This window comes from Aquimixticola soesokkakensis (assembly GCF_900172375.1).
Taxonomy (GTDB): domain Bacteria; phylum Pseudomonadota; class Alphaproteobacteria; order Rhodobacterales; family Rhodobacteraceae; genus Aquimixticola; species Aquimixticola soesokkakensis.
In genome coordinates this window covers 55253-111936 of sequence record NZ_FWFS01000010.1, presented here as the reverse complement: position 1 = coordinate 111936, position 56684 = coordinate 55253, and the positions used below count along the sequence as shown (strand labels likewise).

Genomic DNA, 56684 nt, shown 5'->3' with positions numbered 1-56684 from the left:
ATGGGCCAGCGCGCGTTTGAAGGTGTCTCGCCCGTCGATGCGTTTTGCGGGCTTGATCCTGCCTATTTCGAAAGCTGAAAAAGACGTTCCGACATCAGCCGGTGCAGCGGTCCTTTCGGGGGCCGCTGTTTTCGTTTGGGCCTGTCACAGCAGAGGCGGGCCACTGGCTGTGTGACGGTTTTGCAACGCTTGAAAGAGATGTCAGGGGGCGTGATTTTCTGAACCGCTTTGTTCGTTATTTATAATTAAAAATCAAATACTTAAAAGATAGATTTGGTGGATTTCCTCCCTTCTGGCCTATCAATTTTCCTTCATGCGGGGGGCTGTGTTTTGTCGTCTTACCGCAGGGAGGACTGCGGGCATTCAAGGAGGACACACATGAAAAAACACACACAGATTCTGGCCCTGACGGCCCTTGCCCTAAGCCCCACTTTGGCTGCAGCAGAGGTTAAATTCGGCGGCGAGGCCTATCTGGGCTATGGCAATGCCGGGGATGCTTCGGGCGCATTGGCGCAGCTGTCAGTCTTTGCAACCGAGAGCTTCAGCTTTGGCGATCTGGGTACGCTTGAGGCCAAGGTGCAGGCCAACCTGCGTTCGGATCAGGATGACATCGGATATATTGACGACAATTACGTCGATTTTTCTGCCGCATTGGATATGGGGCCGAACGGCAAGCTGTCTGTGTCGACCTTTGGCACTCTGGGCCAAAAGCCCTGGGCGGACGGCGAACTGCGCAATCGCGGCTCGGTCGCTGTGTTTCCGGCAGTGCCGCGGCGCTATCGGGCGATTGGCGACAAGGCGGCGCTGATTGTCGATGGGGAACTGCAGAAGGTTCAGGAAGATTTCCAGATCAAATACGAAACCCATTTCGGCAAGCTCGGCGTCGAAATGACCGCAGATCCGTTCCAAATCTACGGGCCGGTCTACGGCGACGATGTTGTCACCACCGACGGGTCCGACCGCCCGCTTGGCGAAGTCAAACTGACCTATCCGACCGCCTTTGGGATCTACGCTTTCAAGGCCAATGATCTGGGCGATGCACAGATCGATGTGGTCTATCCGGTGAAGGGCACGGGGCTGGTACTTGCGGCAAGCTATGCCAGCAACGGCGATGATCGTGCGCTGTATAACGCGGATCTGACAGCGATCTACAACACCAAAGATGCGGGTCTGTTCAAGGGGTTCTTTGCGACCTACACCAAGGGCACCTTCGATCTTGAAAAGTTCCTCGTTTCCACCAATTGGGGCGGCGAAAACTGGGATGTCAAAATCGGCATGGACAGCGATCAGAACTACGCGGTCGAGGGCGGCTACAAGATCAGCGACACGATGACGGCCTATGCGGGCTGGGACAGCGGCCATGAGTTTCTCGAAGGGTTTGATGATCGCTACGAGCCGCCGGTTTTTGCGCCCGAACGCCGCGAATCCTATGAGTTCGGTCTGAGCATCACCTTTTGATCCGCGGGTCTGCAAACGCGCGCCGACCTCCGTGTTGGCGCGTGACGACACCAAAACGGGCGCAGAATTTGCGCCCGTTTTGCCGTGCTCTGCCTGTGTGGGGGGGCGGTCAGGCCGCAGCGCGCAGTCCGGACCCGACCGCAAAGTTGGAAATTTCCGAGCGCAGCCACGCAAGACAGGCATCCTGATCGGCGAAATGCCCCCATTGCAGCACCAGCACATTGGGCAGGACCTCGATGGGCAGCGCAACGCTGACCAGCCCCAAAGCGCGGGCGTAGTTGCGCGCTAGAGAGGCGGGCAGGGTGCCGATCCAGTTGGTATCGCGCACCATCCACGGCACCATGCTTTGGCTGTACACTTTGGCCCCGACCTTGAGCGGCCCATAGCGCTGTTCAATCGTCGCGCGATCTGCCGAAATCTTGCGCGCCGAGCCGAGTTCGATGACGACATGGGTCGCCGCAAGATAGGCGTCGCGCGTAAAATCTTTTTGCAGCAAAGGGTTGTCGGGCTCCATCACGCATTCGAAACCTTCGCGGTACAGCTCGATCATTGGATGGGCGGAGGAGGCATATTGGCGCGGCATCATCAGGAAATCGACCCGCCCCTGTTCCAGTTGCAGATGCGGCGGGTCCTCGATAGGGCGCGAGGACAGGGTGATCAGCGGGGCCTGTCGGGCAATGTGGCGGGTGAGATCGGTGAAAAAGGTTTTCGCCATCACATCCGACATCATGCAGCGCACCTCGCGCTCCTGCTCGGTCGGGTCGAAATCCTGGCTTGCCATGACGCGGGTTTCGATGCGGCGCAAAATCTCGCTGACCTCGGAATGCATGGCGCGCGCGCGATCCGTCATCACCATGCGCCGCCCGACCCGCACGAGGAGATCATCGTCGAAATATTCGCGCAGCCGCGTCAGGGCGTTGCTCATCGCGGCTTGTGACAAATGCACCCGATCTGCGGCGCGCGTGACGGAACATTCGTCCAGAAGCGCCTCCAGCGCGACCAATAAGTTCAGGTCTAAGCGTCTGAATTTCATAAATCTCTTCCTCCCCCTCTTGTCTGTACTATTGCCGTCGATGGATCAAAATCAAAGAAATGAATTTGGCGATGCGTATAAGTTTGACTTATGTTGGCCCCGGCGACCCATGTTTGGCGTCAATAGGGAGGCAGTGATGTCCATTGATCCGCGCCATCTGCGCATCCTTCTGGCCGTTGTCCGGCAGGGCTCGTTTTCGGCGGCTGCGGCGGTGTTGAACATGACGCAGCCCTCGGTATCGATGGCGATTGCACAGCTTGAGGACCGTTTGGGCAAGCAGGTGGTGATCCGCGACCGCAAGGGGGCGCTGCTTACGCCGGAGGGGCACATCCTGATCCGCCATGCCAGCGCGATGGAAAATATCCTGGATCACGCCATGGCCGAACTCGCCGCCAAAGATCAGCAAATTGCGGGGCCAATGGTGATTGGCGGCACGACGGGGGCGTTTCTGGCGCTGGTGCCGCCTGTGATCGCGGTGCTGCAGGATGAACTCGACGCGCTGGATGTGACGCTGGTCCACCTTGCGGATGAAATGATCGGCGAGGCGCTTCGACGGCGCGAGATCGACATCGCGCTCTGTTCTGCGCGCCTTGATGCGCTGGCGCCGGGGCTGGAAGAAATCCCGCTGACCCGCGAGCCGTTCGTCTTGGTGTCGGGGGCGGGAAAATTGCCGCCAGAGGGGCTGAACATCGCGCAGGCGGCGCTGCGCCCTTGGGTGTTTCCGCGCGTTTCGGGGGAAACAAAACGCCAATTGGAAGCCGTGTTCATCAGCGCGGGCGTGCCCGTGCCCGCCAATGTGATCCGCTGCGACATGCTGGCCACGCAAAAGGAAATCTTGCGCCAGGGCAATGCTTTGGCTCTCTTGCCGCGCTCTGCTGTGGCAACGGAACTGGCCGCGGGCATCCTGTCCAGCGCCCCGTTGATGGGCGCTCCGCCGCCGCGCAAACTGGTCTGCCTCAAGCTGCGCGACAGCCCCTTGTCGCCCCTCGCGGAGCGGTTCGTGACTGCCGCCTGTCGCACCGTCGCGCAGGACCTTTGAATATCAATTACATTTATACTGTCTGGGTAAACCATTATTTCAAACTTTGATCGCCGCGCGCCATACCAAGGAAAAGAATTGGTTCCGGGGGGCATATGAGCGACGCAAAGACCCAGACTGTCGCGCGCAAGCAGTGGGACGTGATCATCGTTGGCGGTGGTCCGGTGGGGGTTTTTGCCGCCCATCTGTTGGCACGTTCGGGGCATCGCGTGCGGATCATCGAACGCGATCCCGCCCCCTATTCCTTGCCGCGCGCAGTGCATGTCGATCACGAAATTATGCGCCTTTTCAATGGCATAGGACTGTTTAATACCTTTCACAAGGTGATGCGCGCAGGCGACGGGCATATCCACATCGGCGCGGATCAGGGCGTGATCCGGTTTTTGTCGGCAGCGGGCAAACCGCGCCCCTTTGGTCATGCGAACGACTATTTTTTCTACCAGCCGGAAATGGAGCAAATCCTGCGCGCGGGGCTGGCCCGATATGCGCAGGTGCAACTGGACACCGGTCTGGCGGTGGAAACGCTTTCCCAAGATGCGGACAGCGTGACGGTGACGCTGAGCGATGGCACCACGGATACGGCGGCTTGGGTGATTGGATGTGACGGGGCGCGCTCTACTGTGCGCAAGGCGCTGGGCATCGCGCTTGATGATTTGCAGTTCGAAGAGCCGTGGCTGGTGGTGGACGCCGAGGTTGAGGGGCCGATCACTTTCCCCGCCTATACGGGCCTGCCTGCGGGGGCGAATTTGCAAAACCTGTCGTTGATGCAATGCGACCCCGCGCGCCCGGCGACCATCGTGCCGGGGCGGGGCAATCACCGCCGATGGGAATTCATGCTTCTTCCCGGGGAAAGCGACAGCGAAATGGCAGAACCTGCGCGCGTGGCGGCCATGGTTGCGCCGTGGGTCGGGGAGGCCGCGCATAAAATCATCCGCGCCGCGACCTACCGCTTTCACGGGTTGGTGGCCGAGGACTGGCAACAGGGCCGTGTGTTTCTGGCCGGGGACGCGGCGCATCAGACGCCACCGTTCTTTGGCCAAGGCCTGTGCCACGGGTTTCGCGATGCGGCGAACCTTGCGTGGAAACTTGACCTTGTGATCGGGCAAAAGGCAGGTGCTGCGCTTTTTGCGACCTATCAACGCGAGCGCGACGCGCAGGTGCGCCATGTCATCGGCGCAGCCGTTGAAGCGGGGCGGTATATTTGCGAATTGGACCCCGCAAAAGCCGCCGCTCGCGATGCGCGTCTCCGGGCGCAGACGGGCATGCGCACCGCCTCCGATTTGATCGCGCCGATTGCGTCGCAGATCATCGGCGCAGGGGCTGGCGAGCGGTTCATCAACCCGACACTGGGCGGGGGGCGGCTGCTGGATGATGTTTTGGGACAGGGCTGGCGGGTGATTGCACGCGCCGATCTGCTCGCCCATCAGGTGCTGGACCTCTTGGCTGCGCGCTGTGTTTCCCTTGCCGATCTGCCCGACCCCGAGGGCCATCTGGCCGCGTGGTTTGACGCGCGCGAGGCCGGTTTCGTGCTTTTGCGGCCGGATCACTATGTGGCTGTTCTGGCCAGAAATCCCGCTGAATTCAGGGCAGCGCTCGCGGCGATGGCCCAAAATGCCGCCCTGCGACTTCCCGAGACAACCGACTGAAAAGAGGACATTTTTTCATGCGCTACGTCAGCTATACCCATCAAGGCACCCCCGCGTGGGGCCGTGTCGAGGGCGAGAGCATCATCGACCTCGCCGGCTATGCGCCCGACCTGAAAACCGCGCTCGAGCGGGGGCTGGACGCCGCGCCCGCGACCGGCCCGAAACTGCCGCGCGCCGAGGTCACGCTTTTGCCCGTGGTCCCGAATCCGGCCAAGATTTTCTGCGTTGGCCATAACTACGAAAGCCACCGCGTGGAAACGGGGCGCGCAGCGACGGATTACCCGTCGATTTTCACCCGTTTTGCCGACACGCTGACGGGCGCGCAGGACCCGATCGTGCGGCCGCGCGTGTCGAGCGACCTTGATTACGAGGCGGAACTGGCGGTGGTGATCGGCACGGGGGGGCGCAATATTTCCCAAGCGGATGCGATGCGCCATGTGGCGGGCTTTGCCTGTTTCAACGATGCCTCCGTGCGCGATTGGCAATGGCATTCGCGCCAGTTCACACCGGGCAAGAACTTTCCCGACACAGCGCCCTTCGGGCCCGAACTGGTCACGCCCGACGAGGTGGGGGATCTGGATGCGGTGCGGGTGCAGGCGATCCTGAACGGCACGGTCATGCAAAGCGCCACGCTGGATCACATGCTGTTTCCGATCCCCGTGATCATCGAATATATTTCCCGTTTCACCCCGCTTTCGGCGGGCGATGTCATTGCCACGGGCACGCCCGGCGGTGTGGGGGCCAAGCGCACGCCGCCCGTCTGGATGAAAGCGGGCGACGAGATCGTGGTCGAGATTTCGGGCATCGGTCGTCTGGTGTCGCGCATCGCGGATGAGGTCTGACATGGCGCCGCGCTTTCCTGTTGACGGGCTGCGCTCGGTCCATTTGGTGGTGCCCGATCTTGCTGCGGCGCTGCGGTTTTACACCGAGGTCTGGGGGCTGATCGATGTCGCCACGCAAGACGGGACGCATTACCTGCGCGGCATTGGCGAGGATGCCTATCTCGTTGCCCTCAGTGCAGGGCCCCAAGCCGCGATTGCCGAGGTGACCTGGCATGCCGATCCCGCCGCCGATCTGGCGGCGCTTCATGCGAGGATGATTGCCGCAGGGGCAGCGCCGGATCAACCCGTCGGTCCGCGGCGCGACTTTGGCGGGGGGACGGGATTTAGCGTTTTCGATCCGGCGGGACGGCGCATCGGCGTGGCGCAGGGCGATGCGCGCCCCGCGCGGCTGGAAAATGACGCCTACCGTCCTGTGCGGCTTGCGCATGTGAACCTCAACACCGATGACGTGCAGCGCGACATTGCCTTTCATCGCGACGGGATGGGGATGGTCCTGACGGATCTGTCCGCCGCGATGGGCTTTTTGCGCTGCAACGATGATCACCACGCGATCGTGCTGGCCAAGGGGACGGTGAACACGTTGAACCATGTCTCCTTTTTGCACGACCACTACGACGACATGATGCGGGCAGGGGGCAAGATGTGCGATGCAGGCCATGCCATTGGCTGGGGCCCCGGACGCCACGGGCCCGGTGACAACGTGTTTTTCTATTTCGTCGACCCCTTCGGGATCGTGATCGAACACACCGCCGAGGTGGAGCAGGTCGATGACAGCTACCCTGTAGGCGGTCCCGACGACTGGATCTGGCCGGAAGGTCGCGTGGATAAATGGGGCATTTGCCCGCCGAAAACGGATGAGTGCAAGGCCGCGCAACTGGCCGTGCCCTTTGTTCGATAACTTTTGAGCGCCCGCAGGCGCTGCGCATTCAGGGAGGAGACCCCGATGAGTGAACCAACTCTTGAGCCGCAAACCGGCCCCAAACCCGCAACAGCCTTTGTTGTGAAAAGCGGCGATGCCCGCAAGTTGCTGGTCGCAGGCCAGGCGCTGCATATGCTGGCAGGCACGGCGCAGACCAATGGCGCCTATGGAGCGGTGATCTGCGAAAGCGTCCACGACAAGCGCCCCATTCCGCTGCACTACCACGACCGCGAACACGACACATGGCTGTGTCTGCGGGGCCGCTTGCAGGTCTGGGCCAATGACAGCGCGCGGGTGTTGACAGAGGGCGATTTCGCCTATGTCCAACCGGGCGATGTGCACAGCTACCAATGTGTCGCGCCGCTGACGCGGTTTTTCGGCATCGTCGCGCCCGGCGGCTGGGAAGGCTTTTTCGACATGGCGGGCGAGCCATGGGAGGGCAATGGCCTGCCCGAACTGGATCACCCTTACGATTTTTCCAAAATGGGTCCGGCAATGGGCAAATTCGACGTGCATCCGGTGCAACAGGATTTTGCGCCCGTTGCCAACGGCGATGCCACGGATCGGGTGCTGCCCGAGGGGCCGGCGTCCTATGTTTTGCAGGCGGGGCAGGGCGCGCGCTACCGCTTTGACGGGCATTTGGCCACGGTCATGCTGAACGGCGCGATTTCGGCGGGCGCGCTGGATATGGTGACGCTCGAGGCGGGACGTGGCGCTGCCATGCCGGCGCTGCGCCACGCGACCACCCATGTCTGCGCCTATCTGATGGACGGCGCGTTGGAGCTGGTGCTCGACGGCGAAACCCATCTGCTGCATGCGGGTGATTTTGCCAATATTCCCGCAGGCACCGCCTATGCCACGCGCGTGGTGTCGGGCTCGGCGCGCTGGGTGCTGACGGGGGGCAACGGCAACGGTGTGAGCCTGTGGTCCAGGATCGGCACCGCGACCGATGTCACCAGCTATCAGGCGCGCAGTGGCCTGCTGGCGAGCGAGGCTGTGTCGGTTGCCGCGCTGGAGGGTGTGGACGCCGCCTTGGTGTAAACGCCTGCGCCCTGTCGCCTGATATCAGGCGGGCGGCAGGGCGGTTGCGCAGGGGTCACGGCGCATCGATGGTTTCGCGCACCAGTCCCAACAGCCGCTCTGCGGCGCGCGACAGGGTCCGCCCACGCGCGCGCAGGATCAGATAGGGCTCGACCGTGACGTTTTGCACCACATCCAACTTGCGCAGATTGGCACTCACGGGCGGGTCAAGCAGCAGGTCGATCACCTCCTGGGACATCGGGGAAATCGCGTTGGTATCCTTGAGCAGCGCGATGATCACCAACAGCGACGAGGTGGTGGTGATATTGTTGGGGGCTGGCAGGGCCTCGGCGTGAAAGGCGCGCTCGATGGCGTGGCGGATCGGGGCTCCGCGATCTTGCAGGATCCAGGGAAACCCGTGCAGCGCGCCGATACTGAGGGGACCGCCGCGCAGCATCGGATGGCCCGCGCGCACCATCAGTTGCACGGTTTCATCGCGCGCAGGCTCCAGTTCGAAATCGCGCTGGTCCTCATAGGCGGGCAGGCGGGCCAGCACGAAATCCAGATCGCCGCGTTTGAGCGATTGCACCAGCTGCACCGAGGGCGCGACCTCTACCGAAATATCCACCGAGGGGGCCTGTGCCTTGAGCCGCTGGATCGCTGGCACAAGCCGTCCCAACGCCGGTCCGGTGACGGCGCCAACGCGGATCGACCCTGCCAGCCCCGCGCGTAGTTCCGAAAACTCCGCCGCCATCTGCGCCAGATCATGGGTGATGCGCGTTGCGTGGCGCGCGACCAACTGGCCCGCTTTCGTCGGCTCCATGCCCTTGGGCGTGCGGGCAAACAGCTTGGCGTCGATCTGGCGTTCGAGTTCTGCAAGCATCCTTGAGGCCGCGGGCTGGGTCATCTGGCAGGCCGAAGCCGCCACCTGAAGCTGGCCGTGTTCGGCAATGGCCGCGACAAGGCGCGCCTGGGCGGGGCGCAGGTTTTTGAGAAGCTCCATCTGTCATTCCAATTATGATATATGGAATCTTTATATTGGTATTTGTTTGGTATGTCATTCCCCGTTACGACTCGGTGCAGCCCCTCGGGAGACGGGGTTTATGTGCACAGGGGTTTGCCCCTGTCAGGGAGGATAGACATGAAATTGATGAAACTCGCGGGTGCGCTCGCGGTCAGCTTTGTTGCGCTTACCAGCGCGCTTCACGCCGAAGGCACTGTGGGCATTTCCATGCCGACGAAATCCTCCGCGCGGTGGATCGATGACGGCAACAACATGGTCAAGCAGTTCGAGGATGCCGGCTACGAGACCGACCTGCAATACGCCGAGGACGATATCCCCAACCAGTTGGCCCAGATCGAAAACATGGTCACCAAGGGTGTGGACGTGTTGGTGATTGCGGCCATCGATGGCACCACCCTGTCGAACGCTTTGGCCAATGCGGCCGCCTCCGGCGTCAAGGTCATCGCCTATGACCGCCTGATCCGCGACAGCGGTGACGTGGATTACTACGCCACCTTCGATAACTTCAAAGTGGGGGTGCTGCAGGCTACGTCGCTTGTGGAGGGTCTGAAAACGCGCTTTGGCGATGGTCCCTATAACGTCGAGCTGTTCGGCGGTTCGCCCGACGACAACAACGCCTATTTCTTCTACGATGGCGCGATGTCGGTGCTGCAGCCGATGATCGACGATGGCACGGTTGTCGTGCAATCGGGCCAGATGGGCATGGATAAGGTCGGCACCCTGCGCTGGGACGGCGCGGTTGCGCAGGCCCGCATGGATAACATCCTGTCGGCCAATTACACCGACAAAGAGGTCCATGGTGTGCTGGCGCCCTATGACGGTCTGTCCATCGGCATCCTGTCGTCCCTCAAGGGCGTTGGCTATGGCTCGGGCGATCTGAAAATGCCCATCGTCACCGGTCAGGATGCGGAAATCCAGTCGGTGAAATCCATCCTCGCAGGCGAGCAGTATTCCTCGATCTTCAAGGACACCCGTGAACTGGCGCGCGTCACCGTTGGCATGGTCAACGCCGTGCTTGAGGGCAGCGAGCCGGAACTCAACGACACCGAAACCTACGACAACGGCGTCAAGGTGATCCCCGCGTATCTGCTCGAACCGCTTCCCGTGGATGCGACCAACATCGAGGAGCGTCTGATCGACACCGGTTACTACACCGAAGACCAGATCAAGTAAGTTTTTGATCCCAAGGGCCGCCCCGCTCATCGGGTGGGGCGGCCTTGTTGTCTCCGGTTGTCGGAGGCGCACAAAGATAGTCGGGGGAGCGACCATGACAGTGCTGTTGGAGATGCGCGACATCACCAAAGAATTTCCCGGCGTCAAAGCGCTGGACCGGGTGAACCTGAGCGTCGCGCAGGGTGAAATCCACGCGATTTGCGGTGAAAACGGGGCGGGTAAATCAACGCTGATGAAGGTGCTGTCGGGGGTCTATCCCGTGGGCAGCTACGACGGCGAAATCCATTACGACGGCGCTTTGGCCGAGTTCAAAACCCTGTCGGATTCCGAAAGCCGCGGCATTGTCATCATTCACCAGGAACTCGCTCTGGTGCCGCAACTGTCGATTGCCGAGAACATTTTTCTGGGCAACGAGCGCGCCAAGAGTGGCGTGATGCAATGGCAGGAAACCTTCAGCCGCACGGTCGACTTGCTGGCAAAAGTGGGCTTGCGCGATGCGCCGGGCACACTTGTCGACAAGATCGGTGTGGGCAAGCAGCAATTGGTGGAAATCGCCAAGGCCCTGTCAAAGCACGTTAAATTGCTGATTTTGGACGAACCTACTGCGGCTTTGCAGGAAAACGACAGCCGCAAGTTGCTGGATCTGATGCTGGAACTCAAAGCCCAAGGTGTCACCTGCATCATCATTTCCCACAAGCTCGGGGAAGTGCGCTATGTCGCCGACACGGTGACCGTGATCCGCGACGGGATGACTGTTTCGCGCCTTGATGCCAAGGGCCTGTCCGAAGACGCGATCGTGCGCGACATGGTCGGGCGGGATATGTCGGCGCGCTATCCCGAACGCCCCCGCGTGGCGGGGGAGATGGTCATGGAGGTCGAGGGCTGGAACGTCTGGCATCCCGACCACGCCGAGCGGCAGGTGATCAAGAACATCTCGATGAATGTGCGTGCGGGCGAAGTCGTCGGCATCGCGGGCGTTATGGGATCGGGGCGCACCGAGCTGGCCATGTCGGTTTTTGGCAAAAGCTGGGGGCGCAATATTTCCGGCACGCTCAAAGTGCACGGCACGCCAGTGGATGTGTCCAAGGTGGACCGCGCGATTGACGCGGGGCTGGCCTATGTGACCGAGGACCGCAAATCGCTGGGGCTGATCCTGGATGAAACCATCCGGTTCAACACCACGCTGGCCCATCTTGAGGGGGTGTCCTCCAAAGGCGTGCTGCGCGAGGCCGAGGAAACCGAGGTCGCCGAACGCTATCGCACGGCGCTGGCGACCCGCACGCCCTCTGTGATGCAAAAGGTCGGCAATCTGTCGGGGGGCAACCAGCAAAAGGTGGTGCTGGCCAAATGGCTGTTCACCGAACCCGAAGTGCTGATCCTCGACGAGCCGACGCGCGGCATCGACGTGGGCGCAAAATATGAAATCTATTCCATCATCAACGACCTGTCCGCGCAGGGCAAAGCCGTGGTGATGATCTCGTCGGAGATGCCCGAACTTTTGGGCATGTGCGACCGGATTTACGTCATGAACGAAGGGGCTTTTGTGGGCGAACTTGACGCTCGTGAGGCCACGCAGGAGCGCATCATGTCGCTCATCGTCACCGAGTGAGGGGAAGAAATGTCGAGCCAATCAACCACTGAACAGGGCGCGCAAAGCCCGCTGATGGCCTATCTCAAGGCGCATATGCGCGAATACGGCCTGCTGTTTGCCCTGATCGCGATCATGGTGTTTTTCCAGATCGTGACCGGTGGCACGCTGATGCGCCCCGTCAATATCACCAACCTGTTCCTGCAAAACAGCTACATCATCATCATGGCGCTGGGCATGTTGATCGTGATTGTCGCAGGGCATATCGACCTTTCGGTCGGCTCTGTGATGGGGTTTGTCGGGGCGTTTGCCGCCGTGATGATCGTCGATTGGGGACTGCCCGTTCCGCTTGCCGTGGTGATTTCGCTCTTGCTGGGAACGGTGGTGGGCGCGGCACAGGGGTACTGGGTCGCCTATTGGAAAATCCCGTCCTTCATCGTGACGCTGGCGGGGATGCTGGTGTTTCGCGGATTGTCGCTGTGGCTGTTGCAGGGCCAATCCATCGGGCCGTTTCCGCCCACCTTCCAGCTTTTGTCGACCGGCTTTGTTCCCGACATTCTACCGCGCAGTGCCACCGAAGGGCTTGCGGCCCTGTTTGGCGCGCGCAATTTCAACGTCCTTGCGATGGGCGTCGGCATCGTTGCCTCTGCGGCCATCGTCTGGATGGGACTGCGCGCACGGGCCCGCAACGCGGCATATGGTATCGAGCTTGAACCGTCGAATTTCTTTTGGGCACGCAATGCCATCGTGATCGGGGGTTTGCTGTTCCTGACCTTCAAACTCTCGACCTTCCGTGGCCTGCCCAATGTGGCCGTGACCATGGGCGTGCTGATCATCATCTATTCCTTCCTGACCCAGAACACGGTGATCGGGCGGCGGATCTACGCGCTGGGCGGCAATGAAAAGGCGGCCAAACTGTCGGGCATCAAGACCGAACGGCTGACCTTCCTTGCGTTTGTCAACATGGGCTTTCTTGCCGCGCTTGCCGGTCTGATTTTCGCCGCGCGGCTGAACACCGCGACCCCCAAAGCGGGCTTTTCGCTGGAACTGGACGTGATTGCGGCGGTGTTCATCGGCGGGGCGTCGATGTCGGGCGGCTCGGGCAAGATCGTGGGCGCTGTGGTCGGGGCCTTTATCATGGGCGTGATGAACAACGGCATGTCGATCATGGGCATCGGCATTGATTACCAACAGGTGATCAAGGGGTTGGTCCTTTTGGCTGCGGTGATCTTCGACGTCTACAACAAACAAAAACAAGGCTAAGAGCGATGTATTTGAGCCAATTGAAATCCGGCGGTGTTGTGGTGCGCGAGGGCGAAACGGCCCGTCTGATCCCCGCCGTCACTGTCTTTGAACTTGCGCAAAACGCCGTGGCGGCGGGCGCGACACTGGCCGATGTGATCCCCGCAGGGGGGGAGGCGGTGGACCTCGTGCAACTGGCTGCAAAAGGCGCGCTGGATGTGCCGGTGCGCCACCCCGAACCTGCGCGCATGTATCTGTGTGGCACGGGGCTCACCCATCTGGGATCGGCGTCGACCCGCAACGCCATGCACGGGGCCGGCGGCGACGTCGCAAGCGAAACCGACTCCATGCGCATGTTCAAAATGGGGCTTGAGGGCGGAAAACCCGCCGCAGGCGAGGCTGGCGTGCAGCCGGAGTGGTTCTACAAAGGCCCCGGCACAGAAGCTGTGGCGCCGGGCGATCCGCTGACCTCGCCGGGGTTCGCGCTGGACGGTGGCGAGGAACCCGAAATCGCTGCCTTTTACCTCAACGGACCCGATGGCACGCCGCATCGCATCGGCTTTACGCTGGCCAACGAGTTTTCCGATCACGTTACGGAAAAGGTGAACTACCTGTTTCTGGCCCATTCCAAACTGCGCCCTGCGTCCTTTGGGCCGGAGTTGCTGGTGGGTGATCTGCCGCGCAACATCGAAGGGCGCTCGCGTATCCTGCGCGGCGATCAGGTGATTTTCGATGCGCCCTTTGTGTCGGGCGAGGACAACATGTCCCACACGATTGCGAACCTGGAACACCACCATTTCAAATATGCGCCCTTCCGGCGTGCAGGGGATCTGCACGTCCATATGTTTGGCACCGCGACCCTGTCTTTCGGGGCTGGCGTGCAAACGCAGGCGGGCGATGTGTTCGAAATCTCCGCGCCGCAGTTCGGCCTGCCGCTGATCAACCCTCTCGCGATTGATGCCCCCGTGGCGCCGACTCGCATCCGCGCTTTGTGATTGGAGCCCCTGATGTCTGCGAAAACCTTCACCCCCGCTCCCTGGCCGCGCAAGCTGCGCTCGACCCATTGGTACGAGGGCACGTCGCGCGACACGATTTACCACCGTGGCTGGATGAAAAACCAGGGCTACCCGCATGACCTCTTTGACGGGCGCCCGATCATCGGCATCCTCAACACCTGGTCTGACCTCACGCCCTGCAACGGGCATCTTCGCGAACTGGCGGAAAAGGTGAAAGCGGGCATTTGGGAAGCGGGCGGTTTTCCGGTCGAAGTGCCGGTATTTTCGGCTTCGGAAAACACCTTTCGCCCCACGGCGATGATGTATCGCAACCTCGCGGCGCTGGCGATCGAGGAAACCATTCGCGGGCAACCGATGGATGGCTGTGTGTTGCTGGTGGGCTGCGATAAAACCACGCCTTCGCTGCTGATGGCGGCGGCCAGCTGTGACATTCCCTCGATCGTTGTGACGGGCGGCCCGATGCTGAACGGTTATTTTCGGGGCGAACGGGTCGGCTCGGGGACGCATCTGTGGAAATTCTCCGAAGCGGTCAAGGCGGGCGAGATGTCGCAAGAGGACTTTCTTGAGGCCGAAGCGTCCATGTCGCGCTCGAGCGGCACCTGCAACACGATGGGCACGGCAAGCACCATGGCCTCAATGGCCGAAGCGCTGGGCATGGCGCTGTCGGGCAATGCGGCCATCCCCGCGGTGGATTCGCGCCGCCGCGTCATGGCGCAGCTGTCGGGGCGGCGCATCGTGCAGATGGTCAAGGATGATCTGAAGCCCTCCGATATCATGACCAAAGAGGCATTCGAGAATGCGATCCGCACCAATGGCGCGATTGGCGGCTCGACCAACGCGGTGATCCACCTGCTCGCGATGGCGGGACGCTGCGAGATTGACCTGACCTTGGAAGACTGGGATCGGTGCGGGCGCGATGTGGCCACGATCGTGAACCTGATGCCCTCGGGAAAATACCTGATGGAGGAGTTCTTTTACGCCGGTGGCCTGCCCGTGGTGCTCAAACGTCTGGGCGAGGGCGGGCAGTTGCACCGCGACGCGCTGACCGTGTCGGGCCGCTCGATCTGGGAAGAGGTCAAGGATGTGGTCAACCACAACGAGGACGTGATCCTGCCGCTTGACAAGGCGCTGACCAAACAGGGCGGAATCGCGGTGGTCAAAGGCAATCTGGCCCCCAAGGGCGCGGTGGTGAAACCCTCTGCGGCCTCTGCGCATCTGCTGACCCACACGGGGCGCGCGGTCGTGTTCGAGGATATCGACGACTATAAAGCCAAGATCGAAGATCCGGATCTCGATGTGGATGAAACCTGTGTTCTGGTGCTGAAAAACTGCGGGCCTAAGGGCTACCCCGGTATGGCCGAAGTGGGCAATATGGGCCTGCCGCCCAAGGTGCTCAAAAAGGGCATCACGGATATGGTGCGCATTTCGGATGCGCGCATGTCGGGGACGGCCTATGGCACCGTTGTGCTGCATACCTCCCCCGAAGCTGCCGCCGGTGGTCCGCTGGCTGTGGTGCAAAACGGGGACATGATCACCCTTGATGTGCCCAACCGTCGTCTCCACCTTGATATCAGTGACGCCGAACTTGCGGCGCGGCTCGACGCTTGGGCCCCTGCCCATGAGCGCGCGCCCTCGGGCTATGCGTGGTTGCACCAGACCCATGTCGAGGGGGCCGATACCGGCGCTGACCTCGATTTTCTCAAAGGCTGTCGCGGCAATCCTGTCGGGAAAGACAGCCACTGACGTCTTATGTTTCCTGCGGCGTGTCTTCCTCCCCGCGCCGCAGGTCTTTTCGCAAAAGGACCTCCCATGACCTACGAATTTCACGGCCAGCATTTGATCGCTGGCACCCGCACCGCCGGACAGACCCGTTTTGAGACCGCTTTGCTGGATGGCACCACCCGCAGCACGCAGGCCGGAACGCGCGATCTGGTGGATGCTGCCGTGCAAGCGGCCGAAGGCGCATTCGACGCCTTTGCCGCCACCACGCGCGAGGATCGCGCAAGGCTGCTCGAGACAATCGCCGAAGAAATCGACGCCTGCGGGGACGACATCACCGCCTTTGCGACGGTCGAGACCGGCCTGCCTGCTGCGCGGCTGACGGGAGAGCGCGGGCGCACCACCGGACAGTTGCGCCTCTTTGCCAGCCATATCCGCGACGGTGCCTATCTGGATCGCCGGTTCGACCCCGCTTTGCCCGACCGCGCGCCCCTGCCGCGCCCCGATCTGCGGATGATGCAGCGTCCCATCGGCCCTGTGGCTGTGTTTGGCGCCTCGAACTTTCCGCTCGCCTTTTCGGTCGCAGGGGGGGATACGGCTTCGGCCCTTGCCGCTGGCTGTCCGGTGGTGGTCAAAGGCCACGAAGCACACCCCGCCACCGGCGAGATCGTGGCCGAGGCCATTACGGCGGCCATTGCGAAATGCGGCCTGCCAGCGGGCATCTTTTCCTTCGTGCAGGGCGGATCGATCGAGGTGGGCAGCGCGCTGGTGCAGCATCCGCTGATCACGGCCGTGGGGTTTACCGGATCGCTTGGCGCGGGGCGCGCGCTGTTTGATCTTTGCGCCGCCCGCCCGACACCGATCCCGTTTTTTGGCGAACTCGGCTCGGTCAACCCGATGTTTTTGCTGCCCCAAGCGGTCAAGGCGCGCGGGGCGCAGATCGGCGCAGGCTGGGCAAATTCGCTGACCATGGGCGTGGGGCAGTTTTGCACCAACCCCGGGATCGCGGTGGTGTTGGCGGATCAGGCGCAAACGGTGATCGAGGCCGCGCGCGGCGCGCTTGAACCGGTCGGGGCGCAGGTGATGTTGAGCGAAGGCATCGCGCAGTCCTACCGCAAAGGCGTTGAAACCATCGCCAAAGGGACAGGTGTTCACGCCGCGCTGACAACCAGCTGCACTGCGCGCGAAGCTGCGCCCAACCTCTTTGTGGTCTGCGCCGCCGACTGGCTGGCCGATGCCGATCTGGCGCATGAGGTCTTTGGCCCGCTTGGGTTGCTGATCACGGTTGAAAGCATCGACGAGATGGTCGCCCTTGCCCGCAGTTTCGAGGGGCAGTTGACCACGACGTTGCACATGGATGACGGCGACACGGCCTTGGCGCAGCGCCTCTTGCCGGTGTTGGAACGCAAAGCGGGTCGCCTGATGGTCAACGGCTTTCCGACCGGCGTGGAAGTGGCCGACACGATGGTGCACGGCGGGCCTTATCCGGCCTCGACGAACTTTGGCGCGACCTCGGTCGGCACGATGGCGATCCGCCGGTTCTTGCGGCCTGTGTGCTACCAGAACCTGCCCGCCGCCCTGTTGCCCGAGGATCTGCGGTGAGCGAAAGCCCGTCTCAAACGCCCGATTGGATTGGCGTCGATTGGGGCACCAGCCGCCTGCGCGTGTTTGCCATGCGCGGGGCCCGGTGCCTTGACACGCGCCAGTCCGATCAGGGCATGGGCAAGGTGGCGGCGGAGGCGTTCGAGCCTGCGTTGTTGGAACTGATCGCGCCTTGGTTACAGGCGGGGCAAGTCATGCCCGTGCTTGCCTGTGGCATGGTTGGTGCGCGTCAGGGCTGGCGCGAAGCCCCCTATCGCGCCGTGCCCTGCGCCCCGGTTGCAGCCGGCAAAGCGGTGCAGGTTCCCACCAGGGATCCGCGCATCTGTGTGCGCATCCTTCCCGGTTTGCGCCAAAGCGCGCCAAGCGATGTGATGCGCGGCGAAGAGACCCAGATTGCAGGATTTCTGGCACAGCGCCCTGCGTTCAACGGGACGATCCTTTTGCCCGGAACACATTGCAAACATGTGCAAATCGAAGCGGGACAGGTCATCGGGTTCACGACCCATATGACGGGCGAACTCTTTGCTTTGCTGGCGGAAAAATCCGTTCTGCGCCACAGCATTGCGCCCCATGGCACCGATCCCGAGGCCTTCGCCGCAGGGGTTGCACAGGGGCTCGCGGGGGGCGCGTTTGCGGCGCTTTTTGCCCTGCGCGCCGAGGCGCTTGTGGCCGATCTGACCCCGACAGCGGCGCGCGCGCGGCTTTCGGGCCTGCTGATCGGCGCGGAGCTTTCGCAGAGCGAATTGCAAACCTGTGTGATCATCGGCAGCGGCGATATCGCCCAAGCCTACCAAGCCGCCCTTGCACAGCGCGGGGTTGTGGCTGAGCTTTGTGACGGCGCAGACCTCGTGCGCGAGGGATTGACCGCCTACCGACTGGGAGACCAAAAATGACCCGCCCCCTGATTGCCATTCTGCGCGGCATCACCCCCAAAGACGCCGCCGCCTGCGCGCAAGTCTTGGTGGATGCCGGCATCACCACCATCGAAGTGCCGCTGAATTCGCCCGATCCGCTGACCTCGATTCAGGCGATGGTCGCGGCGGTCGGCAAAAGCGCCGTGATCGGCGCGGGCACGGTTCTGAGCGTCGCGCAGGTCAAACAGGTCGCCGCAGCGGGGGGCAGCATCATCGTCTCGCCCAATGTGAACGGCGCGGTGATCCGCGCGACTGTGGACGCTGGCCTGCAATCCTGGCCGGGGTTTTTCACCCCCACCGAAGCCTTCGCGGCGATTGACGCGGGGGCCACGGGGTTGAAACTTTTCCCCGGCACGATGGCGGGGCCTGAGGGCCTGAAAGCCATGTGCGCCGTGATCCCCCACAGCGTGCCGGTCTATGCGGTCGGCGGCGCAGGGCCAGCGAATTTCGCGCAGTGGCGCGCGGCGGGGGCGCGCGGCTTTGGCATCGGCACGGCGCTGTACACGCCCGGTTTGTCCGTCCAGTCTGTGGCTACGCGGGCGCGCAGCATCGTTGCGGCCTATGACGCGGCAATCGAGGACTGAACATGGCGATTTTCGACGAACAGGTCTGTCATTTGGGGGAGGGGCCGCTCTGGCATCCGCAGCGCGGCGAATTGTTCTGGTTTGATATTTTGGGCCGAACCCTGCATGTCCGGCGCCCCGATGACGCCGCCCCCGATGCGCGGCGCAGCTACGCGCTGCCGGAACTGTTTTCGGCGGCGGCCTGGATTGACGCAGACCGATTGTTGCTGGCCTCCGAAACGGGGCTGTGGGTATTTGACATCGAAAGCGGGGGCCTGCAGCGTCTGATCGGCATCGAAGCGGATGTCGCGCAGACCCGCTCGAACGACGGGCGCGCCGATCCTTGGGGTGGTTTCTGGACCTCGACCATGAGCAAGAGCGCAGCGCCAAAAGCCGGCGCGCTCTATCGCTATGTTGCGGGCGAAATGCGACAGGTCGCGGCGGAGTTGACCATTGCGAACGCCATCTGTTTTGCCCCTGACAAAAGCTGCGCCTATTACGCCGACACCGCGCTGGGCCTGCTCTATCGCCAAGCGTTGGACGGTGACGGCTGGCCCCTTGGCGCGCGCGAGACCTTCGTGGATTTTGCGGCGCTTGGCCTCAATCCCGACGGGGCGGTGACGCTGGCCGATGGGAGCCTGCGGGTGGCCCTGTGGGGGGCGGGCTGTGTGGTGGCGGTCGCGCCGGACGCGACGCTGGGCGCACGCACGCCCGTTGGCGCGACCCAAAGCAGTTGTCCGGCCTTTGGTGGCGCTGACTTCACCACCCTCTTCGTCACCTCGGCCACCGAACATATGACGCCCGAGGCGCGGCGCGCCGACCCCGATGCGGGCAAAACATTCACCGTTGCGCAGGCAGGGCAGGGCAAAGCCGAACCCGCCTTTCGCCTCGACCTTTGCGGAGACTTCAAATGACACCGATTTCTTTGGGCCTCGTCGGCCTTGGCACGATTGCGCGCAATCAACATCTGCCGGCGCTGGCGGCCACGCCGGCGCTGTCGCTTGCGGCGATCGCAAGCCGCAACGCGCGCCTTGACGATATTGCGGCGTTTTACGATGTCGCGGCATTGCTGGCGTCCGATGTCCGCGTGGACGCGGTGTCGCTGTGCACCCCTCCGCAGGGCCGCTTTGCACAGGCACAGGCCGCCCTGCGCGCGGGCAAACATGTGATGCTGGAAAAGCCTCCCGGTGCCAGCGTCAGCGAGGTGCAAGCGCTTGCGCAACTGGCCCGCGATCGCGGCGTCACCCTGTTTGCGACATGGCATTCGCGCGAAGCGGCAGCGGTCGAGCAAGCGCGCACCCTGTTAGCAAATGCGACGATTCAGCGCGTGGATATCGCGTGGAAAGAGGATGTGCGCCACTGGCACCCCGGTCAGGAATGGATCTGGGAAGCGGGAGGCCTGGGGGTCTTTGATCCCGCCATCAACGCGCTTTCCATCCTCACGCGCATCCTGCCAGACCCTGTGCATCCGACCGGCGCGATTTTGGAAGTGCCTGCCAACAAACAAGCGCCCATTGCCGCGCAGATGTCGATGGTCACGGGGGCGGGCGCGCCTGTCGAGGCGGTGTTCGACTGGCGTCAGACCGGCCCGCAAACATGGGATATCCGCGTACAAAGCGATCTGGGCGAGGTGGTGTTGCAAGAGGGCGGCGCGCGGTTGGTGGTGGCGGGAGTGGCACAGATCAACGCAAGCGATGCCGAATATAAACGCCTCTATGCACGGTTTGTCGACCTGATTGCGCGCGGGCAAAGCGACGTTGACCTTGCGCCGTTGCAGCTTGTAGCGGATGCTTTTTTGCTGGGAGAACGCCGTGTCGTCGAGGCCTTTGTCGAATGAGTCGGCGCGCGGGTTTTGGCACGCTGCCCGACGGGCGCGCGGTGGAAGCCATCACCCTTGAGGCGGGGCAGACGCGGGTGCGCCTGCTTAGTCTGGGCGCGTCGATCCAGTCCATTGTGACGCCGGATCGTGCCGGGGTGCAGGACGATATCGTTCTGGGCCACGACAGCCTCGCGGGCTATCTTGCGCGGCGCAGTTTCTTTGGCGCCACCATCGGACGTGTCGCCAACCGCATCGCTGGCGGGCGGTTTTGCATCGACGGGCAGGAGCATCGGCTTGCGCAAAACGAGGGCACGACGACCCTGCACGGCGGGCCCGAGGGATTTGACCTGCGGCTTTGGGCGGTGGATGCCGTCAGCGACGACAGTGTCACGTTTTCGCTCACCAGCCCTGCGGGCGATCAAGGATTTGCGGGCCGTGTTGCGGCGCGGGTGACCTACCGGCTTGTGCCGCGCGACCGGTCTGTGCAGCTCGACATCGACTACCACGCGACAAGCGACGCGCCGACACCGCTGGGCCTGACCAACCACAGCTTCTTTGCGCTATGCGGTGCAAAAGCCTTGCGCAGCCGCGCGGCTACGGCGCTGGACTATCATCTGCAGGTTCCCGCCGCGCGCTACCTTGTGGTGGATGACGCCAAAGTTCCGACCGGCATCGCAACCGTGGCGCAGACACCTTTTGATTTTCGCAGCCCCCGCCAGCCTCGCGAGGCGATAAACGCAGGTGCCTTGAGCGGCTATGACCATTGTCTGTGTCTGGATGGCGGCACGACCACGCTGGACGATCACATCAGCGGGCGGCGTCTGGAGCTGGAGACCGATCAGGAAGGGCTGCAGGTTTATACCGGCAATGTCATCGCGGGCGGCATCGCCGGGAAAGACGGGCTAAGCTACCGCCCTCACGACGCGATTTGCCTTGAACCGCAGAGCTATCCCAATGCGGTGAATATGCCCGCAAGCTTTGGCGCGCGGGAGACGATCCTGCGCCCCGGTGTTCCCTATCGCGCCGCGATTGTTCTGCGCTTTTCCACAATCTGACCGCCGCCCAATTTTGGGGCTGAAAATCACGAGATGTGCTGCTTGTTTGAGCACATTTTAGTGACAAGTCACCTAAATATTCCCGTATCAGGGGTAGTTTTCCCCCGTGAGCGATTGCGCCGCGCGCAGAGCATCCCGCGGTGATGGCATATGGGCAGCGGGGAGCCTGTGGCACGCATCTGGCGCCGACTCAGCTTGAAAAACTGCCCCAAACCCGTGCTGCGGCCTGCGATGCGCGGCGGGTCTAATCCTTTTTCGAGGCGGGAAGTCTCAGAAAAAAGGCTGTTTTGACGCAGGTTCACAAATCGCACGCGATTTGGGCAGTGCGCGTCAACTAGATGAAATTTCATATTAAATTTTGCACGAGGCTGCCGTGATCCGCGGCCTCTCGCCCGAAATGCGGCCATCGCGGCAAGGCGCGCTATCTCGGTCCGAGATATTGCGTAATATTCACATAAGTTGAGCCGCAGAGCGTAAGGACCACCATGCCCCAGATCGTGACCGATCCCCAGACGATTACCAGACGCCTCGCGCTTGGCGGGGAGGCGCCGCGGGTTCTGATCAAGGAGTGCCTTGGCGTCCAAGGTGTTGCGACACGCTGCGGGTCCCATGCCTTTGAGGACGCGCCCGTTGAAACGGCGCATAGTGCGATTGTCGCGCGCCTTCTCGAGCAGGGATGCGCCATTGAGGGCACGGTCACCATGCATGAATTGGCCTTTGGCGTGTCCGGCGTGAACGCCTATGCGGGCACCGCGCTCAATCCGACTTGGCCGGACCGCATTCCGGGAGGGTCCTCTTCGGGCGCGGCCGCTGCCGTTGCGGCGGGGCTTTGTGATTTCGCCGTGGGCACCGACACGGGGGGCTCGATCCGCCAACCGGCGTGCTGCTGTGGCACTTTCGGATTAAAGCCGACCTTTGGTTCGGTAGACAGGCGCGGCGCGATTCCGCGGGCCTCGACGCTGGATTGTATCGGTCCGCTCGCCGCCACTGCGCCGATGTTGACCAAGGCGGCAAGCCTGATGATCCCCGCTTTCGAGCCGGTTGTTCTGGAGGATTTTTCTCTCAACGGTGTCGCCGTGGCGGCGGAGCCGGATGTGCTTGCGGCCGTTGAGCGCGCGCTTGAGCCTTGGGATGTTCCCTATGTTGCCCTGCCGAGCCTCGAGGCGGCTTTCAATGCGGGCCTCGTTTTGATCAACGCTGAAATAGCGAATGAATTCGGACATTTGGCGCGTTCAAACGCGACGCTGGGGGCGGATGTAAAAACGCGCATCCTTGCCGCGCTCGCGGTGACGGATGCGCAGGTGGACCAGGCCGAGGCCGTGCGCGCGCGGTTTTGTGACGAAGTCGATGCAGCGCTTGCGCGGGTGGATGCGCTGGTCTTGCCGACCATGCCCTGCGTGCCGCCAACGCTCGACGAGGCGCGCGATCCGCAGTCCCTGATCCCGCTGACATCGCTGGTGCGCCCGTTCAACCTTTCGGGCCACCCCGCGCTTACCATTCCGCTGCGCACCGCCGAGGGGCTTGCGGCGGGTCTGCAGCTGGTGGGGCGCAAAGGCGAGGATGCGCGGCTCTGCGCCGTGGCCGAACGCCTTGCCCGACATCTGGCCGATCCGGCCCTTTCTGACCGCCAAACGGAGTGTACCCGATGACCCGACACGAGCCAGCCCTTGCGCGAAAGGCCGCAGCGCTCACCGCTCTGTGTGACACGATCCGCCGGCGGCGCGCAGAGTTCGACCGCCTGCGCCATATCCCCCAAGATATCGTCGAGGGTTTCAAATCCGTCGGGGTGTACCGCGCGTTTGTTCCCACGAAATTCGGCGGGGACGCGCTGACGCCGATGGCGTTTCTCCAGCTTGTGGAAACCATTTCGGCGGCGGATGCCTCGGCCGGATGGGTGGCCAGTTTCGGGGTGTCGTCCACTTATCTGGCCGCCCTTCCGCCCGAAACTTTTGCGCAAATTTACGGGAATAATCCCGATACCGTGTTTGCAGGCGGCCTGTTCCCGCCGCAAAAGGCGCTGCGCGTTGCGGGCGGAGTCCAAGTCAGCGGGCGTTGGTCCTGGTGTTCCGGCGCGATGGGGGCGGATCTGCTTGGTGGCGGAATCAAGGTGGACGGCGATGACACGCCCTTGCCGCGCACGGCGGTGATGCCGCGCGACAGGATCACGATTGACGAAACATGGCGCACCATCGGCCTGCGCGCGACTGGTAGCCATGATCTGGTCGTCGAGAAGGTCGTGGTGCCCGAGGACTGGACCTTTGTGCGCGGTGCGCCCTCGGTCATGGAAGATGCGATTTTCCGGTATCCCGCGATGGCGCTGGCGGCGCAGGTTTTGGCGGTGGTCGCCCTTGGGGCTGCACGTGAAGCCCTTGATTTCATAAGAAATGAAGCGGCAGGCAAGGCCTCGATTACGGGTGCGCCCACGGCGGGATCGCGGCCCTATGTCCAGGCGCATCTGGCGCGCGCCGAAGGCAAACTGGCCGGCGCGCGGGCGCAGTTTTTTGACGCCACGGCGCAGGCCTGGGACGAATTGCAGCACGCGCCAAACGTGTCGCGCGAGACCCATGTGCGCTTGCGCCTTGCCTCGACGGTGGCCGCCCATGAGGGCGCCGAGGTGGCGCGGCTGGCCTTTGTGATGGGCGGCGCCAGTGCGATGATGGCCGATCACCCCCTGGGCCGTTTGATGGTCGATGCGGCCTGCGTGGCCCAACACGCTTTCATGGGGGAAGGCACCTGGACCAGCGCGGGCGCGGCCATGTTTGGCGAACAGACCCCGCCGGGTTTTCCATAGATATTCCAATTTGATTTGATCCCCGAAAAAGGACGCAACAACATGATCCGTACCCTGCTTTGTTTTAACAACCACCCCACTTTCTTTTCTCTGCCCTTCGATCAGATCGGCCCCGTCTGGACGGCAACCCAACAGCTTATGTCGGGGATCGACAAAATGGAGGGCGTCACGATTGTGGGCACTTTTGACGACGATCAGACGCTGGTCGGGGCCACGCAGGGCTTTCCCTACACATGGTATATTCTGGCCGATTTCCCGACACGCGAGGACGTACAAGCGGCCTGCAACCTGCTGCGCACCATCGTGGTCGGGGAGGGCAATGATCGGCTGTGGAAATATATGACGGTCGAGGCCCGCATGGGGCGCGCGCTGGAGATCCCGCAGCTGTGAGCGATCTTGCCGCCCTTTTGCACCGTGTCGCGCGGCTTGAGGCCGAAAGCGCCTGTCGTGCCTGCCTGTCCGATTACATGGACATCTGCGACCGGCTGGATGCCAACACCGACCTAGAGGCGCTGGCTGCGCTGTTTACCGAGGGCGCGGTCTGGGGCGGGGCGGGGGCGCGCTACGCGGCGGATTTCGGTCAGCATCACGGGCGGGCGGCGATTGTGGACTGGCTGGCGCAGTTTTGCACCACGCCGCCGCATTTCGCGATGAACGCGCATTTCCTGTCGTCAGAGTCGCTGACCCACAGGGACGAAGGCGTCACCGGACGCTGGTTGATGCTGCAAACGCCGCGTTTTGCCGATGGGCAGAACTTCGTGATGGCGGCAAGGCTTGTCATTGATTTTAAAAAAGAAAACGAAGCGTGGCGCATGCACCGCTTTTCCACTGAAAACCTCTATGCCCGCGCGGTGTCCGATTGGAACCAGCCCGTGCAGATCCCGTCGCCAACCGGCAGCGTGCATGATTAGAAAGGCTCGATGATGTCTCTGGATTATCCCAAAACGGACGAATTGGTCGCCCCCGACCGCGTCGCAACCCCGATGTACGAAGACCCGGCCCTCTTTGACCTCGAGATGGACAAAATCTTTGGCAAGGCGTGGGTTTGGGTCGGTCATGTTTCGGAGGTGCCCGACAAAGGCTCGTTCAAACTGTCCCATGTCGGCACCCAGCCGGTCATTATTTCGCGCGACCGCAAGAATGAATTGCATGTGCTCGTGAACCGCTGCCGTCACCGCGCGGCCAGCGTCTGTGAAATCCAGAAAGGCAAGACATCGTCCTTTCAATGCCCCTATCACGGCTGGGGCTACGCGCTGAACGGCGAGCTGCGCGGCGTGCCCTACACCGAAGGCTATAACACCGATTTCGACAAGAAAGACTACGGGTTGAAAAAGCTGAAGGTCGAGACCTTCGAGGGCATGATTTTTGCGTCCTTCAACATGGATGTGGAGCCGCTGGAAGACTTCCTTGGCAATGCGAAACCCTGGATTCGCCTGTTCATGAAACAGGGCGGCGGTTTCCCGATCAAGACGCTGGGCGAGCATCAGTTCAAAGTGCCGATGAACTGGAAAATCCAGTTGGAAAACACCACCGACGCCTACCATTTTCCCGTTGTCCACAAGTCCTTCATGCAGTCGCTCGACGGCGAGGCAACCGAACAGTTTTCCTTTCTCGATGACGATGACGGCTGGGTCGAAGACCTTGGGAACGGGCATTCCGTCATGGTGATGATGCCCGAGCTGAACGATCTGGACGAAAATCTCGACGCCCCGATCCCTGAGCGTTTTCAAGATCTTGCCGCCACATTGCGCAAGGATTACGACGAGGATCAGGTCAAGCGGATCGTGCGCGCCGTGGGGGGCTGCGGGTTCAACCTGAACCTGTTCCCGAATGCGGGATGTTCGCTGTCGTTTTTTCGGATTTTGCGCCCTGTGGCGGTGAATGAAACCGAAATCCGCCACATCGCGCTGGGGATGGAGGGGGGGCCGCAAGCGGCCAACCAGATGCGGATGCGCCTGCACGAACACTTTCAGGGGCCGATGGGGTTCGGGTCCCCCGATGATGCCGAAGTGTGGGAACGCGTGCAGCGCGGCTCGGCGGGTGGCCCTGATTTGCCGGTGATGGTCAACCGTGGGCTGGGCTTGGAAACGCCCTCCGAGAACGGCCTGCCCAAAGGCGATGTGTCGGCGGAAACCGGCATGCGCGCGGCCTATGCCCAATGGAAAAAGATGATGGATGCGCCGGAGGCGGTACAATGAAGGATTTTCCCGTGACCGATCTGGCGATTTCTCTTCAGGAGGCTGTCGAATTCGTTTGGGCCGAGGCCGATATGCTTGACGCCTGCGACTACGATGCGTGGCTTGCGCTTTGGGGCGATGGCGGTCACTACGTCATCCCGATAGAGAAAACCGGCGACGATTTCGCCAATATGCTCAACATTGCCTATGACGATGCGGCGATGCGCAAAATGCGGGTCGAGCGTCTGCAAGGCGGGTTTTCGATCTCCGCCGCGCCGCCTGCGCAAACCGTGCGCACCCTGTCGCGCTTTGTGGCCGAGGCGGTGGATGACACCACGATCACGCTGCGCTGCGCTGAACATGTCGTCGAGGATAAATTCGGCCGCCAGCGCATTTTCGCGGTGAACCTGACCTACACGCTGGTGCGCAGCGAAACCGGCATTGCGATCCGTGACAAGGTCGCGCGCTTGCTCAATTCCAACGGAGTGCTGACCTCGATCAGCTATTTGTTCTGATGGGCGTGCCCTTGCCCGATGTTACCCAAACCGCCGTTGTCACGGGGGCTGCGCGCGGGTTCGGGGCGGTCGCGGCGCGGGCGCTGCACGCCGCAGGCTACCGCGTGGTCTTGACCGATATCGACGGCGATGCGGCGCAAGCACTGGCGCTGGAACTGGACCTTGCGGGGGAGACAGCCGTTACGGCCAGCCTCGATATTGGCAAGGCGCAGGACTATCAAATCGTGCTCGACAAGGTGGTCGAGCGCTGGGGGTCTTGTGAAGTGCTGGTCAACAATGCCGCGCGCACCGAGGCCAAGCCCGTTCTCGACATCGACCCTGCGGATTTCAACGCGATCCTTGCGATCAATGCGGGCGGCTGTTTTGCGGGCTGTCAGATTTTCGGGCGCCATTTCAAAGAGCGCGGCTATGGCCGTTTGATCAACATGGCCTCGCTTGCGGGGCAGAACGGCGGCACGGCGACCGGCGCACATTATGCCGCGTCCAAGGGCGCGATCCTGACGCTGACCAAAGTGTTTGCGCGCGATCTTGCCGCCTTTGGCGTGACCTGCAACGCGATTTCTCCGGGGCCGATGGACAGCCCGATGGTGCATGCCATCGTGCCGCCCGAAAAGATGGACGGCTTTTTGGCAAACCTGCTCACGGGCGCGCTTGGAAGCCTCGATTTCGTGGCGAGAATGGTGGTCATGCTTGCAGGGCGCGATGCGGCTTTTGTGACCGGTGCCTGCTGGGACGTGAACGGCGGGTTGTACATGCGATGAGGGATGTTGCGATGACACAAACGGAGACCGAAAGCCTTGAGCATGATGTGATCGTCAGCGCGCGCCACAAAGATCTGGGCGATATTTTGCGCGTGACCCTTACGGGCGCGGACCTGCCGCGCTTTAGCGCCGGCGCGCATATCGACGTGCTGGTGGACATGGTCGGGGGGCCGGTCTGGCGGCAATATTCGCTCTGTGGTGATCCGGCAACGCGCGACAGCTACACGCTGGGCGTGCTGCGCGACCCTCAGAGCCGTGGCGGATCGCTGGCCCTTCACGAGGGGGCGAAACTTGGCGAGCGCCTGCGCATCGCGGGGCCGCGCAATCACTTTGCCCTCACCCCCGAGGCCGAGCTGAGCGTCCTTTACGGCGGCGGTGTCGGCGTCACGCCGATGATTGCCATGGGCCTGGAACTGGCGGCGGCTGGCAAGGCATTCACGCTGCACTATTCCACCAAATCGCGCGCGCGCACCGCGTTTCTGGATGTGGTCGAGGCGGCGCCTTTTGCGGGGCGCACGGTCTTGCACCCTTCGGATAGCGCGCGGCTGGACCTTTTGGCGGATATCCCCGCACCAAGCGCGGGCACGCATCTCTATGTTTGTGGCCCCGAAGCCTACATGGCGGCTGTGATCGCGGCGGCCGAGGCCAAGGGCCATGCGCCCGACCACATCCACCGTGAATATTTCGCCGCCGATGTGGACACGACGGGCGACAGTTTCGAGGTCTATGCGCAGGCCTCTGACGTCACCGTCACCGTCGGGCCCACCGATACGATTGCCAAGGCTCTGGCCAAGGCGGGCATCAAGATCGAGGTGAAATGCGAGGAAGGCGTTTGCGGCACCTGTGTGACGGATGTGATCGAGGGCGAGATTGACCACCGCGACATGTTCCTCACCGAGGACGAGCGCGCGGACGGCGATCAAATCTGTGCCTGCTGTTCGCGGGCCTGCTCGAAACGGTTGGTGCTGGATGTCTGATGTGAATTCCCGTGAGAACACGAGCGCCCTGTTTCGCGAGGCGATGAGCCGTCTGGGGGCGGCCGTGACCGTGCTGACGACCGACGGGCCTGCGGGCAAACACGGCATGACGGCGTCGGCGGTGTGTTCCGTCACCGACAGCCCGCCCACTTTGCTGGTCTGCGTGAATACGACCAACCGCAGCCACGACCTGTTTGTGAAAAACGGCACGCTGTGCGTCAACGTGTTGAGCGGCGCGCATCGCGATTTGTCGGGGCATTTCGCGCGCCCCTCCGATCACGACCGCTTTGCGACGGGCGATTGGACACAGGGCGTGACCGGCGCGCCGGTGTTGCAAGACGCCGCCGTCGCTTTCGACTGTCAGATCACCGATCAAAAGAGCGTCGGCACCCATTCGGTGTTCTTTTGCGAGGTCCAGCATATCGCGATCGGACAACCACAGGCCGAGGGGCTGATCTGGTTTGGCCGCGATTTTCACCACTTGCGCGCGGCATGTTGATTTAGCTGTGCAGACGACCCGCCGACCACTGGCCCTCCGCCAAGAAGAGGGCAAGAATGACGCGGCACCACCAACAAGACCAACACACCAATAGGGAAACGCTTCATGAAATACCTCCTCCCCAAAACAGCGGCCGTGACGGCGCTTGGGCTGATGTTCTCGCTCCCCGCTTTTGCCCAGACTACGCTGACCGTGGCCAATTGGTTGCCGCCCTCGCACCCGCTGGTGTCGGATGTGATCGTTCCGTTGACCGAGCAGATCGCCGAGGCGACAGGTGGCAATGTCACCGCCAATATCCTGCCCGCACCGCTGGGGCCGCCTGCCGCGCATTTCGACTTTGCCGTAAACGGCGTGGCCGATATCACCTTCGGGGTGCAGGGCTATAACCCCGGCCGGTTCAAAACCACCAATATCGCCGAGCTGCCGTTTATCGGGGATAGCGCCGAAGCCATGTCGGTCGCCTATTGGCGCACCTTTGACGCCCTGTTGAAAGAGGCGGGCGAATACGATCAGGTCAAGGTTCTGGGCGTTTTCACCCACGGTCCGGGGGAAATTTTCCTCAAGGATGTCGATGTGTCCGACCCCGATGTGCTCAAGGGTCAGAAACTGCGTGTTGGCGGCGGAATCGTTCACGAAGTGGCCTCCGCGCTGGGGGCTGTTCCTGTCGAGGGCCCATCGTCCAAAGCCTATGAGCTGCTCAGCCAAGGCGTGGCGGACGGAATTCTGTTTCCGCCGGAATCCGTCAGCTTTTTCAAGTTGATCCCGCAACTCGACACGGCGATTACCGTGCCCGGCGGCCTCTACAATACCTCCTTTTACGTCATCATGAACAAGGCGAAATGGGACAGCCTGTCGGCCGAGGATCAAGCCGCGATTGACGGTGTGACGGGCGAGGCTTTGGCCCGCATGGCAGGGGCGATGTGGGACCGTGTGGATGCAGAGGGCGTCACCGCGATGGACGGCAAAATCACCATCACGCCCGCGACCGATGCCCAGCTGGCCGCTTGGACGCAGACGCTTTCGCCCATCGTGGCGGCAAAAATCGCCGAAGTGTCGCAAACCGGCATCGACGGACAGGCGGCCTACGACATGTTTCTGTCCGAAATCGACGCGGTTTCGGCAGAATGAGCCCGCTGACCTCGGCACATGTAACGACCCCTCCGGCAGGCACAAGCTTGTCGGGGGAACAGTCTACGGGGGAACCCTCGGCGGGGGGACAAAGTCCCTCGCGCACGGGGCAGGTTCTGAACCGTGTGATTGCGGCCTGCGGTGGCGTCATGTTGATGGCGATGATGGCGCTCACTGTGGTCGATGTCATCGGGCGCTATATTTTCTCGGCGCCGCTGACGGGGGCAGGGGAATTGACCGAACTGCTGCTCGCAGCGACGATTTTTCTGGGCCTGCCAGCGGTCAGTCTGAACAATGAACATGTCACCGTCGATCTGGTCACCGACCGTTTGGCCCAGCGGCTTCAACCCTGGCGCAAAGCGGCCATCGGGCTGGTGTCGGCGCTGGTGCTGGTGGTGGTTGCCTGGCGCATCTGGGTCTATGCGGACCAGATCGCAGCCTATGGCGGATCGACCTCGTCGCTGCGGATTCCCATCGCACCCTTGGGCTATTTTTGTGCCATCTGCACGGTTGTCGGTGCCGCGTTAAGCGCCGCTGTCCCCCTCATCACACTCTTCAAGTCCTTCAAAGGCAAAAGGTAATTCCATGGAACATTGGCCCATCGGCATGGCGATCCTCATGGCGCTGCTCTTTGCGGGGGTGCCGATCGCCTTTGCACTGGCAGGCATCGGGCTTGTCGGCCTGATCGCCATCATTGGCCCGCTGCCCGCGCTTTCCCTGCTTGGCTCGGCGTTTTTCGACAATGGTCGCGACTATTCCCTGTCGGTGTTGCCGCTGTTTTTGATGATGGGCAATTTCGTCGTGCAATCGGGTATCGCGGATGAACTTTACGCCTCTGCCTATGCGTGGATGCGGCACCGCAAGGGCGGGCTCGCAACGGCCACTGTGATTGCCTGCGGGGCGTTTTCCTCGGTCTGCGGCTCGTCCATGGCGACGGCGGCGACGATGACGCGGATCTCGCTGCCGTCGATGCGCAAGTTCGGCTATCCCGACCAGCTCTCGACGGCCTCGATTGCGGCGGGTGGCACGCTGGGCATCCTCATCCCGCCCTCGGTCATCCTTGTGTTTTACGGCATTCTGACCCAGCAGGACATCGGCAAGCTGTTCCTTGCGGGCCTCATTCCGGGCGTGATCGGTGTCATCGGCTATGCCATCGCGGTGCGCCTGTCGATCCACTTTGGCAAGCTCGACCTGCCGGTGGAATCCAAACTGCCGCTGCGCGCACGGCTGCGCGCGCTCAAGGGGACAATGGGCGCGCTTATCCTCTTTGTCTTCGTGATGGGCGGCATTTATCTGGGGGTGTTCACGCCCACGGAAAGTGCCGGCATGGGCGCAGCGGGGGCGCTGTTGCTGACCATTCTGCACGGCAAGTTCAGCTGGGCGGGGCTGCAGTCGGTCCTGTTTGATACGATCAAGACCACCGCGATGATGTTTTTCATCCTCTTTGGCGCGCTGACCTTTACCAACTACGTGAACATGTCGGGCATGACGGGCGACATCCAGAGTTTTCTGGGCGGGTTTGGCGACAGCCGTTTGCTGCTGATCCTCGTGATCCTGTGCATCTATCTGCTCTTGGGATGTGTGCTGGAAAGCCTGTCGATGATCATGCTGACGGTGCCGGTGTTCTACCCGATCGTCGCGGCCCATGGCATCGACCTGATCTGGTTTGGCATCTTTGTCGTGATGGTTACCGAAATCAGCTACATCACGCCGCCCGTGGGGATGAACGCTTTCGTGCTGCGCTCGGTGGTGCCCGATGTGCGCCTTGGCACGATCTTCAAAGGGCTGACCCCCTTTGTGATGATGGATGTGGTGCGCGTGGCCCTGTTGACGCTTGTGCCGTCGCTCGTCCTGTTTTTGACCTGAGGACAGACCTATGACACCTCTTGAAATCGCCGTGATCGGCGCGGGCAATATCGGTTCGGCCATGGCAGTCCTGCTGGCCAAAGGCGGCGCAAAGGTCACCTTGGTGGCGCGCGGCGCGCGGGCGCAGACGGTGCGCGACACCGGGTTGACCCTAATCGCCAAAGGCACGCCGCATTGCGCGCAGGTCGCGGTGACCGAGCGGCTGGAACGGCCGCAGGACGCGATCTTTGCCTGCGTCAAAGCCCATGATCTGCCCGCAGCCCTTGCACAGCACGCAGGCGGAATCGGCGCGCAAACGCAGGTGGTGCCGATGGTCAACGGCATGCCGTTCTGGTTCTTCGCGGATGATCCTGACGCCGGTGCGGTGCCCTGCGTCGACCCCGAGGGCACGCTGGCGCGGCTGTTGCGCCCCGCGCAGGTTTTGGGGGCGGTGCTGTTGATGACCGTCGAGTTGGACGCGCAGGGGCGCGCGATTTCCAACAATACGCCCACGCTAAGTCTTGCGCCTGTCGCAGAGGGGGCGGATGCGGCGGCGCTTGGGCGACTGGCGCGGACACTGCGTGCCGGTGGTGTGGCTGTCGATGTTCCCGAAGCGATCCGCCAAAAGGTCATGGTCAAACTGCTGGCCAATTTTGCCACCAACCCGCTGTCGGCGCTGACGGGGGCAACGCTGCGCGCGATGGGCAGCGATCCGGTACAGCGCGCCATTGTCTTTGGCCTTGCGGATGAATTTCGCGCGCTGGCGAGGCCGCTTGGCTATGCCTTGCCCGACAACGCGTGGCTGGGCGATCTGTTGCTCGATGCCGGTGACTTTGCGACCTCGATGCTGCAGGACGCGCGCGCGGGGCGGCGTCTGGAACTGGATGCTATCGTGCATGCGCCGCGCGACATGGCGCAGGCGCGTGGCCTGACGATGCCGCTGGTGGATGCGGTGCTTGACCCTCTGTCGACAGCGCGCGCCCTGCCACTTGGCGATCCCGGCGCGCTGCTGCGCTCTCTTTCTTCAATTGCCTCTTTCGAAAGGACTTTGTGATGAACAAACCTGCGCCCGTTTGTGCCGACCCGCTTGCGGGCAAAACCGAAGCCGAGTTGCGCGTCCAGCTGGCCGATTTTTATCACCTCGTGAGCTATCTTGGCTGGACCGAGCTGATTTTCAACCATATTTCCGTGCGCCTGCCCGACAGCGCCGGTGGTGGTCATAGCTATCTCGTCAATCCCTTTGGCCTGCACTACGACGAGGTGACGGCGCAGAACCTGATCAAGGTCGGGGTCGATGGCAAGCTGATCGAAGACACGGGCTACAAGGCCAATCCCGCGGGCTTTGCCCTTCATGGTGTGATCCACGAACACCGCGCCGATGTGGGCTGCATCGTGCATACCCACACCACGCCGCTGTCTGCGATCACGATGAAAGGCTTTCCCATCGACCATAACAGTTTTTATGGCGCGCAGCTTTACGGGCGGGTGGGCTATCACACGTTCGAAGGCATCACGCTTTACGATACCGAACGCGCGCGGATGCTCGAAAGCCTGGGCGACAAACATGTTCTGGTGTTGAAGAACCACGGCATCGCGGTGTGCGAGGCGGATATTCCGCTGACCTTCATGTTGCTGTGGACCGTGCAGCGCGCGGCGGAAATACAATGCGCTGCCGCGGGAATTCCGGGGCCCAATTCGGTGCTGCCCGAAGAAACCAAACTGCGCTGCGCGGCGGATGCACAGCGGTTGAAAGACAATTCCTCTTTTGCCGAATTGCTGTTTGACGCGATGGTGCGCAAGATGAAGCGCGAGCGCCCCGAATTCGCCTAAAGGTCGATCTTAGCTGAAAAAGCCCGCGCACAGGGAACTGTGGGCGGGCTTTTGCGTGCACCGATGGCGGGTCAAAGTTTCTTGAAAACCCGTTCCAGCAGCAGGTTCATCACCATCTGCTCCTCGCGTGACAGGTCCTCAAAGGCGCGCTTGAACACCTCGTCGGCAATGGCGCGGGCTTTCTTGCGCATGTCGTGACCCGCTTGGGTCAGGGTGACTTCGGTCACGCGCCCGTCGCTGGCGCGCGCGCCGGTGACGACCAATTCCTGAGCGGTCATGCGCTGGATGATTTTCGTCGCCGTGTTGGGTTTGATGATGCAAAAGGCGGAAATTTCCGAAATCGACAGGCTTTGGTCCTCATAGAGCGACATGAGGACGCGCCAGTAGGCGATATCCATGCCAATGTCTTTGAGACGCGCTTCCATCACCTGCATGTAACGCGCCGAGGTCTGGGTGATCCAGTAAAACGGCCAGTCGGCTTTGTGAAAACTGGCCTCATGGGGGGGCTGGTCTTGCGCGGTTTCGCCCGAGGAGCGGGGCGCAAAGGGAAGCACGGAATGGGAAGCAGGTTCGGTCATAGATGTCCTGTCGCACGGAGGCGCGGGTTGGACGCACGGGGTGCGCGCCGTCGGAAAAAAGCCTAGCGTAGCGCTTTTGCGTAAAAAAGATGAAGTATCACATTTCGCGCTTTCACAAGTGTGATTGCGGCGTTTCATCTGTGCAGTCCGGCGGCCCAGACCCGATGTGCCCAAAGAAAAAGCGCCGGATTGCTCCGGCGCTTTTCCAATTTGCGAGGATGGGACGGTTTAGCCGATGATGGCGTTCAGCGTGGCCGAGGGGCGCATGACCGCTTCGACCTTGGCCGGATCGGCGTGGTAGTAGCCGCCCAGATCAACGGGCTTGCCTTCGGCGCCCAGCATTTCCGACAGGATCGCCTCTTCGCCATCGGCCAAGGCTTTGGCGACCTTGCCAAAATGTTCGGCCAAGGCAGCGTCCTCGGTCTGCACGGCGAGGGCTTCGGCCCAGTAGCGCGCGAACCAGTAGTGCGAGGTGCGGTTGTCGTCTTTGCCCGCACGGCCCTGCGGCGACTTGCCGTTTTCGAGCAGTTTCTGCGTGGCGATATCGACAGCGGCGCCCAGCACGGCAGCGGCGGGTTTGTCACGGGCTTCGGCAAAGAAGTTGAAGCTTTCGCCCAAGGCGCAGAATTCGCCAAGGCTGTCCCAACGCAGGTGGTTTTCCTCGAACACCTGATCCATGTGCTTGGGCGCGGTGCCGCCCGCGCCGGTTTCAAACATGCCACCGCCCTGCATCAGTTTCACAACCGACAGCATTTTGGCCGAGGTGCCCAGTTCGAGGATCGGGAACAGATCGGTCAGGTAGTCGCGCAGCACGTTGCCCGAAATGGTCACAACGTCGTTGCCCTTGCGCATCTCTTCAAGGGTGAAGCGCGTGGCCTCGCGCGGCGCCATGATCGGGATGTCGATGCCTTCAGCGGCCAGAATCGGCTTTACCGCTTTGATGATTTGCGCGTCATGGGCACGGGTCGCATCCAGCCAGAAGGCGGCTTTGCCGGTGACCTTGGTGCGCGCGATGCCCAGTTTCACCCAATCCTCGATCGGGGCCTTGTTGGCCGACGACGAGCGCCAGATGTCGCCCGCTTCCACCGTTTGTTCGTGCAGCACATCGCCATTGTCGAGCACGATGCGGATCGTGCCGTTGGCGGGGATTTCGAAGGTGGTGGGGTGGGAGCCGTATTCTTCGGCCTTTTGCGCCATCAGACCGACGTTGGACACCGCGCCACAGGTGGTCACGTCCAGCTTGCCGGTTTCTTTGAAGTATTCGATGGTTTCATCATAGATGCCAGCATAGCAATTGTCGGGGATGCAGCACTTGGTGTCGGCTTCCTTGCCGTCCGGGCCCCAGCCTTTGCCGCCTGCGCGGATCACGGCGGGCATGGAGGCGTCGATGATCACATCCGAGGGCACGTGCAGGTTGGTGATGCCCTTGTCGGAGTTGACCATATAGAGCGGCGGCTTGGCAGCCATGGCCGCCTTGTAGTCGGCTTCGAGGTCGGCGTTGCCCTTGATCTTGTCTTCCAGACCGCCAAGGCCCCCATTGGGATTGAACCCCAGCGCCTTGACCGTCTCGCCGTGTTTGGCAAGGAAATCCTCAAGGTAGACCGACACGAAATGGCCAAAGAGGATCGGGTCGGAGACCTTCATCATCGTCGCCTTGAGGTGGGCGGAGAACAGAACACCCGGCTCGACGGAGGCGATTTGATCCTTGATGTAGGCCCGCAGGGCTTTGGCGGACATGAAGGTCGCGTCAACCACGGTGCCTTCTTTGTAGGACAGACCGTCCTTGAGAACGCTCTGGGTGCCGGTGGCATCGGTAAAGGTGATCTTGGCACCGCCCGCTTGCGCGGCGGTGATGGTCGCGGAGACCTCATTGGCAAAGAAATCATTGCCGGACATGGAGGCCACATGGGTTTTGCTATCGGAGACCCATTCGCCCATGCGGTGCGGGTTGGCTTTGGCGTATTCCTTGACGGCTTTGGCCGAGCGGCGATCCGAATTGCCTTCGCGCAGCACGGGGTTCACCGCCGAGCCCTTGATCGCATCATAGCGCTTTTGCACCGATTTCTCTTCGTCGCTGGCGGCGTTCGCGGGGTATTCGGGCACCATGTAGCCTTGGGCGCGCAGTTCTTTGATCGTGGCGTTCAACTGCGGCATGGAGGCCGAGATGTTGGGCAGTTTGATGACGTTGGCTTCGGGGGTTTTCACCAGCTCGCCCAGTTCCGCCAGATCGTCGGAAATGCGCTGATCTTCGGTGAGATACTCGGGGAAAACAGCCAGGATGCGGCCTGCGACGGAAATATCGCGGGTCTCGATGGTAATGTCGGCCGCTTTGGCAAAGGACCGCACGATGGGCAGCAGGGAGCCGCGCGCCAGTTCGGGGGCCTCGTCTACGATGGTGTAAATGATGTCAGGGGTTTTCGTCGACATGGATCGTCTCTCCGTCCTTTCCCCGATGCCACGTGGCTCGGGGGTTGCGCCAGATGTGGGGCGGCAGGTCAGAATCCGGCCCTGTGCCGCTCGCTCGCTTCCCGCTTAAATCGCGGGGGCGGGCAAGTCAATGTGTGCCGTTGTATACCGTAAGCGCTGCATTCATTTTAGGCAGGCTTTGGCCAATCGCCCGCCGTTCTTGCGCGCTCAGCCATCGGGGCGCTGTTTTCGCTGCCACAGGACCAACAATCCCATCGCGCAGATCAGCATGAGCGAGGACAGTAAAAACGGCGCTCCGGGGCGCGGGATTGCCACGCCTTCATGGGTGAATCGGGCAAAAATCCACGTCATCACCAAGGGCGACAGGATCGTGGCGACCGCCATGACGGAGGCGACAACCCCCTGCAATTCGCCCTGCTGGTCGTCGGGGGCAGCGCGCGACATGATACCCTGGATCGCGGGGCCGACAACCGACCCGAGCGCCGAGATGGGGATAAAGACGAAAATCCACAGCGGCGCGGTGATCACCCCGTAGGCGGCAAACACCACGGCATCCAGCGCCAGCCCGCCAAGGGCGGTGCGATAGGCGCCAAAGCGCTTGATCGCGGGGGCAACCAGCAAGGCCTGGGCAATGGCCATGCAGATGCCGAAGGTGGCCAGCGAATAGCCGACCTTATCCGGCCCCCAGCCGAAATTGGCCTGCCCGTAAAAGGCCCAGATCGCCGGATAGACGAAAAAGGCAAAGTGATAGAGGCCAAGCAGCAGCAAAAGCGGCGCAAGCCCCGGCAGCTTGCCGATGGCCGCAAAGGAGGCGAGCGGATTGGAGCGGCCCCATGAAAAGGCGCGGCGTTTGTCGCGGGGCAGGGACTCGGGCACGACCAGCGCCCCGAAGACGAAATTGACCCCTGCCAGCACGGCGGCGGCATAGAAGGGCACGCGCACATCCACCGTGGCCAACAGCCCGCCGATCAACGGACCAAGGACGAAGCCCGCGCCAAAGGCCGCGCCGATGTAGCCAAAGGATGTTTCGCGGTCCTCGGGCGCGGACACATCGGCCATATAGGCAGTCGCGGTGGAATGGGTCGCCGCCGTGATCCCCGCCAGCGTGCGGGTGAGCAGCAACAGCCAGATCGTATGGGCCACCGCCATGGCCAGATAGTCCACGGCCATGATCGCCATGGCCGACAGCAGCACGGGTTTGCGCCCGAAGCGGTCCGACAGGTTGCCCACAACGGGGCCGAACAGAAACTGCATCACGGCAAAGGAGGTCGCCAGCACCCCGCCCCACAGCGCGGCGTCCGAAAAGGAGCGCCCCGTGAGGTCGCGGATCAACTCGGGCATCACCGGAAAGATCAACCCGATGCCGATGCTGTCAATCGCCACTGTGGCCAGAATGAAGACCAGCGGCAAGCGGGCGCGCGCGGGAGCGGGGGCGATCGGGGGGATGGTCTGCGACACGGGGCACCGGCTTTCACGAAAGAGTCTGCGCGCAAGATATGTCCGCGACGGCGGGCTTGGCAACGCTTAGAGATGGCCGATGTCGTGCAAAAAATCCGTCAGTCTTTGGGCGAAGGCCTCGGGCTGGTCGATCATGGGCAGATGGCCTGCGCGATGGATCAAAGCGAACTGTGATCCGGGCACCAAAAGCTGCGTTTCGCGCACCAGATCGGGCGGGGTTGACCCGTCGTGCCCGCCTGCAATCGCCAGAACAGGCAGGCGCAGGCCCGATGTCGGCGTGTAGAAATCCGTTCCACTGATCGCCGCGCAGCAGCCTGTGTAGCCCTCGGCCGCCGTCTCGGCCACGCGCCGCGCACAGGCCTGCGCCGCCTCGGTTTTGCGTGCCGCGGGGCTGAACCATTTGTCCAACGCCGCCGCAGCAATCGCGCCGGTGCCTGAGCGCTGCACCTGGGCGATGCGCTCGGCCCAGAGGGCGGGCTGGCCGATTTTGGCAGCGGTGTTGGACAGCACCAGAGCGCGGATCTGGTCCAGCCGCTTGACCGCCAGCCCCTGCGCGATCATCCCGCCAATGGAATTTCCGACAAACACCGCATCGCGCACTTCCAGCGTATCCAGCAGGGCCTCTGCGTCGCGCACCAGCGCGCCCATCGTGTAGGGGGCGGGCGGGACTTCGCTTTGGCCATGACCGCGCAGATCAAAGCGGATCAGGCGCAATTGGGGGGGCATCAGGGCGACCACCGCGTCCCAGACGCTCAGATCCAGACCCAGGGCATGGGCAAAGACAACGGGCGCGCCTTGCGGTGCGCCCGAGTCAACAACATTGATTTCGATATCGCCAATCGGCAGTTTCATCAGTAGGGCAGACCTATGTAGTTTTCTGCCAGAGCGCGCTGGGCGGCTTCGTTGTCGCGCAAGAACGCCATTTCCGCGTCCTGCATTTTGCGATCGAAGTCGGTTTGCTCGGGGAACCTGTGCAGCAGGCTTGTCATCCACCAGCTGAACCGCTCGGCTTTCCAGATACGGGCTAGCGCTTTGTGCGAGTAGGCGTCAAGACCCGCGTCCGAGTTCTGGAGGTAGTGTTCGACCAGCCCGTGAAAGAGGTAGTGGATGTCGGAGGCGGCGGTATTGAGGCCCTTGGCGCCCGTCGGGGGCACGATGTGGGCCGCATCGCCGCACAAGAACAGCTTGCCCCAGCGCATCGGCTCGGTGACGAACGAACGTAGCGGCGCGATGGATTTCTCGATGCTCGGCCCCGTCACCAGCGCCTCTGCGGCGCGCTTGGGAATGCGCTTTTTCAACTCTTCCCAAAAGGCCTCGTCAGACCAGTCTTCGGGGGTGTCGGTGAGCGGGACCTGCAAATAGTAGCGGCTGAGCTGGGCGTTGCGCATGGAACACAGGGCAAAGCCGCGCGGCGAATTGGCGTAGATCAGCTCGTCGTCGACGGGGGGCGTTTGGGAAAGAATCCCAAGCCAGCCAAAGGGATAGACCTTTTCGTATTCGCGGCGAACATCGGCGGGAATGGTCTGGCGCGACACGCCGTGAAAGCCGTCGCAGCCCGCCACGAAATCGCAGTCGATGCGAAACTGTTCGCCGTCGCGGGTGAAGGTGACGTAGGGGGCCGCGCTATCGGCGTCATGGATGGTGGTCTCTTGGACGTTGAACTCGATGTGGCCATTCGTGGCCTCGCGCGCGTCGTAGAGGTCGCGCGTCACTTCGGTTTGACCGTAGATCACGACCGGTGTGCCGGTGAGCGCGGTGAAATTGATGTGGATCTCGTCGTCGCCAGACGACAGGATCGTCCCGTCATGCACATAGCCCTCGGCATCCATTCGCTCAAAGACACCCGCCTGACGCATCAGATCGACGAACCCCTGTTCCAAAACGCCGGCGCGGATGCGCCCGAGCACGTAGTCACGGGTTTTGCGTTCCAGCACGATGCTGTCGATGCCTTTGGTGTGCAAAAGCTGTGACAAAAGCAGGCCAGAAGGGCCGCCGCCAATGATGCAAACTTGGGTTTTGAGCTGCGTCGTCATGGAATCCTCCCCGATCCTTGGCCTGCAGGATCGGGGATTTCATTTGCAGTGTCAATAGTTGTCAAAGGTAACTAGTTTTGCATGGCAAGCGCCTGCGCCATGGTGGCGGCGTCAATATTGCCGCCCGAGGCCACGGCGATCACCGTATCGGCGGCGATGTCGCGCGCCTGGGTAAGGGCCGCTGCCAGCGCCACCGCGCCTCCCGGCTCAACCACGATGCGCAACCGCTCGAAGGCGCGCGCCACGGCCTGCAAGGCCTGCGCATCGCTCACCACAAGCCCGCGCGCGCAGTGCCGCTGCATCAGCGGGAATGTCAGTACCCCCGGTGTCGGGGTGACGATGGCATCGCAAATCGATCCTGACAGGCTCGCATTGCGCTGGGGGCTGCCCGTGGCAAGCGAGCGGGCGACATCGTCAAAGCCTTGCGGCTCGACGGGCATCACCTGCATGTCGGGGGCAAGCGCGGCCAAGGCCACGGCAATGCCGCTGGTCAGCCCGCCACCGCCGCAAGGCACCAGAACAGCGGCGCGATCGACGCCGATCTCTTGAGCCTGCTGGGCGATTTCAAGGCCACAGGTCCCTTGCCCCGCGATGGTCATTTCGGCGTCATAGGGTTTGACCAGCGTGAGGTTGCGCGCCGTCGCAAGTGCTTGGCCGATCGCTTCGCGGTCCTGCGTGACCCGATCATAGGTGACCACTTCGGCCCCGAGGGCGCGGGTGTTGGCAAGCTTTACCTGCGGGGCGTCGGCGGGCATGACAATCACCGCAGGCACCCCGTGCATCCGCGCGGCCAGAGCGACCCCTTGGGCATGGTTCCCCGAGGAAAACGCCAGAACACCGCCTGCGCGTCTTTCGGGGTCCAGCGCCGTGAGCGCGGCCCAAGCACCGCGAAACTTGAACGATCCGGTGTGTTGCAGGCATTCGGCCTTGATCAGCACCCGTTTCCCCGCGATCTCGTCCAGAAAGGGCGACGACAGCAGAGGCGTGCGGCGCACATGGCCCTTGGCGCGCTCGGCGGCGGCCAGAATGGCGGTGATGGTCGTCATGTCAGGGCCTCGATCCACGCGCTCAACGCGGCAACGGCGGCGGGTTCGTCCAGAAACGGGACATGGGCGCGGTCGGGCACCTCGGCGACGATCATGTCGGGGCGGCGGCGGATCATTTCACTCAGGGTCGCGCGGCTTAGCAGGTCGGAATTCGCGCCGCGAATGACCCCCAGCGGCAGGCCGCCAAACGCGTCAAACAGTGGCCACAGGTCCGGCGCAGGGATTGCCGAACTGGCCGCGACCGCATCGCGCAGCCTGGGATCATAACGCAGCGACAGCCGTTCCTGGCCCTGCGGGACGGGGCCAAAGACGCGTTTGGCATGGGTAAGCCACTGCGCGGGCGTGACATTGGCAAAGCCGGGCATCGCGGCGGGAAGGTTTTGGGCGGCCTCCTCATAGCTGCGGTAGGCGGGGCGCTTGCCCAGATAGTCGAGGATGGGTTCCAGCCCGACAGGGTCGATCACGGGGCCGATGTCGTTGAGCATAACGCCCGAAAGGCGTTCTTTTGCGGTGGCGGCGATCACCATGGCGATCAACCCGCCGCGCGACGTGCCAAGGATCGCCGCCTGTTCCAGCCCGAGATGATCAAGCAATTCCAGCGCATCGCGTGCCTCATAGGGCACGGTGTAGGTCATCGGATCGCTGGCAAAACCGGACCCACCGCGCCCGCGCGTGTCGAGGCGAAGGATCTGCGCGCGATCCTGGAACTGCTGCGCAACATCGTCAAAATCGGCCATGTTGCGGGTCAGGCCGGCAAGGCAAAGGACGGGTGGGCCGCTGCCCTGCACATGATAGGCCAGCCCAAGCCCGTCGCTGCTGGTAAAATGGGGCATTTTGTTCTCCGCAGTTGCGTTGCGCTCAGCATGGCCCGCTAGAGCATCGCCTGCAACAGCCACCAGCCCCCAAGCCAATGCGTGGCCAGACAAAAGGCATAGGCCGCGAGCACAAGCAGCACTTCGTCGCTGGTGAGGCGGTCGCCGGGGGCGGGACTGCGCCAGATCAGGCTGGCAAAGCCGGTGACGGCAAGCGCCAGCATCACCAGAGAATGCTCTTTGAGGGCCGCAAACCCGAAGCACAGGGCCATGAACACCGTCAACCCCACGCCCAAAGCGGGCCAGACCGACAGTGAAATCGCGCGGATCACCTGCCCGCCGCCAAGGGGCAAAAACGGCAGCAACAGGAAAAAGTTGAAGGCGCCGATGGCAATGCCAAAGGCGCGGGCGAAGGTCGCGACTTGGGGCAGGGCGCCCGACAGCGCGTGAAAGAGGGCAAAACACAGCACCATGGGCCCCACGGCGATCGCGGCTGCAAACAGCGCCACATAGGCTTCGTCAAAGAGGCGCGCATGGGGGCGGTCGATGCGGGGCGGGCCGAAAAAGGGCTGGGGAAGGATGCGCACGCGGGCAACGGCGTGCCCCAGCTTGCGGCAGGCAAATGCAGCGCCAAAGTCGTGCAGGATCGCCGCAAGCAAGACACCCGCGCCGATCAGCGGCGCGGTGAACACGGCGACCACCACAAAGGCGGTAAAGGCGGCAATCACGCCGCGCCCCGAAAACCCGATGGTTTCGACCCGCCCGCCCGAGGGGAGGCTGACGGCATCGCGCAGCAAGGCCACGGTGACGCCGCACATCAAGAGAGCGCAGAAAAGCAGTGTCATAGCGGTCCCCCACCGCGCGCCGCGCGCGACTGGCAGGTCTGCGCGGGATCGAATGATTTGGCCAATGCCCCTGTGACCTGCGCCTTGGTGTGCCAAAGTTGCAGGCCCCAAAGCAGCAGGCCCCAAATCAGCAGGGCCCCAAAGCTGTAGACCAACGCAAAACCGCAGGGCGGTCACGCGACAGGCTTCGTGTCGATATTGGGCAGGAATTGTGGCGCAAATGAGGCAAAGCCGGCCTGCGCAACGCCGTCAACGCAGTGTTTCCGATGTGGCAACCTCTGGCTTTTTAAACGGTCCGAACTATTGTCAGATGCGAGGCGCAAAGCGTCGCCACATCGTGTCGCGGCGCCCCTTTTTGAGTTCAGGATTTTAGCCCATGCAAAATTTGTTTGACCGTTTCCAAACCTCTGCAGACACGACAGCCCCCCAAAACCACCCACCGCGCGACAAGGCCCAGTGGCGCAGCTATATCTTGCATCGCCTGCGCCCGTGGGAATTTTTAACCGCGCCGATTATCTACGCGATGATCGTCCCGTTTGTTTTGATCGACCTGTTCGTGACGGTGTTTCAATGGACCTGCTTTCCCGTCTATCGCATTCCGCGCGTGCGCCGGCGTGACTACATCGCCATGGATCGTGGCAAGCTGGCCTTTCTCAATCCGCTCCAACGGCTGAACTGTATCTATTGCGAATATTGCAACGGGGTTGCCGCCTATGTTCAAGAGGTTACCGGACGCACCGAATACTACTGGTGTCCGATCAAACACGCGCGCAAACTGAAAAATCCGCATCGGTTTTACGGCAATTTCATCGATCACGACGATGGCGCACGCTGGGATGCGGAGTTTTTCAAGCTCAAAGAGGATGCGCGTGCCTGTGAGGGCTGCGCGGGCTGCGGGGACAGGCCCGAGGCCTGAGCGTCCGCTGGTCCGTGAAACGGCGCGTCCTTGGCAACAGGCGCGCCGTTTTGGGTATTTTTATCCGAAAGAAATCAGATGTTGGCTTCTTGGGGCATGCCGATCACGTGGTAGCCGCCATCGACGTGGATGATTTCACCTGTCGTATAGGCCCCCGCGTCTGACGCGAGGTAGACGGCCGTGCCGCCCACGGCCTCAAGGGTCGCATTCGAGCGCAGTGGCGCGTTTTCTTCGGCGTGGCGATAGGTCTTGCGCGCACCGCCGATGGCCGCACCGGCGAGGGTTTTCATCGGGCCGGGCGAGACCGCGTTCACGCGGATGCCCTGCGGGCCGAGGTCATTGGCAAGGTAGCGCACCGAGGATTCCAGCGCCGCTTTGGCCACGCCCATGACGTTGTAGTTCGGCACGACCGTGTTGGAGCCCTGGAAGGTCAGGGTGATCATCGAACCGCCCTGCGGCATCAGCTCGGAGGCGCGTTTGGCCACGTCGATGAAGCTGAAGCAGGAGATCGCCATCGAGTTTTTGAAGTTGTCGAGGGTGGTGTTGATGAACCGCCCTGTCAGTTCGTTCTTGTCGGAATAGGCGATGGCATGCACGACGAAATCCAGGCTGCCCCAAGTGTCTTTCAGGGTGGCGAAAGCTGCGTCCATCTGGTCGGGGTTGGTGACATCGACATCGACCAGCAGGGAGGAGCCAACGCTTTGGGCCAAAGGTGCGAGGCGTTTGCCAAAGGCTTCGCCCTGATAGGTGAAGGCAAGTTCTGCGCCCGCATCGGCGGCAGCTTTGGCGATGCCCCAGGCGATGGAGCGTTCGTTTGCGACGCCCATGACCAGACCGCGTTTGCCTTTGAGAAGATCAGACATGATATGTCCCTCGTTTTGGAGGTCGCCCGCAGGCGGTGTGGAGTAAATCCGCGCCTAAATGGCGGGTTTGTGTCCTAGCGTCAAGAAAATGCGGGATTCTGACGCAAACGGGCGGCCCTGCGCAGGGACCGCCCGTCACGTGATCTGGCGTCAGATCAGCCGGTGAATTTGCTCATCAGCATCGAGCCGTTGGTGCCGCCAAATCCGAAGGAGTTGGTCATCAGCGTGTCGAGGCCGGCGTTCTCGATCAGTTTGGTGGCGATTTCGCCTTCGTTGATCGCGGGGTCGAGGGTGTCGACGTTGATCGAGGGGGCGATAAAGTCGTTTTGCAACATCAGCAGGCAATAGACGGCTTCTTGCGCGCCCGTTGCGCCTTGCGAGTGGCCCGTCATGGATTTGGTGGAGGAGATCAGCGGGGTCGTCCCTGTGCCAAAGACGCGGCGCACGGCCTCGACTTCGCCCACATCGCCCACGGGGGTCGAGGTGCCATGGGCGTTGATGTAGCTGATTTTGCGCGATTTATCCAGGGTGGACAGGGCCACACGCATCGCCCGTTCGCCGCCCTCGCCCGAGGGGGCCACCATGTCGGCGCCGTCCGAGGTGGCACCAAAACCGGTGACTTCGGCGTAGATTTTCGCACCGCGCGCTTTGGCGTGTTCCAGTTCTTCGAGCACCAGGATCGCGCCGCCACCGCCGATGACGAAGCCGTCGCGGTTGGCGTCAAAGGCGCGCGACGCTTTTTCGGGCGTGTCGTTATATTTCGACGACATCGCGCCCATGGCGTCAAAGAGGCACGACAGCGTCCAGTCAAGTTCCTCGCCGCCGCCTGCAAACATCACGTCCTGTTTGCCCATGATGATCTGCTCGGAGGCAGCACCGATGCAATGCAGGGAGGTCGAGCAGGCCGAGGTGATCGAATAGTTGATGCCCTTGATCTGGAAGGCGGTCGCAAGGTTGGCGGAAATGGTCGAGCCCATGCATTTGGGCACCGCGAAAGGCCCGACGCGTTTGGTCGCCTTGGTCGCGAGGACGGATTGATGGGCGGCAAACATGGCCGAGGTCGAGGGACCACCGGAGCCTGCGATCAGGCCGGTGCGCTCGTTCACGATGTCCGATTGCTCAAGACCTGCGTCCGCGATGGCTTGGGACATGGCGATAGACGCATAGGCCGCGCCGGGTCCCATGAACCGCAGGGCGCGCTTTTCGACGTGATCCTTGATGTCGAGCTTGATGTCGCCCGCAATCTGGCTGCGAAAGCCGTATTCCTTCATGTCCTCATTGGCGGTGATGCCGGATTTGCCCGCTTTGAGCGAGGCGAGGACTTCTTCGGCGTTATTGCCGATGCTCGAGACGACCCCGAGACCTGTGATGACGACGCGGCGCATGGGCACCTCCCTTGGGTATTTTGGTCTTTGAAAACTTGGGGGTCTTGTAGGGCGTCAAGGGGGGTAGGGGCAAGGGGGGAGGGGGATTTGCGAATGTGCAGCGAAGGGCAGGTTTGAGCCCAGAGTGACCAGGGTCGCGCGGGGGTCTCGCTGCGGGTGCATTCGTCCGCTCCCAGCCCAATTCGTTGCACTTAGCGGCTTTTGGCAGGCTTTGGCATGCCAGGGATCCAACCATCGGGCATCCTGCGGTGACGCCATTTCACTGAGATATGCAACAAGCCGCCGGTTACGGCCAGTGGCGCCTCCGGTCGCATCACATACGATCAAGCCCGTTCCAGACATTTCAATCACCGCGGCAGTAAATCCATTACAGCGATCAATCGCCAGTAAATCGGCATTCCTTAAGGGCGAATTCGCTCTCCAAACCATGATCAATCAAAACTTTCGCAGCGCGATCGCTCAGGAATTGACGTTGATTGATCATCGGATCGAACCAGAAATCTGGCCCACTCGCTGCCGCACGATGTACAAAGACATCCAAGCGCGATAGATCCTGAGACAGGTTAAAACCTCTCTCTGGGTGGGACCGGTAGAGGGGGCGGCATCGCTCTGTCAGATCGCGATCTACCGTGTCCTTGAGGTTTGCGAACTCGAAAAGAAAAAAATCTACATCGAATTCACTCTCAAGATCCGCGCGATAGATCGGCATGCGCGTGAGACGCCCATTACCTAGCTCCAACCGCGCAAGGCTTGCTGCAACATCCCTGGACAGAAAAATCATACTATTAATCAAGAACACCTTGGTCGTTTCAAGGAGCGCAGCGGTCGAACCTTCAGTGAGCCACGCAGATCCCCTATCATACCAGAGCCCACTTGGCCTGAGTTGATCACTCAGACCTTTTCCAGTGATATAGGAGGCGTTAGCCTTCGCAATTTCCGTGATATCCCACTTTCCTTTTGCGCCCGGGCGAAACAACCGAAGTGGAACAGTCTTCAGCATAGGGTTGCTCATTGGCAGCATCGTCCAGATCGGCGCATCGCTCACTGCAGCGTCTCCCCGGCAGTCCCGCCCGGCGTTGCGCCTGTCTTCCGGAGCGTCTCGGCACCCATCAGCCGGTCGACAAGCGGATGCAGGCGCAGGTCGCCGCCCGTCGTCACCTGCTTGAAGTTGGCCAGGACGCGCGACGTCGTTGCCTGATCGGACGCGGTTACATCGGACAACGAGTTGATCTTGCCGGAGTTCAAGTTCTCGGCGCTGAGGCGCAACGGCAGGACAGTCTCGCGCATTTGCGCGCGCAGGTCGGCTATCTTCTCCAACGTTCTGGGGTCTGGCTTATGCTCCCGCGCGGCCAATGTCCCCCCGAGCGCCTTTTCCTCATTTATCCCCGTCACTTCAGTCCGCCTCTTCGTGGTCCTATCCTTTGTCGGCAAGGACGTTAACCATTTGGTGATGTGAGACAAGCGGCGCTTTTGCATTGATCGGCTGATGGCCGCAGTTGCCCTTTCCCTGAACACACGTCCCGAGGCCACGGTGACCGAGCTGCCGAAGGCGTTCACTGCAGAGATCTGAACCCCGGCAGTCTGCCGGACGAAATCTCGGAAACCTCCGACTCTGTCCGGGTAGCTTCATGCAGTTCATCTTCGTAGCGAGACTGTTACATCGGTGGCAGCCGCTCCAGTTCCGCCAAAGCGTCCGGACAATAAGCGATTCGATCCTTCCCCCCTGGGCTTTCGCTCTCTGCGGCTGAGCGTCCTGCCAAAAAGCTGGGACAGCCCGATCAGTGACAGGCGCGGTATCGCGTCCGAAGGCGCCATCGACGCAGCGTACGCAGGGCGGAAACGAAGATTCGAACGAAATTCGTCATTCTTAGGCCTCTTTTCCCGGGAAAGGTGAGTAAAAAAGGCTTTCAGAGCAATGCAAAGATTTGGAATCGTACTTCATTATCTGGGAACCGGGATGATCGTGGCCGGTGTTCCGTGGCTTGGGCTATCCCTTGCCAAACCTGGATGGAACGCCCTCAGTCAGACCCTTCCGGAGGAATTCGCCAATCTGCCGCTGGCGCTTGCGCTCACGATCTGCGGCATGATGCTGGCAACGCTCGGGAAAATGATCGAACGACGGGCGGTGGCGCCATCACCCCCGATTGACCCGCTCGATTTTCGCCATCCAGAGGTCAGACGCCGTTGGCACGAGGCAGGAGAAAGGTTGCTCACCGCAGAGAAAGAGGCGCTTGGCGATCATTTTGGACGCTCGCAGGAACGCGTCGCCTTGCGCCCTTGTTGGCCTCAACGGGAAACAGACAGCTGGGTTGGCGGGTTGCCCCTGCTGCCGGAAAATATGGACTGGCCTGTTCTGGAAGGGCAATCGGCCTCCTTCCTCGCACAGATCTCTCTGTCCGGGATGCCCGACGGGCTGTGGCAAGGTGCGGGTCCAAGGAAGGGGTGGCTCGTGTTCTTTGCGCATCCCGAAACATGCGTTCTTGTTGCCGTGCGGCATGTGTACGGAAACGTCGCCGAGCGGCCGCAGCCTGCTGATGTCGTGCATAATTGGCACTGGATCATGGAGCCTGAAGGCCTGAAGGCCGCGCTCGGGAAGGCCGGACAAGTCCCGCCGCGCTGGTACCTTGAACGTGCGCCAAGCGGCAGCCTGGGGGCCGTTGAAGATATGGTCGATTGTGATCCAGCGCATTGGGATGACGAGGCCGGCAATTATGTCTGGGAGCCGACTTGGACCAGTGAACGGTCTGATGTGATGAACGAGGCAATTCTACACGAGGATATCGCCTATGGTGTGGATTGGGACAGCCTGACCGCGCGGCTTGCCATTTGGTGGAACAGGGTTGGAGACCGGGCGGACGAGCTTTCGCGGCAGCTGAAGAACCGAAAGCAACGCCTCGGCGACCTTCGCGCGCGCTATCGGGCGGAACTGGCCGCTCTGTCGGAAAATCCACAAACCGAAAGGGCTACCTATGCCGAGTTTCGGACCAGGTACACCGCTGCGAAGAAGAAGTTCGATCAGGAAACGGTTCTGCTGCAAGGCGAAGCGGCGCAAATCGAGCGCGCCTTGCAGGGTGCCGAAGCGGTCGCTGCAGAGGCGAAAGCGCAAGCCGCGAAGTTTCCTTTTTCGCCGGAGCGTGGTCGGGCGCTGAAAACGGCACTCGACGAACTTTACGATAAGGCCGCGTTGTTCGAAAGGGAGGATTTTAAGCTATTCATGGAGAATTACGCGCGGCATCTTTATTGCAGGAATTCTGCAACGATCCCGGACCTTCTGCTAAATCTCTACGGCCCACTATGGGAAACGCAGTGTCGCGAGACCGTTATCTTCATCGGGTTGAACGCCGAGGGCACCGATGGCCTCCAGGGTTCGGCGCGACTGATTGATATACCGAGCCACCCACTCGCAGGATTGGCATTCGGCGATGAATCACGGTTTTACGTTGACCTGAAACTGGAAGATCTTGTTCAGGCAAAGTGGCAAAATTCCGTTTCTTTGGATACGCATGGTGGTGTTTGACAGAAGAGGAGAAGAATTGTCATCGGATGGTTTCGCGCGTCACGGTCAGCCGGAAATGCCATACGATAGATGGCTGATCTGACAGAAATCAGTACGGATCAGTACAGAAACTTGCATTGATTGAGGTTGAATTTCTCTTCGAGGCCGAGGGCGATCAAGACCCGCGCCACGCCATCGCTCAGGAATTGGTAGTGCCGGATCATCGGGTCGAACCATAGATCCGGCCCCTGCTGCGCGGATCTGTGGACGACGACATCCCGCCCACGTAAATTACTAGGCAGCTTGTACCCCGCCTCCGGTCTCGCCTTGTAAAGCGGGCGACAGCGATCAGTCCGGTCGCGATCCACGGTGTGTCTCGGGTTGCAAAATTCCAGCAGGTAGAAATCGCAATCGACCTCGGTCTTTCGATCGGATTGATAAATAGGCATACGGCTCAGACGGCCATCGCCCAGATCAAACGTCATCAGCGCGTCACAAACAGTCTTGTCCACGAAAATCAGCGAACTTACAGTAAAGACACGTCGTGACTTGGCCATGCTCTCCAACCAGTCGACATGCCCAATGTCTTTACGGTGATACGCCAATCCGGCGGGGCGCCATTCGTCCCTCAGACCTTTTCCATGGTAGTACTGCGCGGTAATGCCCAGCATGTCATCTCCGTTAAAACAGTCCCTCGTCACAGGGTCCAATGCACACACAGGCATGTCATTGACCTCCGGGTTTGACATGATCTGCATTGACCAGATCGGCGCATTCTGCATCCGACGCTCCCTCATTTTCTTCGCGATAGTCTCAAGCCAAAATTCAGGTTTTTTGGCCCAAAGAAAGACCTAAAATTGGTTTTTCAGGTGCTGCGCTTGCTTGCCGACGTCTTCAAGTTTCAAAAGCGCGGAACACCAGGCGTACATGGTGCTATTCATGGCAGTACCGAACCCAGTCCGCTCACTGCGCATTGCCGACGCTCGACCCGACGCAGGCTGCGGACGCAGCGAACGGCAGGAACGTCCGCACGCCGGTGGTCTGACGCCGCATCGCAGCATGGCCGGTTCGAGCCCATAGTCACTAGGATCGCGCGGGAACATTGCTGCGGATGCATTCGTTCGTCCATAGCCTGAAGCAAACCAAACCCTCAAAATGACTGGCTGGATTGGCACATACATGGCATGCGACGCCAATCTCAGCGATGCGCGATAATGGTCGTTGGGCCGTCGGCTCTATGAAACGTCGCTCCCACTGACCCGCAGGTCCGCCTCTCTCGGAGCCTTTACGTCGAATGTCAGCCGCCGGCCGATCAGAAGCTGCCCAAACGCCTCCGGACCCACTTTTGCACCGCCCACATCGCGGAAGCTGCGGCGCATGTGTCGGAACAGCGTAGCCTCGAGCTTACGGGTCTCAGGTGCAGTCCCATGGAGATAGAACCGCGAACGGAGCAGGGGCCCATCAGGATGTTCGCCGCAGAGCTGGAGTACGACGGCTGATGCCAGTTCGCGCGGTCGGAGCGAATAGCGTGTCCCGGTCGCATGCCCATGTGATGCTGCACAGGCAGTAGTGCCGGGCGGCACCAAGAAGAGGTCATGCGTGAAATGCCCCGGAAACATGCGAAGGACATCGGGAATATCGTGTGCGTGGTCGTAGTCTTGGACTTCAGGCGAATGGATGTCCGGGTGAACGAGGTAGACGAAATCCTCGTCAGCCTTCACCAGGTCCATCAGTTCCTGGAAATCGGCAGGGGTCGCGTAGAAATATGTGGACCTGCGCATGTCAACCTTCGGTCATGCCGTCCATGAAGGCCTCGAAACTTGGGGCGATGAAATGCAGGCCAACATCGAAGGGAACTTCATGATCGCTGAAGAAGACCTGTCTGTGGTTCGGCCCCTTGACGGCCAGAAGGATGGCGTTTCCGAAGGGGTCCGAGCCGATGCTCAGATACCAAGGCCGGAAGTCACCGCCGTAATTCGAATTGTAGTGCCACAGGTCATCGTAATCGTGTTCTGAATTCACGGCGTAGAGGCAGTGCAATCTGGTGTCCGTCTGCTTCCCGTTTTCCATAAAACTAATAACACGGCTCTCGGGCATCTGCCCGTTGCGAGTGGCAAGCCAGTCCCGGTAGGCAGGGGGCAGTCTCGCGTCGAGCACGCGCTCCAGAAGATCGAGCGTATCCGGCGCAAGGGAAACCGGCGTCGGTTTGCGGCTTTTGCTCATTTCTGCGCGTCCCGGCTGAAACCGTTGAACAGATCGTGCAGCATCTCACCCTCTTCGGGATTGATCTGCGTCTGCGCGCCGAACGGGGACGTGTAGGTGAGGTTAAAGCTACCCTTTTCTCCGATATCTTCAATAAATCTGACGTGATCAAGGATGCAGAGAACGCCGAAGACACCGGCATGCACGCCCTCTTCGACCAGCTGATGCAGCCATTGGCGGCTCTCGTCGTCCAACTCGGCCATCCAGCCGGCGCGCGCTTTGCGCTCGACCGAGACGCCACGGCCAGCGGGATGCTCCGCATACTTCAATATGCCGTCCGACGTCCCCGCCATGGACAGCGCCAGCCGCCTTGCGAACGTTTCCTTGTCCATCCGTTCCCCTAACCTCAAGGAATATGACGAGCCGACACTTCGCGACAAATCTGGATGCGTCAAGCCAGTCAATCGACCCTCCTCAATTTCAAAAGCGTGGTGTTCAAGCTCGCGCCCGTTCTGTCGAACGCCAAGGATGCCTTCCGCCGTAGAGATGTTGATCGGTGGCATGTCAGCGGGCGGCCCCTCGAAACAGGTCACGCTACTTCGGCGGGCGTTGCAATTGTGTTTTGCGAAGCCCGCTCCCTGCGCATTACCGACGCTCGACCCGCTGCGTGCTGCAGCTGCAGCGAACGGCAGGAAGGTCCGCATAGCCGACATTTCCGAATGCCTCCCCACCAAAAACGGCGAAGCCTTCGCCCCGCCGCCAATCTCGCCGCTCATTTCCGCAAAAGCCTCAGCTTTCGCTCAGCGCGACTTTCATGTCCTTGACCATGTAGATCACTTCGCCGTCTGCCTCGACGATCCCGTCGGCCACGCCCATTGTGAGGCGGCGGGTCTGGATGGCTTTGGTGAAGTCGATTTTATAGGTCAGCATCTTGCGGTCGGGGCGCACCATGCCGGTGAGTTTCACTTCGCCCACACCCAGCGCATAGCCGCGCCCTTGCCAGCCGCGCCAGCCAAGGTTGAAGCCGGTGAGTTGCCACAGGCCATCAAGGCCCAGGCAGCCGGGCATGATCGGGTTGCCTGGAAAGTGGCAGTCGAAAAACCACAAGTCGGGCGTGATGTCGAACTCGGCCACGATGTGCCCCTTGCCATGGGCGCCGCCATCAGCGGACACATCGGTGATGCGGTCCATCATCAGCATCGGCGGCGCGGGAAGCTGGGCGTTGCCCTCGCCAAACAGCTCGCCGCGCGCGCATTTCAAAAGATCGTCTTTGTCGAAGCTGGTCGGATACTCGGCCATGGTTGCTCCTGCCCCTTTTCGTTCGGCATGTCAGCATATCTGGCCCTCACGTGCCTGCGCGGGGCCTGCTATTTCAGGTCTTTCAAAGTTCATTCCCCTCTATCATCCGCGCGCTTGGCCATGCAAGCACCCCTGAACCGCCCGTGAACCACCCGTCGAACGGTGCAACGATGGCGGCTTTACAGGATTTCCATTTGAATAACCGGGGGCAGGCGTCCTATATTAGCCCCTACACCCGAAGGATTTCTTTGCCATGTCGCGTTTTGACGATACAGCCAGCCATGATCTTGCTCCGCTTTGTACGGGGGATGTCGAGCGTGCCGAAGCGTGGCTTTACAAGGCGCGGGTGCGCCCGACGCGCCAGCGTGTGACGCTGGCACAGCTTTTGGTGGGCGATGGCAAACACCGCCATGTCACGGCCGAAAGCCTGTTCGAGGCCGCGCGCACGACCGGTGATCAGGTGTCGCTGGCCACGGTTTACAACACGTTGCGCGCTTTTTGCGAGGCGGGGCTGATCCAGGAGGTCACGGTTGACGGGTCGAAAAGCTATTTCGACACCAATGTCAGCGACCATCCGCATTTCTTTTGGGAAAGCGATCTCAGGTTGACGGATGCGCCGTCGGAGGATTTCGAAATTACCCGTCTGCCCAAAGCGCCGGAGGGCATGGAAATTGCCTCCGTTGACGTGGTGATCCGCCTGCGTCCCAAAACCCGCTAAAACGCGTTTTGCGGGAACGCGTGGCGCCGCGGCTGCGTTGAGGTGGAAAGACATCCACCGGAGGCCGCAATGACCCATCGTTTGACGCTGAAATCCATCGAGCCTGTGACGCATGACACCCATCATCTGGTGTTCGAGCGCCCCGAGGGCTATGCGTTCACGCCCGGACAGGCGACAGATTTGGCGGTGGAAGTCGAAGGCTGGCGCGATCAGAAACGCCCGTTTACCTTTGTGACTCTGCCCGAGAGCGACACGCTTGAGTTTGTGATCAAAAGCTACCCCGACCATGAGGGCGTGACGGCGCAGATCGCCAAGTTACAAGCGGGCGACCATGTGCGTATCGAAGATGCCTGGGGCGCGATCAAGGATGAGGGCGCGGGGGTGTTCATCGCCGGTGGCGCGGGCATTACGCCGTTTCTTGCCATTTTGCGGGCCCGTCTGGCGCGCGACGGGACGCTTGACGGCTGTAAGCTGCTCTTTTCCAACAAGACGCAGGCCGACATTATCGAACGCGAGGCCTTGGTCGGGATGGCGGGGCTGGAGTGTCATTTTCTCGTGAGCAATCAAGCGGATGCGGGGACGGGCGTCGAGGTGGGGCGCATAGATCGTGACTATCTCGAGGCCCATGTCGGCGCGGATGCGGCGCATGTCTATATTTGCGGCCCGGATGCGATGGTCGACGAAATCAGCCTGATCTTGCAAGATATCGGCTTGCCGCAAAAACGCATTGTCACCGAGGATTTTTCTTGAAAATCCGACCACTACCCGAGGATTTTTCTTGAAAATCCGACCCAATAGCCACGCGTTTTTTCCCCAAAAAGCGATGTTGACTAGCGCGGGAAATGGTGTCGCAGGGTGACGACAAAGCTGCGCGCCTGAGCGCAAGCCTGCGCCACCTCCAGCGGGTCGAGGCCGATGATCTCCCAAGGGCGGTTCACATTTGCCAGCTCTGCCGCAAGCGCGGATCGCTCGCTGTCGCTTAACGCCAGTTTGGCGGCATGGTCGAGAATTTGAAGTGTGTCGTGGATATCGCGCATCAGCCGGAAGGCCTCCATGATGTCGCGGGTCACTTTGGGGTCGCGGCGCCAGTCGCGGTTGAAAAATGCACTCACCCGCTGTCCCGCGCCGGCGCAGTCATAGCGGATGCAGCCCGCAAATCCAGCCGTGGCCAGTTTGTCGTGAATGCCGCAGGCAAAGCCCTCAAGATTGGGGCAGGGCAGGCCAGCGGGTTTGTCGATGGCAAATTGATCGCCCCGATCCAGCGCCAGAGACAGGCAGCACAGGGCGGTGCAGGCCGCACAATCGGCGGCAAGCGCGGGCAGGGGCAGGGGCACAGTGGTCATGCGGTCAGTTCGCCTCTCGTCACGGGGGCAGGCAAGCAAAAAGGCGCGAGTTGCCCCGCGCCTTTTGGAAAAACTTGCAAGATCGCTTAGACGATTTCAACCAGCTCGATGGCAAAGGTAAGATCTTTGCCCGCCAGCGGGTGGTTTGCATCCAGGGTCACGGCGTCGTCTTTGACATCGACAACGGTTACGGGGATCACCTGCCCTTGGGGCGTCTGCATTTGCAGCTGCGTGCCCAGTTCCAGCGGAATTTCGGCCGGAATTGCGTCGCGCGGCACGTCCTGGCGCGCTTCGGGGTTGGATTCGCCATAGGCTTCGGTCGCTTCGGCCGTGATGGTCTTTTTCTCGCCCAGCGTCATGCCGGGGATATGTTTGTCGAGGCCGGGAATGATCTGGCCGGAACCGACCGTGAATTCCAACGGGTCGCGCCCGTCGGAGCTGTCGAACACAGAACCGTCTTCGAGGGTGCCGGTGTAATGGATGCGGACCTTATCGCCCGATTTCACTTCGCTCATGTTGATTTCCCTAGTGCGTGAGGGTGAATTTTGAGGCCGCGCCATGGGGCACGGGAACTCGGCGATTGGGCCTCAAAATAGGTACTGATCGACGAATGTAAACCGCAGGGGGGAAAATGCTTGGGGGTGGCGGGGGCGCGGATGGCCTAAAACCACTGCCCCGTTTCCATCAGGCCAAGATCGAGGAACTGCTGGCTATGCCATTGGAATTCTTCGGAATTGTGCCACATGAAGCTTTTGATATCCGGTGCGGACCCGGCATTGGTTTTAAGCGCTTTTGCCGTGCGAAAAGAAGCGATCGAGGCGGTCAGATTGTGGTGCCACGGGCAGGAATAGGTGTTGTATTCCTCTTCGGAGAAGGTGTGATCGGGGCGCAGTTTCAGCCCTTTGGCAGCTTTGAAAATGGCGATCCGGTCGATTTTGCGCCGGTTGGCAGGCACATGTTCCTCAAACCGCCAACGCAAGCCGCCAAAGAAATCCAACTGGCGCTCGCGCGGCCCGTCGGGGCCCTTGCGGCCCAAAGCGTAATAGCCCGATTTGTCGAGATAGGCCT

The 56684-nt window shown here is 61.7% G+C and carries 58 protein-coding genes (2 of these 58 running past the window's edge); 36 read left to right on the top strand and 22 right to left on the bottom strand.

What is annotated here, in order from left to right; genetic code table 11:
- On the top strand, window positions 1-78 hold the end of the coding sequence (locus AQS8620_RS13380; protein ID WP_159453250.1) for a glycoside hydrolase family 3 protein. It extends 1620 nt beyond the left edge of the window; the window shows 78 of its 1698 coding nt (coding positions 1621-1698); the start codon falls outside the window, past its left edge; its stop codon occupies window positions 76-78.
- A 300-nt stretch (window positions 79-378) separates the two neighbouring features.
- On the top strand, window positions 379-1458 hold the full coding sequence (locus AQS8620_RS13375) for a hypothetical protein (protein WP_085837448.1): 1080 nt from the start codon (window positions 379-381) through the stop codon (window positions 1456-1458).
- Between the two features lie 109 nt (window positions 1459-1567).
- Here the strand turns inward: AQS8620_RS13375 and AQS8620_RS13370 are convergent, their stop codons facing one another.
- On the bottom strand, window positions 1568-2491 hold the full coding sequence (locus AQS8620_RS13370) for a LysR family transcriptional regulator (protein ID WP_085837446.1): 924 nt from the start codon (window positions 2489-2491) through the stop codon (window positions 1568-1570).
- 136 nt (window positions 2492-2627) lie between these two features.
- Between AQS8620_RS13370 and AQS8620_RS13365 the strand changes: the two genes are divergently transcribed.
- The 5 genes from AQS8620_RS13365 to AQS8620_RS13345 all read left to right on the top strand — a co-directional run bounded on the left by AQS8620_RS13365 (window position 2628) and on the right by AQS8620_RS13345 (window position 7978).
- On the top strand, window positions 2628-3530 hold the full coding sequence (locus tag AQS8620_RS13365) for a LysR family transcriptional regulator (protein WP_159453249.1): 903 nt from the start codon (window positions 2628-2630) through the stop codon (window positions 3528-3530).
- Window positions 3531-3625: 95 nt separating this feature from the next.
- Window positions 3626-5176: a bifunctional 3-(3-hydroxy-phenyl)propionate/3-hydroxycinnamic acid hydroxylase gene (locus AQS8620_RS13360; RefSeq protein WP_085837442.1), complete on the top strand. Its 1551-nt coding sequence runs from the start codon at window positions 3626-3628 to the stop codon at window positions 5174-5176.
- Between the two features lie 17 nt (window positions 5177-5193).
- Window positions 5194-6018, top strand: a complete 825-nt coding sequence (locus AQS8620_RS13355; protein ID WP_085837441.1) for a fumarylacetoacetate hydrolase family protein — start codon at window positions 5194-5196, stop codon at window positions 6016-6018.
- A 1-nt stretch (window position 6019) separates the two neighbouring features.
- Window positions 6020-6916 carry a VOC family protein gene (locus AQS8620_RS13350; protein ID WP_085837439.1) on the top strand — a complete coding sequence of 299 codons (897 nt, stop codon included), beginning with the start codon at window positions 6020-6022 and terminating at the stop codon, window positions 6914-6916.
- 45 nt (window positions 6917-6961) lie between these two features.
- Window positions 6962-7978 (top strand): cupin domain-containing protein, encoded by a 1017-nt coding sequence (locus AQS8620_RS13345; RefSeq protein ID WP_085837438.1) that lies wholly within the window; start codon window positions 6962-6964, stop codon window positions 7976-7978.
- A 55-nt stretch (window positions 7979-8033) separates the two neighbouring features.
- Here the strand turns inward: AQS8620_RS13345 and AQS8620_RS13340 are convergent, their stop codons facing one another.
- The gene (locus tag AQS8620_RS13340; RefSeq protein WP_085837436.1) at window positions 8034-8960 is read right to left on the bottom strand and encodes a LysR family transcriptional regulator; all 927 of its coding nucleotides are present in this window, start codon (window positions 8958-8960) and stop codon (window positions 8034-8036) included.
- A gap of 147 nt (window positions 8961-9107) precedes the next feature.
- Between AQS8620_RS13340 and chvE the strand changes: the two genes are divergently transcribed.
- The 25 genes from chvE to AQS8620_RS13215 all read left to right on the top strand — a co-directional run bounded on the left by chvE (window position 9108) and on the right by AQS8620_RS13215 (window position 34195).
- Complete coding sequence (gene chvE, locus AQS8620_RS13335; RefSeq protein WP_370737893.1) at window positions 9108-10154, top strand: multiple monosaccharide ABC transporter substrate-binding protein; 1047 nt, start codon at window positions 9108-9110, stop codon at window positions 10152-10154.
- Between the two features lie 94 nt (window positions 10155-10248).
- Complete coding sequence (mmsA, locus tag AQS8620_RS13330) at window positions 10249-11763, top strand: multiple monosaccharide ABC transporter ATP-binding protein (protein WP_085837432.1); 1515 nt, start codon at window positions 10249-10251, stop codon at window positions 11761-11763.
- 9 nt (window positions 11764-11772) lie between these two features.
- Window positions 11773-13005, top strand: coding sequence for a multiple monosaccharide ABC transporter permease (mmsB, locus tag AQS8620_RS13325; protein ID WP_085837430.1), 1233 nt, complete (start codon window positions 11773-11775; stop codon window positions 13003-13005).
- Window positions 13006-13010: 5 nt separating this feature from the next.
- Window positions 13011-13979: an AraD1 family protein gene (gene araD1, locus AQS8620_RS13320; protein ID WP_085837429.1), complete on the top strand. Its 969-nt coding sequence runs from the start codon at window positions 13011-13013 to the stop codon at window positions 13977-13979.
- A gap of 12 nt (window positions 13980-13991) precedes the next feature.
- Window positions 13992-15743, top strand: coding sequence for an L-arabinonate dehydratase (gene araD / locus AQS8620_RS13315; RefSeq protein WP_085837427.1), 1752 nt, complete (start codon window positions 13992-13994; stop codon window positions 15741-15743).
- A 66-nt stretch (window positions 15744-15809) separates the two neighbouring features.
- Window positions 15810-17321 (top strand): aldehyde dehydrogenase (NADP(+)), encoded by a 1512-nt coding sequence (locus AQS8620_RS13310; RefSeq protein ID WP_085837426.1) that lies wholly within the window; start codon window positions 15810-15812, stop codon window positions 17319-17321.
- Window positions 17318-18214: a 2-dehydro-3-deoxygalactonokinase gene (locus AQS8620_RS13305; protein WP_234990493.1), complete on the top strand. Its 897-nt coding sequence runs from the start codon at window positions 17318-17320 to the stop codon at window positions 18212-18214. Before AQS8620_RS13310 ends, AQS8620_RS13305 begins: the two co-directional genes overlap by 4 nt.
- A complete protein-coding gene (locus tag AQS8620_RS13300; protein WP_085837424.1) occupies window positions 18211-18819 on the top strand; it encodes a 2-dehydro-3-deoxy-6-phosphogalactonate aldolase in 609 nt (202 codons plus the stop codon). Before AQS8620_RS13305 ends, AQS8620_RS13300 begins: the two co-directional genes overlap by 4 nt.
- A gap of 2 nt (window positions 18820-18821) precedes the next feature.
- Window positions 18822-19712 (top strand): SMP-30/gluconolactonase/LRE family protein, encoded by an 891-nt coding sequence (locus tag AQS8620_RS13295; protein ID WP_085837422.1) that lies wholly within the window; start codon window positions 18822-18824, stop codon window positions 19710-19712.
- On the top strand, window positions 19709-20635 hold the full coding sequence (locus tag AQS8620_RS13290) for a Gfo/Idh/MocA family protein (protein WP_085837421.1): 927 nt from the start codon (window positions 19709-19711) through the stop codon (window positions 20633-20635). The genes AQS8620_RS13295 and AQS8620_RS13290 overlap by 4 nt, the downstream gene beginning before the upstream one ends.
- Window positions 20632-21672, top strand: a complete 1041-nt coding sequence (locus tag AQS8620_RS13285) for an aldose epimerase family protein (RefSeq protein WP_085837419.1) — start codon at window positions 20632-20634, stop codon at window positions 21670-21672. Before AQS8620_RS13290 ends, AQS8620_RS13285 begins: the two co-directional genes overlap by 4 nt.
- Window positions 21673-22157: 485 nt before the next feature.
- Window positions 22158-23321, top strand: a complete 1164-nt coding sequence (locus AQS8620_RS13280; protein ID WP_085837418.1) for an amidase — start codon at window positions 22158-22160, stop codon at window positions 23319-23321.
- A complete protein-coding gene (locus AQS8620_RS13275) occupies window positions 23318-24463 on the top strand; it encodes an acyl-CoA dehydrogenase family protein (protein ID WP_085837416.1) in 1146 nt (381 codons plus the stop codon). Before AQS8620_RS13280 ends, AQS8620_RS13275 begins: the two co-directional genes overlap by 4 nt.
- A 42-nt stretch (window positions 24464-24505) precedes the next feature.
- Window positions 24506-24853, top strand: a complete 348-nt coding sequence (locus AQS8620_RS13270) for a hypothetical protein (protein WP_085837610.1) — start codon at window positions 24506-24508, stop codon at window positions 24851-24853.
- On the top strand, window positions 24850-25374 hold the full coding sequence (locus AQS8620_RS13265) for a nuclear transport factor 2 family protein (RefSeq protein ID WP_085837414.1): 525 nt from the start codon (window positions 24850-24852) through the stop codon (window positions 25372-25374). The genes AQS8620_RS13270 and AQS8620_RS13265 overlap by 4 nt, the downstream gene beginning before the upstream one ends.
- 9 nt (window positions 25375-25383) lie before the next feature.
- The gene (locus AQS8620_RS13260) at window positions 25384-26661 is read left to right on the top strand and encodes an aromatic ring-hydroxylating dioxygenase subunit alpha (protein ID WP_234990492.1); all 1278 of its coding nucleotides are present in this window, start codon (window positions 25384-25386) and stop codon (window positions 26659-26661) included.
- Window positions 26658-27155, top strand: coding sequence for an aromatic-ring-hydroxylating dioxygenase subunit beta (locus AQS8620_RS13255; RefSeq protein ID WP_143267528.1), 498 nt, complete (start codon window positions 26658-26660; stop codon window positions 27153-27155). The genes AQS8620_RS13260 and AQS8620_RS13255 overlap by 4 nt, the downstream gene beginning before the upstream one ends.
- Before the next feature lie 5 nt (window positions 27156-27160).
- Window positions 27161-27916, top strand: coding sequence for an SDR family NAD(P)-dependent oxidoreductase (locus tag AQS8620_RS13250; protein ID WP_234990498.1), 756 nt, complete (start codon window positions 27161-27163; stop codon window positions 27914-27916).
- An 11-nt stretch (window positions 27917-27927) separates the two neighbouring features.
- Window positions 27928-28893 carry a PDR/VanB family oxidoreductase gene (locus AQS8620_RS13245; RefSeq protein WP_143267527.1) on the top strand — a complete coding sequence of 322 codons (966 nt, stop codon included), beginning with the start codon at window positions 27928-27930 and terminating at the stop codon, window positions 28891-28893.
- 1 nt (window position 28894) lies between these two features.
- Window positions 28895-29392: a flavin reductase gene (locus AQS8620_RS13240; RefSeq protein ID WP_234990491.1), complete on the top strand. Its 498-nt coding sequence runs from the start codon at window positions 28895-28897 to the stop codon at window positions 29390-29392.
- 105 nt (window positions 29393-29497) lie between these two features.
- A complete protein-coding gene (locus AQS8620_RS13235) occupies window positions 29498-30520 on the top strand; it encodes a TRAP transporter substrate-binding protein (protein WP_085837406.1) in 1023 nt (340 codons plus the stop codon).
- Window positions 30517-31101, top strand: coding sequence for a TRAP transporter small permease (locus AQS8620_RS13230; RefSeq protein WP_085837404.1), 585 nt, complete (start codon window positions 30517-30519; stop codon window positions 31099-31101). Before AQS8620_RS13235 ends, AQS8620_RS13230 begins: the two co-directional genes overlap by 4 nt.
- A gap of 4 nt (window positions 31102-31105) precedes the next feature.
- Complete coding sequence (locus tag AQS8620_RS13225) at window positions 31106-32386, top strand: TRAP transporter large permease (protein WP_085837403.1); 1281 nt, start codon at window positions 31106-31108, stop codon at window positions 32384-32386.
- Window positions 32387-32396: 10 nt separating this feature from the next.
- Window positions 32397-33419 (top strand): ketopantoate reductase family protein, encoded by a 1023-nt coding sequence (locus AQS8620_RS13220; protein WP_085837401.1) that lies wholly within the window; start codon window positions 32397-32399, stop codon window positions 33417-33419.
- Window positions 33419-34195, top strand: coding sequence for a class II aldolase/adducin family protein (locus AQS8620_RS13215; RefSeq protein ID WP_085837400.1), 777 nt, complete (start codon window positions 33419-33421; stop codon window positions 34193-34195). Before AQS8620_RS13220 ends, AQS8620_RS13215 begins: the two co-directional genes overlap by 1 nt.
- A gap of 71 nt (window positions 34196-34266) precedes the next feature.
- Here AQS8620_RS13215 and AQS8620_RS13210 read toward each other — a convergent pair whose 3' ends face one another.
- From AQS8620_RS13210 to AQS8620_RS13175, 8 genes are all read right to left on the bottom strand, one after another.
- Window positions 34267-34773: a MarR family winged helix-turn-helix transcriptional regulator gene (locus AQS8620_RS13210; RefSeq protein WP_085837399.1), complete on the bottom strand. Its 507-nt coding sequence runs from the start codon at window positions 34771-34773 to the stop codon at window positions 34267-34269.
- Window positions 34774-35001: 228 nt separating this feature from the next.
- Window positions 35002-37200 carry an NADP-dependent isocitrate dehydrogenase gene (locus AQS8620_RS13205; RefSeq protein WP_085837397.1) on the bottom strand — a complete coding sequence of 733 codons (2199 nt, stop codon included), beginning with the start codon at window positions 37198-37200 and terminating at the stop codon, window positions 35002-35004.
- 207 nt (window positions 37201-37407) lie between these two features.
- Window positions 37408-38658, bottom strand: a complete 1251-nt coding sequence (locus tag AQS8620_RS13200; RefSeq protein ID WP_234990490.1) for a TCR/Tet family MFS transporter — start codon at window positions 38656-38658, stop codon at window positions 37408-37410.
- Window positions 38659-38724: 66 nt separating this feature from the next.
- Entirely contained in the window at window positions 38725-39510 is a 786-nt protein-coding gene (pcaD, locus tag AQS8620_RS13195; RefSeq protein ID WP_085837396.1) for a 3-oxoadipate enol-lactonase, read from the bottom strand.
- A complete protein-coding gene (pobA, locus tag AQS8620_RS13190; protein ID WP_085837395.1) occupies window positions 39510-40691 on the bottom strand; it encodes a 4-hydroxybenzoate 3-monooxygenase in 1182 nt (393 codons plus the stop codon). Before pobA ends, pcaD begins: the two co-directional genes overlap by 1 nt.
- Before the next feature lie 71 nt (window positions 40692-40762).
- Window positions 40763-41737, bottom strand: a complete 975-nt coding sequence (locus AQS8620_RS13185) for a threonine ammonia-lyase (RefSeq protein WP_085837393.1) — start codon at window positions 41735-41737, stop codon at window positions 40763-40765.
- Window positions 41734-42570, bottom strand: a complete 837-nt coding sequence (locus AQS8620_RS13180; RefSeq protein WP_085837606.1) for an alpha/beta fold hydrolase — start codon at window positions 42568-42570, stop codon at window positions 41734-41736. Before AQS8620_RS13180 ends, AQS8620_RS13185 begins: the two co-directional genes overlap by 4 nt.
- A 38-nt stretch (window positions 42571-42608) precedes the next feature.
- The gene (locus tag AQS8620_RS13175) at window positions 42609-43394 is read right to left on the bottom strand and encodes a hypothetical protein (protein ID WP_143267526.1); all 786 of its coding nucleotides are present in this window, start codon (window positions 43392-43394) and stop codon (window positions 42609-42611) included.
- Window positions 43395-43770: 376 nt separating this feature from the next.
- Between AQS8620_RS13175 and AQS8620_RS13170 the strand changes: the two genes are divergently transcribed.
- A complete protein-coding gene (locus AQS8620_RS13170) occupies window positions 43771-44310 on the top strand; it encodes a hypothetical protein (protein WP_085837389.1) in 540 nt (179 codons plus the stop codon).
- A gap of 74 nt (window positions 44311-44384) precedes the next feature.
- Here AQS8620_RS13170 and AQS8620_RS13165 read toward each other — a convergent pair whose 3' ends face one another.
- The 4 genes from AQS8620_RS13165 to AQS8620_RS13150 form a co-directional block, all read right to left on the bottom strand.
- Window positions 44385-45173, bottom strand: a complete 789-nt coding sequence (locus tag AQS8620_RS13165) for an enoyl-ACP reductase FabI (RefSeq protein WP_085837387.1) — start codon at window positions 45171-45173, stop codon at window positions 44385-44387.
- Between the two features lie 155 nt (window positions 45174-45328).
- Window positions 45329-46558, bottom strand: coding sequence for a beta-ketoacyl-ACP synthase I (gene fabB, locus AQS8620_RS13160; RefSeq protein ID WP_085837385.1), 1230 nt, complete (start codon window positions 46556-46558; stop codon window positions 45329-45331).
- A gap of 376 nt (window positions 46559-46934) precedes the next feature.
- Complete coding sequence (locus AQS8620_RS13155) at window positions 46935-47603, bottom strand: hypothetical protein (protein WP_085837384.1); 669 nt, start codon at window positions 47601-47603, stop codon at window positions 46935-46937.
- A complete protein-coding gene (locus AQS8620_RS13150) occupies window positions 47600-48115 on the bottom strand; it encodes a hypothetical protein (protein ID WP_085837382.1) in 516 nt (171 codons plus the stop codon). The genes AQS8620_RS13155 and AQS8620_RS13150 overlap by 4 nt, the downstream gene beginning before the upstream one ends.
- 358 nt (window positions 48116-48473) lie before the next feature.
- On the opposite strand from AQS8620_RS13150, the gene AQS8620_RS13145 reads away from it, so the two are divergent.
- A complete protein-coding gene (locus AQS8620_RS13145) occupies window positions 48474-50075 on the top strand; it encodes a DUF1963 domain-containing protein (protein ID WP_085837381.1) in 1602 nt (533 codons plus the stop codon).
- A gap of 98 nt (window positions 50076-50173) precedes the next feature.
- Here the strand turns inward: AQS8620_RS13145 and AQS8620_RS13140 are convergent, their stop codons facing one another.
- The 5 genes from AQS8620_RS13140 to fabA form a co-directional block, all read right to left on the bottom strand.
- Window positions 50174-50725: a hypothetical protein gene (locus AQS8620_RS13140; RefSeq protein WP_143267525.1), complete on the bottom strand. Its 552-nt coding sequence runs from the start codon at window positions 50723-50725 to the stop codon at window positions 50174-50176.
- A gap of 564 nt (window positions 50726-51289) precedes the next feature.
- Complete coding sequence (locus tag AQS8620_RS13135; RefSeq protein WP_085837378.1) at window positions 51290-51835, bottom strand: hypothetical protein; 546 nt, start codon at window positions 51833-51835, stop codon at window positions 51290-51292.
- 1 nt (window position 51836) lies between these two features.
- Entirely contained in the window at window positions 51837-52277 is a 441-nt protein-coding gene (locus AQS8620_RS13130) for an SMI1/KNR4 family protein (protein WP_085837377.1), read from the bottom strand.
- Window positions 52274-53032 carry a hypothetical protein gene (locus tag AQS8620_RS13125; RefSeq protein ID WP_085837375.1) on the bottom strand — a complete coding sequence of 253 codons (759 nt, stop codon included), beginning with the start codon at window positions 53030-53032 and terminating at the stop codon, window positions 52274-52276. The genes AQS8620_RS13130 and AQS8620_RS13125 overlap by 4 nt, the downstream gene beginning before the upstream one ends.
- Window positions 53033-53045: 13 nt before the next feature.
- A complete protein-coding gene (gene fabA, locus AQS8620_RS13120; protein WP_085837374.1) occupies window positions 53046-53555 on the bottom strand; it encodes a bifunctional 3-hydroxydecanoyl-ACP dehydratase/trans-2-decenoyl-ACP isomerase in 510 nt (169 codons plus the stop codon).
- Between the two features lie 253 nt (window positions 53556-53808).
- On the opposite strand from fabA, the gene irrA reads away from it, so the two are divergent.
- Together irrA and AQS8620_RS13110 are read left to right on the top strand one after the other, a co-directional pair.
- Window positions 53809-54273: an iron response transcriptional regulator IrrA gene (irrA, locus tag AQS8620_RS13115; protein ID WP_085837372.1), complete on the top strand. Its 465-nt coding sequence runs from the start codon at window positions 53809-53811 to the stop codon at window positions 54271-54273.
- A gap of 69 nt (window positions 54274-54342) precedes the next feature.
- Window positions 54343-55023: an FAD-binding oxidoreductase gene (locus AQS8620_RS13110; protein WP_085837370.1), complete on the top strand. Its 681-nt coding sequence runs from the start codon at window positions 54343-54345 to the stop codon at window positions 55021-55023.
- Window positions 55024-55103: 80 nt separating this feature from the next.
- On the opposite strand, the gene AQS8620_RS13105 is transcribed toward AQS8620_RS13110, so the two are convergent.
- The 3 genes from AQS8620_RS13105 to AQS8620_RS13095 all read right to left on the bottom strand — a co-directional run.
- Window positions 55104-55616 (bottom strand): hypothetical protein, encoded by a 513-nt coding sequence (locus tag AQS8620_RS13105; RefSeq protein WP_085837369.1) that lies wholly within the window; start codon window positions 55614-55616, stop codon window positions 55104-55106.
- 86 nt (window positions 55617-55702) lie between these two features.
- Entirely contained in the window at window positions 55703-56131 is a 429-nt protein-coding gene (locus AQS8620_RS13100; RefSeq protein WP_085837366.1) for an FKBP-type peptidyl-prolyl cis-trans isomerase, read from the bottom strand.
- Window positions 56132-56277: 146 nt separating this feature from the next.
- Window positions 56278-56684, bottom strand: the 3' end of a protein-coding gene (locus AQS8620_RS13095; protein ID WP_085837365.1) for a glycosyltransferase family protein. The gene runs 454 nt beyond the window's last position; the window shows 407 of its 861 coding nt (coding positions 455-861); its start codon lies off the right edge, out of view; its stop codon occupies window positions 56278-56280.

Coding starts and splice junctions, on each gene's coding strand:
- AQS8620_RS13260 (WP_234990492.1), top strand. CDS start 25,384: ATGATGTCTCTGGATTATCCCAAAACGGACGAATTGGTCGCCCCCGAC.
- AQS8620_RS13225 (WP_085837403.1), top strand. CDS start 31,106: ATGGAACATTGGCCCATCGGCATGGCGATCCTCATGGCGCTGCTCTTT.
- AQS8620_RS13130 (WP_085837377.1), bottom strand. CDS start 52,277: ATGAGCAAAAGCCGCAAACCGACGCCGGTTTCCCTTGCGCCGGATACG.
- AQS8620_RS13105 (WP_085837369.1), bottom strand. CDS start 55,616: ATGACCACTGTGCCCCTGCCCCTGCCCGCGCTTGCCGCCGATTGTGCG.
- AQS8620_RS13185 (WP_085837393.1), bottom strand. CDS start 41,737: ATGACGACCATCACCGCCATTCTGGCCGCCGCCGAGCGCGCCAAGGGC.
- AQS8620_RS13340 (WP_085837436.1), bottom strand. CDS start 8,960: ATGGAGCTTCTCAAAAACCTGCGCCCCGCCCAGGCGCGCCTTGTCGCG.
- AQS8620_RS13255 (WP_143267528.1), top strand. CDS start 26,658: ATGAAGGATTTTCCCGTGACCGATCTGGCGATTTCTCTTCAGGAGGCT.
- AQS8620_RS13210 (WP_085837399.1), bottom strand. CDS start 34,773: ATGACCGAACCTGCTTCCCATTCCGTGCTTCCCTTTGCGCCCCGCTCC.
- AQS8620_RS13365 (WP_159453249.1), top strand. CDS start 2,628: ATGTCCATTGATCCGCGCCATCTGCGCATCCTTCTGGCCGTTGTCCGG.
- araD1 (WP_085837429.1), top strand. CDS start 13,011: ATGTATTTGAGCCAATTGAAATCCGGCGGTGTTGTGGTGCGCGAGGGC.
- AQS8620_RS13170 (WP_085837389.1), top strand. CDS start 43,771: ATGCAAAATTTGTTTGACCGTTTCCAAACCTCTGCAGACACGACAGCC.
- AQS8620_RS13110 (WP_085837370.1), top strand. CDS start 54,343: ATGACCCATCGTTTGACGCTGAAATCCATCGAGCCTGTGACGCATGAC.
- AQS8620_RS13245 (WP_143267527.1), top strand. CDS start 27,928: ATGACACAAACGGAGACCGAAAGCCTTGAGCATGATGTGATCGTCAGC.
- mmsB (WP_085837430.1), top strand. CDS start 11,773: ATGTCGAGCCAATCAACCACTGAACAGGGCGCGCAAAGCCCGCTGATG.
- pobA (WP_085837395.1), bottom strand. CDS start 40,691: ATGACGACGCAGCTCAAAACCCAAGTTTGCATCATTGGCGGCGGCCCT.
- AQS8620_RS13280 (WP_085837418.1), top strand. CDS start 22,158: ATGCCCCAGATCGTGACCGATCCCCAGACGATTACCAGACGCCTCGCG.
- AQS8620_RS13175 (WP_143267526.1), bottom strand. CDS start 43,394: ATGACACTGCTTTTCTGCGCTCTCTTGATGTGCGGCGTCACCGTGGCC.
- AQS8620_RS13205 (WP_085837397.1), bottom strand. CDS start 37,200: ATGTCGACGAAAACCCCTGACATCATTTACACCATCGTAGACGAGGCC.
- AQS8620_RS13310 (WP_085837426.1), top strand. CDS start 15,810: ATGACCTACGAATTTCACGGCCAGCATTTGATCGCTGGCACCCGCACC.
- chvE (WP_370737893.1), top strand. CDS start 9,108: ATGAAACTCGCGGGTGCGCTCGCGGTCAGCTTTGTTGCGCTTACCAGC.
- mmsA (WP_085837432.1), top strand. CDS start 10,249: ATGACAGTGCTGTTGGAGATGCGCGACATCACCAAAGAATTTCCCGGC.
- AQS8620_RS13375 (WP_085837448.1), top strand. CDS start 379: ATGAAAAAACACACACAGATTCTGGCCCTGACGGCCCTTGCCCTAAGC.
- AQS8620_RS13230 (WP_085837404.1), top strand. CDS start 30,517: ATGAGCCCGCTGACCTCGGCACATGTAACGACCCCTCCGGCAGGCACA.
- AQS8620_RS13220 (WP_085837401.1), top strand. CDS start 32,397: ATGACACCTCTTGAAATCGCCGTGATCGGCGCGGGCAATATCGGTTCG.
- AQS8620_RS13360 (WP_085837442.1), top strand. CDS start 3,626: ATGAGCGACGCAAAGACCCAGACTGTCGCGCGCAAGCAGTGGGACGTG.
- AQS8620_RS13355 (WP_085837441.1), top strand. CDS start 5,194: ATGCGCTACGTCAGCTATACCCATCAAGGCACCCCCGCGTGGGGCCGT.
- AQS8620_RS13285 (WP_085837419.1), top strand. CDS start 20,632: ATGAGTCGGCGCGCGGGTTTTGGCACGCTGCCCGACGGGCGCGCGGTG.
- AQS8620_RS13215 (WP_085837400.1), top strand. CDS start 33,419: ATGAACAAACCTGCGCCCGTTTGTGCCGACCCGCTTGCGGGCAAAACC.
- AQS8620_RS13135 (WP_085837378.1), bottom strand. CDS start 51,835: ATGCGCAGGTCCACATATTTCTACGCGACCCCTGCCGATTTCCAGGAA.
- AQS8620_RS13145 (WP_085837381.1), top strand. CDS start 48,474: ATGCAAAGATTTGGAATCGTACTTCATTATCTGGGAACCGGGATGATC.
- fabA (WP_085837374.1), bottom strand. CDS start 53,555: ATGGCCGAGTATCCGACCAGCTTCGACAAAGACGATCTTTTGAAATGC.
- araD (WP_085837427.1), top strand. CDS start 13,992: ATGTCTGCGAAAACCTTCACCCCCGCTCCCTGGCCGCGCAAGCTGCGC.
- AQS8620_RS13125 (WP_085837375.1), bottom strand. CDS start 53,032: ATGAGCGGCGAGATTGGCGGCGGGGCGAAGGCTTCGCCGTTTTTGGTG.
- AQS8620_RS13345 (WP_085837438.1), top strand. CDS start 6,962: ATGAGTGAACCAACTCTTGAGCCGCAAACCGGCCCCAAACCCGCAACA.
- AQS8620_RS13180 (WP_085837606.1), bottom strand. CDS start 42,570: ATGCCCCATTTTACCAGCAGCGACGGGCTTGGGCTGGCCTATCATGTG.
- AQS8620_RS13100 (WP_085837366.1), bottom strand. CDS start 56,131: ATGAGCGAAGTGAAATCGGGCGATAAGGTCCGCATCCATTACACCGGC.
- irrA (WP_085837372.1), top strand. CDS start 53,809: ATGTCGCGTTTTGACGATACAGCCAGCCATGATCTTGCTCCGCTTTGT.
- AQS8620_RS13370 (WP_085837446.1), bottom strand. CDS start 2,491: ATGAAATTCAGACGCTTAGACCTGAACTTATTGGTCGCGCTGGAGGCG.
- AQS8620_RS13140 (WP_143267525.1), bottom strand. CDS start 50,725: ATGCTGGGCATTACCGCGCAGTACTACCATGGAAAAGGTCTGAGGGAC.
- AQS8620_RS13350 (WP_085837439.1), top strand. CDS start 6,020: ATGGCGCCGCGCTTTCCTGTTGACGGGCTGCGCTCGGTCCATTTGGTG.
- AQS8620_RS13270 (WP_085837610.1), top strand. CDS start 24,506: ATGATCCGTACCCTGCTTTGTTTTAACAACCACCCCACTTTCTTTTCT.
- pcaD (WP_085837396.1), bottom strand. CDS start 39,510: ATGAAACTGCCGATTGGCGATATCGAAATCAATGTTGTTGACTCGGGC.
- AQS8620_RS13300 (WP_085837424.1), top strand. CDS start 18,211: ATGACCCGCCCCCTGATTGCCATTCTGCGCGGCATCACCCCCAAAGAC.
- AQS8620_RS13165 (WP_085837387.1), bottom strand. CDS start 45,173: ATGTCTGATCTTCTCAAAGGCAAACGCGGTCTGGTCATGGGCGTCGCA.
- AQS8620_RS13295 (WP_085837422.1), top strand. CDS start 18,822: ATGGCGATTTTCGACGAACAGGTCTGTCATTTGGGGGAGGGGCCGCTC.
- AQS8620_RS13235 (WP_085837406.1), top strand. CDS start 29,498: ATGAAATACCTCCTCCCCAAAACAGCGGCCGTGACGGCGCTTGGGCTG.
- AQS8620_RS13275 (WP_085837416.1), top strand. CDS start 23,318: ATGACCCGACACGAGCCAGCCCTTGCGCGAAAGGCCGCAGCGCTCACC.
- fabB (WP_085837385.1), bottom strand. CDS start 46,558: ATGCGCCGCGTCGTCATCACAGGTCTCGGGGTCGTCTCGAGCATCGGC.
- AQS8620_RS13290 (WP_085837421.1), top strand. CDS start 19,709: ATGACACCGATTTCTTTGGGCCTCGTCGGCCTTGGCACGATTGCGCGC.